The sequence below is a fragment of the Marininema mesophilum genome (assembly GCF_900106775.1).
Classification (GTDB): Bacteria; Bacillota; Bacilli; order Thermoactinomycetales; family DSM-45169; genus Marininema; species Marininema mesophilum.
This window is the reverse complement of sequence record NZ_FNNQ01000001.1, coordinates 288,357-344,314: the sequence shown is the minus strand read 5'-3', so window position 1 is coordinate 344,314 and position 55,958 is coordinate 288,357. Positions and strand designations below refer to the sequence as shown.

Here is a 55,958-nt window from a genome sequence, read left to right as displayed (position 1 = left end):
CAAAAGAGGTTTCCCTCAAGGGGAACCTCTTTTTGCAATATCGGGCGTCGTTTAGCAGATTAGTGCGAATATGGTTGCGACGACTAAGAGGAATATCAACAGACGTCTGAGGCCGAATCCGCCATACCCATAACCATAGCTCATTGCCCGATCCCTCCTTCTTCGCTGCTCAGGTTTATAGTATGAAGGTGAGCAGAAGTCGTCCTAGACAGGAATCCAATCTCGTGAAGATAGTGAATGTGCGGATAAAAAGCGAATGGAAGTGGATGGAAAACATTAAGTTGACGATGGTGTCATCGGCCTCATATAATAAGTGAGTAATCACTCATTTCATGAGGGGTGTGAGGATAATGTGGCGGAGAATCCAAGCCATAGTGGGGAAGGAATTTATCCAATTACGTCGGGATCGACGCACCTTAGCTATGATGGTGATGCTTCCTGTTCTTTGGTTGGTTGCTTTCGGCTATGCTGTTAATTTTGATGTGGAGACGATACGCGTCGTTGTGGTGGATGAGGCAAAACACTCGGATAGCGCATCTTTTATCAATCAAATCAAGGAAGAAGAAGATTTTAAAGTTACTGAGAAAGCTAGGATGAGTGAAGCAAAAAGGACGTTAGAGCAGGGGAAGAGAGATGTGATCATCCATTTTCCTAAAGATTACAAACAATTCCCGCAAAATAAGCGGGAGCGAATCCAGATCCAGGTGGATGGGAGTCGACTTTTTCAAGCACAATCTGCTTTACGTAAGTTAAATGGTGTGCTTGCCGATGTCCAACAGGACAGCATGCAGAAAATGCAGAGGGAATTACAAACCACTCTCATGAAAAGTGTCTCTTTTGGTATGGGGATGGATTCACCTCAGTGGAGGGAGATGATGAAGAGTCTCCTCCCGGAAAAAGTAGCACAGCTGCAAAAGGGATTGGAGAAAGCAAATAAGGAACAGATGGAAAGCACAATGAAGCGGATGGAAAAAGCTCTTCCAAAGATGGATCAAATACAACCGGATGTGGATGTGTTATACAATCCCGATTTAAAAAGTGTCTCCTTCATGATCCCAGGACTAGTGGGTTTGGTTCTCATCTTTATCACAACATTGATGACAGCGATGGGAGTCGTTCGGGAGAAGGAGCGAGGGACGTTGGAACAATTGATTGTCTCTCCTGTAAGCTCCTTTGAATTATTGGTAGGGAAACTTATCCCGTACTGCATTATTGCGGTGTTTGATTTTTTACTCGTTTTTGCTGTAGGGGTCTGGTTTTTTGATGTGCCCTTTCGAGGAGATCTGTTGCCTTTCTTAAGCGTCTCGTGTCTCTTTTTGCTTGCATCCTTAGGGATTGGATTACTGATCTCTACGGTCTCTCAGAACCAACAGCAAGCCATGCAATTAGCCATTTTGACATTGGTTCCTCAATTTATTCTCTCTGGCTTCGTGTTTCCTCTGGAGGCGATGCCCTGGGGGATTCGATGGCTCTCCTATCTCATGCCACTTACCTACTTTATTCCCATCAGTCGAGGCTCTTTTTTGAAAGGGGTATCCCCCTTAACCGATGAATGGGGAATTCTTGCTTTAGCCATTGCTGCTGTTCTCTTTCTGGTACTAGCGACCATTCGATTCCGACGGAGTCTCGGATAAAGGAGGAACACCATGCTGAACGTGAAGGGAGTTTCCTACGCTTATCGAGGAAAGAAAGCTTTGGATCAGGTGTCATTTACCCTGGGTGAGAAAAAGATCACCGCTCTAATAGGCCCAGATGGTGCAGGGAAAACAACCCTCCTTAAAGTGATGGCAGGGCTACTAAGGCCTTCGAGTGGTGAAGTGAATGGCAAAGACGGGATGTCCCTTGGTTATGTTTCACAGTTTTTTGGTCTTTATGGAGAGATGAGTGTACAGGAGAATCTCCACTTTTATGGTCGTTTAAATGGGCTTACTTTCAGAGAAAGCACGCAGCGGATCGAAGAACTGCTTCACTGGACGGGATTGGAGTCTGTTATTCACCGAGAGGCAGGAGCGCTCTCTGGAGGAATGAAGCAAAAGTTATCGATAGCGGCGGCAGTTCTTCATCGGCCGGATCTATTATTGTTAGATGAACCAACCAACGGTGTAGACCCTGTATCTCGAAGGGAAATGTGGCGACTGCTACAATCGGTGGCAGAGGGAGGCACACAAATTTTTGCGGCTACGCAATATTTAGATGAGGCTGCCTATTGCGGCCGTGTGATTTTATTGCATCAAGGCCGCATTCTTGTGGAGGAGTCCCCTCAGCAACTTTTGCGTGACTTTCCTTTTCGACTGTTGGTCATTCGGGAAGCGGGTCATGAACGTGTAAAATGGATGGATCGGATCCGTAAAGAGTTAACCACCGGGGAAGTATTTTCAAAGGGGAGGGATCTGTATATTCTCCATCGGGAAGGAATGTCTATACAGGGGAGAATCAAGGCGATATTACCCTCAGATAAGGGGCTCTCATTAGAAGAAGTGGAACCTGGTTATGAAGAAGTCTTTACCCAGCGGTTTCAGGATGCAGATGGGGGAGAGAGCCGATGATACAACTGCAGTCGATCACAAAAAAATTTGGGGATTATACAGCAGTCGATCAGGTCAATCTCTCTGTGGAGCAGGGAGAAATCTGTGGGTTAATTGGTGCCAATGGAGCGGGAAAGACTACCTTAATTCGCATGATGTGTGGTCTCCTTCTCCCTGATGGTGGAGAGGGGCGGGTGCTTGGTTTTGATATTCGTCACCAACAAAAGGCGATTCGTCAGCAGATAGGATATATGTCTCAAAAATTTTCTCTCTATCCTGATTTGACAGTAGAAGAGAACCTTCGCTTTTATGCTGCTTTATATGGCATCCATCAAGGGTTAGAGAAGCGAATTGCCTCCCAAATTGAAGCATTCCGTTTAGAAGAGGTGCGCCAGGAACGAGTGGGGAGGCTACCAGGAGGATGGCTACAGCGGGTTGCCTTTGCTTCTGCACAACTTCACTCTCCACCGCTTTTATTTCTTGATGAGCCAACCAGTGGTGTGGACCCGGTGACCCGGCGAGCATTTTGGGAACAGTTATATCGGCTTGCGGATGAGGGGACGACGATACTGGTAACCACTCATGTGATGGATGAAGCAGAACGTTGCGATCATATTACGATGATGAATCAAGGGGAAGTCGTCGCCGAGGGAGCGGTGAATCAGTTAAAGAAGGAGTTTGCAAGGGATGAGCACACGCCCTTAGCTACTCTCGATGAATTATTCATTCAGTTAACAGGGAAAGGTGACCATGATGGAGGATAAAGAGTGGAAAGAATGGGTTCACTGGGTTGCTGAGGAGTATGGATTAGATTTATCAAAGGAGCGGGTCACAGAAAAACAACGCCGCATCCTAGAAGCTGCGATCCATATTTTTGCAGAAAAAGGGTTTGAAGGGGCTTCCACTAGCTCTATCGCTAAAGAAGCAGGTGTCGCAGAAGCGACAATTTTTAAGCATTATAAAACGAAAAAAGGGTTATTGTTGTATCTAGTCATCCCTGCGCTATCCCGAGTAGTCGTTCCCTATATACTCAAGCCTGTAGTAAAGATTTTGGAGAAAGAACAATCCCTCAGTGAAATCATACCGGAACTGTACGCAGATCGCTTGCAACTGGTAGAAAATAATTGGCGAAAAATCCAAATCATCCTTGTGGAAAGCCTATATCAGCCAGAAATTCGCGAAGCTGTACAAAACCATGTAGCAACTAAAATTTTTGGAGAGGTAGTGGAGCGAGTCGAGGAATGGCAAAAAGAAGGTCGGATTCGTAACGATCTTCCTGCTCATGTTGTAGCGCGTAGTATCATTTCTATGGGTTTTGGGTTTATCGTCACCAAAAATATACTACCTGGAAAAGCGGTACAACAGGGCCAGAGTGAAGAGCTATCCTGGACCGCGGAAGCATTATTACACGGGATTGCAGGGTCATTGGAACAAAAGAACAACTAAAAAAAGGTAAACAAAAAGGGAGGTCCTATGGTTGGCCTCCCTTACTTGTACATTATGGATGGTCTTAGATGCGGTTTTGCATGGACATACCTACCAGACGTCTGGTGATCTCCCCACCAACAGAACCGTTTGCGCGTGCAGGTTGATCAGGCCCAAGCTGAACACCAAATTCAGAAGCGATTTCAGTTTTCATTTGGTTGATTGCACCTTCGGAACCAGGAACCAATAAGCGATTGCTACGATTAGCCATGTTTTTCACCTCCTCTGAGGGATGTACTGTTAATTTCTCCGTAGAATCGTTTATTATGATTGGGAAATTATGTTCAAACATAGGGAGTATATTGATGTTCCTCATACTCCTACTTTTTCCTGACCGGATATGAAAGAGGATGAATCCTGATGTTAGAAGGGGGTTTAACTAAATAGCTATAATACGCTAAAAAAAGAAGCGCGCGAGATTTATTTTAGAGAGGGGCACTAGTTGCAAAAAAATATGCATGTGATATAATGAATCCTGGTTGTAGGTATTGAGGTATATAATTCACATGTTATAAAGAATTATAATCTCATCTTATATTCTTTATAATGTGTGAATTTTTGCCGTTGATATTTTGCAACTGAATTATTTTTTGGAGGGATTTTCCATGATTGAAGGTACAGTTAAGTGGTTCAACGCAGAAAAAGGCTTCGGATTCATCGAGGTAGAAGGCCGTGACGATGTATTCGTACACTTCTCCGCTATCCAAGCTGAAGGTTTCAAAACCTTGGACGAAGGTGACAAAGTAAGCTTTGAAATCACCCAGGGCAACCGTGGTGACCAAGCTCAAAACGTTGTCAAGATCTAAGGCGACATTGAAACAAAACCTCCCAACTGGGAGGTTTTTTTATTAGTGTTTTTTACCATATTAACCAACTATACGCTATTGATATGCTGTGTTATTGTGCTTACAATAGCTTCAACTCACTAAAGGAGGGATTTATTGAAACCGGAATTATCTGAAAGAAACAAATCCATTGAAAAAGGAGAGGGTCAATCTTGATGTATCCTAAAAAGCGGATTTTCAAAGTGTTTGCTGTGGTGTTTGCTTTTCTACTCATTGCAAGTGGTGGTATGAACTCAAAGGCTTTTGCAGCAGAAACGAAGCTTTTAGAGTTTGACCCTGCAGCGACGGATGCTTTCTGTAAACTTGTTACCGGATCTTGCTCCCCAAGTATTGATTGGGAACAGTCGACATTGACTGCGACAGATGTAAAGGCGACACCCATCGGGACACCAGAGGAAACAGATCAAAATACTCTGTTTATGGGAAGCGCTGAATTAGAAAATGAGAGTGCGACAGTTACTCAGAGTTTAAAATCGCAAGAGTTTAAAAAAGATTTTACAGACTCCGTAACCACGACAGTCACTGAAGGGTGGAAAGCTGGAGGATCCTTATCACTAAACGCAACAATTAAAGAGATTTTTGGATTATCTGGCACAGCGACGGGCGAGTATAACTATAGCGAGTCTGAAGCAAAAACCAAAACGTCGACGGCAACTTATACATCTCCAGCTCAATCTATTAACGTGCCTCCTCGCGCAAAAGCGATTGTGACAGTTAATTTACAACGAGTAAATAGTACAGGGAAAGTAAGCTTAGATGCGCTGATCGGTGGAGATCTAGCCATCGATAATAGTGAAGAGGATAATCCTTCTATGAACCCAGTGTATGATCTATTCAAAAATGCCACAAGTAAAGGATATCAATTGCCTCCACAATTATCGCTTGATGATTCTGCGCAAAAGCTACGTTTCAAAGGAAGCGGAGAATGGACAGCAGATTATGGTTCGAAATATAAAGTTAATGTACAACTTGTGGATCTAGATACAGGAGAACCAAAGTTTTTCAAGAATAAAGATGGCAAAAATGTCAAGTCCTATAGTTTTGAAGTTCCCGTCAAAAAGGGTGACGTGGATAATAAGGGTTCAGACAAAAAGTAATGAAAACCTTTCACAAAGAAGGGGCCTTGATCAAGGCTTCTTCTTTGTGAAATTCTCAACAGCCTATCTCTCCTCCTTTCATCCTGCTCTCCGATCAAAATGCTGAAGCAACGATCATAGAGGAAATATTTTCTCAATCTTTTTTCAAATTTAGCAGGGTTGTGAGTGGTGGAAGTTGAAATGGACCGTAAGTAAGTTTTGTGTTGGTTGTCCAGAAAAAAGAGTTTACTGGGTTTGATGTGTTGCTGTAGAGAAGCATTCCTACTTGACAGAAAGATGGTTCGGTACTATTATGTAACAAAACTTAACATTATTAAGAGGGATGTCGGAGGAGGTTGCGGATATCCAATTATCTGTCAGGAAATCTAACACGCATACCTTGAAGAGTTCACTTTCACTTCCGCCTACCGGGGTATTGAAAAAGGAACTCGCTCAACTGAACAATCAAGTCAGCCAAGAGATGTATGGGATCGGTGTAAAGAAGCAGAAGGTAGAGATCATGGGTGATAAGATCGTGATTTTTACTGAGCAGAAGCGCATTCCAGCACTTGCGATTCTTGATGGGAAGTATGGAGAATTGACGCTGAGCGTCGATGCCGCACTTGTGCGGGAATTTAAAGAGCGTTTGAAAAATCATGTGGAGATGCAATTTGGACTAAAGGTGCGTTCTATTTTAAAGGATTACGATCCAGGGACGGAAGCGGCATGTATTGTAATTTTGCTCGACCGTAATTTGGTATAATAACTTTTATAGCTTGATGCGATTGAAATAATCCTTGTCGGGGGTTTGCCGTAAGAATCGGCTAGCCGCTCAACATATAATCTATGTAACGGAAGTTCAGACTCTGCTAAGCGGAGTGCTAAACGCCGTAGAAATAGAAGAGGGGACTCTTCTATTTCTACGGCGTTTTTCTTGTAGGGGGGATGTTGTGGGACCCAACCTTATTAGGAATGGAGTGATACGGTGAGGGCAGCTACCTATTTAAAAACCGGGTTCCTCGGATTGCAACATGTTTTGGCGATGTATGCAGGTGCGGTAATCGTGCCGCTGATCCTTGGATCGGCGCTCAAAATGAGTGGAGAAGAGTTATCTTTTCTTATTGCATTGGATCTGTTTACCAGTGGAATTGCGACGTTGATTCAGGTAATTGGTGGAAAGCATTTAGGGATTAGGTTGCCCGTTATCCTGGGCTGTACATTTACTGCTGTACCTCCGATGATCGCCATTGGAAAAGTAGAAGGATTGCCAGGGATCTTTGGAGCGGTAATAATCTCGGGGTTGGCAGTAATGCTACTCGCAACCTTTTTCAGTAAAGTGCTGAAATGGTTCCCCCCAGTGGTGACGGGTTCGGTGATTATGATCATCGGATTATCCTTAATTCCAGTAGCGATGAAAAATGCCGCAGGTGGGGAAGGGTCGCCGGATTTTGGGCAGATTGAAAATCTGCTACTGGCGATGATCACGGTAGTGTCCGTGGTAGCGATTAATCGATGGTCGCGTGGATATATACGGGCGATCTCGGTGTTGCTCGCGGTGATGATCGGTACGGTAGTTGCCTTTTTTATGGGGAAGGTGGATTTTGGTCAAGTGACGGAGGCGGGTTGGTTTCGGCTGGTAGAGCCTCTACACTTTGGGATGCCAACCTTTCAGCTACCAGCGATACTGACGATGATCTTAGTAGGGATTGTGAGCATGATCGAGTCAACAGGGGTATTTCTCGCTCTCGGTGAGGTATGTGAACGGAAATTGGAGCCAAAGGATATCCGCCGAGGATTGCGAGCGGAGGGTCTGGCCAGTGTGATTGGTGGTTTGTTTAGTTCCTTTCCTTATACCAGCTATTCGCAAAATGTGGGCCTTGTTGCCCTTAGTAAGGTGAGAAAACGCCGGGTAGCAGTGGCCGCAGGATTGATATTGATGGCGCTGGCTTTTTTGCCCAAGGTGGCGGCGATCACGATGGTGGTGCCAACGGCTGTTTTGGGAGGAGCGATGCTCCCGATGTTTGGGATGGTGATCGCTTCGGGGGTACGTATGCTCCATCGGGTGGACTTTCGGAGGAATGAAAATTTACTCATCGTCGCCTGTTCGGTAGGAATTGGGCTGGGTGCGGCGGTGGTGCCTGGGGTATTTAAGGAAGTCCCTCATTCTCTTAAATTATTTGTGGAAAATGGGATCGTCGTTGGTAGTTTGACGGCTTTTCTACTCAATCTATTGTTTACCTACGGCGCTGACCACAAGAAGGATAAGGATCATTCTTCATCCTCAGTCGCTCACAATCAACAAGTGGAAGTCACTTTGTGATTGGATCACAGAGTGTTCCATATATATTAAATCGACCTACTATTTTTAAAGGAGTGAGCAGAATGGATTTGCTTTTGAAAAACGCGAACATTCCTCAAGGAGATCGTCAGGTACAAACCAATATATTAGTCGATGGAGGGAGTATCGTTGGTTATGTTCAGGATGCCAGTGGAGTGATTGCCGAACGAACCATTGATCTGGATGGCAAGTTGGTAGTGCCCGGTTGTATCGATCCCCATACTCACTTCATGGATCCTGGATTTACGCACCGGGAAACCTTTGCTGAGGCAAGTATGTCTGCGGCGGCGGGGGGACTTACCAGCCATGTAGATATGCCCTGTTGTAGTAAGCCCTCTGTCCGTAGTGAAGATGAACTCTATATGAAGCTAAATCCCATCAAGGATCAGGCCTATATTGATTTTGCTTTCTGGGGCGGTATGACAGGGGAAGATGTGCGTGAAGGAAAGTTGGACAATGTCTGGGGACAAGTAGACGCAGGGGTGACGGCTTTTAAGGTGTATATGACGCCCTCCGTACCCACCTTCCCCAGAGTAGGTGATGCGGAGATGCTGGAGATCTTCCGGAAGGTAGCGGAAACGGGGTTACCTGTAGGCGTCCATGCGGAGAATTACGATATTTGTAGTTTCTACGCAAATAAACTGGAAAAAGAGGGCCGTACCGATAGCCCTGCTTGGGCAGAGGCACGGATGGCTCTTGCGGAGAAAGCGGCGATTCAGCTGATTATCAGCTTTGCTGAAGAGACGGGTGCCCGGGCGCACATCGTGCACATGAGTACAAAGGAAGGGGCGGTCTTGATTCGGGAGGCAAAACGTCGAGGTGTCAAGATCACTGCCGAGGCATGTCCCCATTATCTGACGTTAAATGCCGAGGAACATATGACCAAATTTGGTGCCCTGGCTAAGATTGCGCCGCCTCTACGCGGTAAAGAAGATAACGAAGTGCATTGGCAAGCACTAGCCGACGGTACCATTGATTTCGTGGGGACAGACCATGCACCCTATGAGATTGCTACTGAAAAAATAGCAGAGGGTCTACACATCTGGAATAGCTTCCCTGGAATTCCTGGTGTGGAGACGATGGTACCGATTATGGTAAGCGAAGGGCTAAACAAAGGCCGCCTCTCCTTATCCCGTTTTGTGGAAGTAACAAGTCGGAATGCAGCTATCCACTTTGGACTCTATCCGAAAAAAGGAACCATGGAACTAGGTTCCGATGCGGACTTTACCGTAATTGACCTAGAGCGTGAGTACGAGATCGATCAAGAGAAAACCTTGACCAAAGCAAAGTACACCCCCTTCCATGGCATGAAGCTAAAAGGGAAGCCTGTTATGACGATTGTTCGTGGTGGAGTGGTCTACGACGAAGATCGTGGTGGCATCGTGGGAACAGCTGGTTATGGTCAATTTGTGAAACGACAGAGCAACATTGAATTGAAACGGGTAGAGGGTAGCCTGGTCTATTAAATAATCAAGCGATGGTAACTGATGAGGAGGCGAATGAGGGGTAAATGGTCCAAATGGCCCTTTTGATCCTCTCATTCTCCCACTCACCTATTCTGATTAATCTTTATTCCTGAATACGAGAACTTGAAAGGATGGTTGGAGAATGAAAGGAAACAAACATGCACTTGTCATTATTGATATGCTGAATGATTTTATCGGGCCTCAAGCGGCACTACGGTGCGAAAACGGTGAAAAAATCGTCCCCAATATCAAAGAAACAGTCAACTTTGCCCATGCACAGGGAATTCAAGTGGTATTTGTCCAGGAGACCCATCGTAAGAATGATGCGGACTTTCGTGTGCGCCCAGTCCATGCAATCAAAGGGACCTGGGGTTCTCAGTTTATTGAAGAGCTTCAACCCGATGAATCACAGGGAGATTACATCGTACAGAAACGGAGGCACAGTGCCTTTTCTTACACGGACTTTGATTTGTTTTTGCGGGAGGAAGCAATCGATACCGTGGTGCTGACAGGGGTATGGACCAATGTATGTGTCCGCAGTACAGCCTCGGATGCCCTTTATCATGGGTATAACATCATCTGTCTGAGTGATTCTACAGCTTCCCAGGACGATGATATGCATCGCTCTGGATTACGGGATATTGGGCTGTTTGGTGAGGTGATGACCACTGAGGATTATATTACCCGGGCGAAGGAGAAGTTTCCTGTGGAGAGTGCGATTTAAGGGACAAAGGAGTGTGGATGATCGAGGCAAGGAGGATAGCGGATGCGAATCGTAGTCGGCATTACAGGCGCAAGTGGTTCGATTTACGGATATAGTCTTGTACGCACCCTGAGTGAACTAGGTGTGGACACCTATGTAGTGGCGACGAAGATGGGTGCACAGGTGATGCAGTTTGAATGCGGAGTGAAGATCGAGGAACTAAAAAAATATGCAACCCTCCTCGATAATCAAAATCTCTTCGCCTCTGTGGCAAGTGGTTCCTTTCTTACGGATGGCATGGTGATTGTCCCATGTTCGATGAACACCCTTGGTGGAATTGCCAACGGCGTAGGGGATACTTTGCTGAGCCGAACGGCGAGTGTGGTGCTAAAGGAGCAACGGAAGTTGATCATAGTGACAAGGGAAACTCCCTTACATCTGATCCATCTAGAGAATATGACGCAACTGACCCGTGCGGGGGCGATGATCATGCCGGCGGCTCCTGGCTTCTATCATCGGCCAACAGAGATTTGGGAGCTTGTCAACTTCATGGTGGCACGGATTCTGGACTCCTTTGGTATTGAACATGAGTTACTCGCCCGTTGGGGGGAGAAAGAAGGGTCCCGATGATCAAGAATATACGCCAACTTATCAATTATTGGACCGAGACCGATACTCTCCGGCGGGTAGTGAAGCCTGTAGATCCAGAATTTGAGCTAGGGGCGGTGGTGAAACAATTTCAGGGGCGAACACCACTCCTCTTTGAACAAATTACGGGGTACTCGGTACCGATGATCGTCGGGATCGGTGGGGATCGGAAGCGGATAGCGGAAAGTATGGGTATCGCCCCCACTGATATGCTCCCTCACTTGATACGTGGGATTACGAATCCGATTGCTACCCGTCGGGTTGAGAAAGCCCCCGTTCAGGAGAATGTGATCTTAGAGCCTGGGGATTTGGACGCTGATTTCCCGGTGTGTCGTTACCATGAGGAGGATTGTGGCGATTATTATGTCTCTGGTTTGTTAGTGGTAAAGGGTCCAGATGGGAAGAAGCGATACACTTCGATTCGGCGAATGAAATTTCTGGGGGGCAATCGGACCAATATCGTTATTACTTCGCCGGGTTTACAGGAACAGTACCGTCAACTAGAGGCCCAGGGAGAATCTATGGAGATCGCGGTGATGTTTGGCGTGATCCCTGCGGCAGTTCTCGCCTCGCAAGTGAGTACCCATCTGTACGACACCGATAAATTGGATGTAGCAGGTGCCTTGGTAGGGGAAGGGCTGGATGTAGTTGCTTGTCGCACGGTGGATCTGGAGGTGTTAGCGGAGGCAGAAGTCGTCTTCGAAGGACGGGTGCTTCCTAATGTAAGGGAGTATGAGGGAGTTTTTGCGGAACTAGGCGGTTATTACGGTGGGGAGGGGGATCAGCCGATAGTAGAAATATCGGCGATTACTCACCGCAATGAACCCATTTGGCAGACGATTTTACCGGCTAGTTGTGAAGAGAAATTACCCATGGCGCTGACAAGGGAAGCGACCCTTCTCGCCACTGTAAGGCAGGTGGTTCCGGGTATTCAGGATGTTCATATCACGATGCCAGGTGCTGGCCGCTTCCACGCGATTATACAAATCGAGAAACATAAAGAGGGAGACGCGAAGCAAGCGCTACTCGCCGCTTTTGCTGGAGATAAAGATCTAAAGCATGTGGTAGTTGTGAATAAAGATGTGAACATCTGGGACCTCGAGGATGTGGAATGGGCGATTGCCACCCGTTTTCAAGCGGATCAGGACCTGATGATCGTACCAGGTGCCAATGGTTCTCCCTTGGAACCTTCCCATGAGCTTAGGGGAGTTTCTGCGAAGATGGGGTTGGATGCTACGTATCCCTTGGGGAAAGAGAACATGTTTCGCCGGGCTAGGATACCTGGCGCAGAGTCTATCGATCTTCGTAACTATTTAGAGTAGGAGGTGTATGATGCCATCGATTGGATTGGTGGAAACCAGAAGTTTGGTAGCGGCACTGGAGGCACTTGATACCATGTGTAAAGCGGCCAATGTTCGGATGGTTGATATCAAGCGTGTAGGGTCAGGCTTGGTGACGGTGATTGTGGATGGGGATGTAGCCGCGGTACAGGCTGCAGTTGCGGCGGGTAAAGAAGCTCATACCATCACAGGAGGAGAGCTGATTGCCGCCAATGTGATCCCGCATCCTCATTCTGATCTAAACCGGATGTTATAGAAGGAGGTGAGGGGAAGTGGCGGAGCAGTTTATGAAGCAGATGGTAGAGGAGATTTTGGCAAAGGACAGGGGACACTCAAGGACTAAGAAAACAGCGAAGGAGTTAACCATCCCATCCCAAGTTCCACACGGTTCGCAGTCATCGACCTCCCCTGTACCATCAGCACCAGCGAATATCCGAAGGCCCAATTATCAACAAGAACAACGTCAAAAACGACTTTCTCCTCTTTATCAAGGTGATTCCACATCAGTAACTCCAAGAAATGTAGAAACAAGGAAATCAAATACTTCCGGAGTTGCTAAGGATGAACGAGTATCACTTCAGCGATTATCGCTGTTTCAAACACATGGCAGTTCGCACGCTACTCCAACAAAGGCTCCAGAGCGAATCGGTCGTCTCGGAAATGGGAGTGAAATTTGGTTTTTTCCCAGTGTTCATCCCAAGCTTTCCAAGGAGTTACAAGTGGCTGGAATCACGTGTTCAGCGGTCGGGATCATCACTTGTCCCTCTCCCTTCATCGGTCCTTTGTTTAGTGCCGAGGTCCTATTGGAGGATCAGCCGGAAATCGAGCGTGAAATTCAGCGAGGAAAAGAAGGGATCCAGCTTCGTTTAGGTGCAGAAAATCCAGACCGTCTCCGCACCTTGCTCCGGGAGTTGTTCCTCCGTCTCAATCGAGTAGGATTAAAACGGGCAAGTATCCACTTTGCTAAACAACCCACTTCATTAGTAGAGAAGGTATTGCCCCAGAGAGGTAGAGGAGCCGCCGCTCTCCTAGAAGGAGTAAGCGATGGAGAGTGCTGGTCAATTCTTCAACGGGTACTTGTGGCCTTCCCAGAAGCGGATGTGCACTTTCATGTGGAGCAGGGTGCTCTGTTGTTGCGAGGGGATGCGAAGGAAGTGGAGGCGATGGTGAAGGTAGTAAAACGAGAGGTTGATCAATCGATGTAAACGGTGGACTGAGGGGGGAAGACCATGGCACAACAGGCGTTAGGAATGATTGAGGCGATTGGTTATACCACAGCCGTTTCAGCGGCGGATGCGGCGTTAAAGGCGGCTAATGTGACGTTATCGAGTTGGGAACGAGTGATTGGAGCTGGAGGGGCGCTAGGGGTAACGATTCATCTAAGTGGAGATGTAGCTGCAGTCACCTCTGCTGTCCAAGCGGGACGAGAGGAGGCTGAGCGAGTGGGGCAGGTGATCTCATCCCATGTGATCCCGCGGGCTCACAATGAAGTAAATAGCAAGATCCTCCCTCTTTTTGAGGCAGCAAGTAGGGTGCCTCAAAAAGAAATAGTCGCAAAGGATCAGAGTAAGGCGAAACTCTCTACCAAAGGTGACAAGGGAAAAAGGGGAAAAGGCCGGCCCTCACCTTCACAGGGGGATCAAGGAGTGAGTGAGCAGGATTCGGATGGAAATGAAGGCTAAAAAGGCACTTCAGTTACTTAAAGGAGGAATTGGATAATGGGAGAAGCATTGGGCTTGATCGAGACAAAGGGGCTTGTCGGAGCGGTGGAAGCAGCGGATGCGATGGTTAAAGCGGCCAATGTGGAAATCTGTGGGTACGAGAAGATCGGCTTTGGATTAGTTACCGTGATGGTACGAGGGGATGTAGGTGCAGTAAAAGCGGCGACGGATGCAGGTGCAAGTGCGGCGAGTCGTGTCGGTGAGCTGATCTCGGTTCATGTCATCCCACGTCCTCATCAAGAAGTGGAGCGGGCACTCCTCTCCAAAGGAAAAGAATGAGTTAGGTGATGACCCGTACATGGGGTTATTCAGGGGAAGTTGAACAGGCATTGCTCCATATCCTTTGTCACAACCAGGAAAGGTTGCCATCGAGTGCAGGGAGTGTTGTCATTCTACTCACCCCTGCTGGGGCAGCGATGGCAGAGACGCCCTCACTCTATGGATTCTTAGCACAAAAAGGGATCGTGCCAGAGGTATGGGTCCAGGGAGAAGTTTCTGCTACTCTCCCTTGGCCAATCCGGCAAGTGGATGGGCATGTAGAGACGTGGCTCAACGAGATGAAGCGGCGAACCCAGCTTCTCTTGCTTCCTACACCGTCACTCTCTTTTCTAGCACGCTTAATCGAACTGGATGATGCGGACCCTTTCTGTGCACTTGTGCTTCACTCCCTTTTAAAAGGTAAAAGGGTAGGGATTCCAAAAGAGACAGTCGATCTTAAGCCCCCTCACAGCGCAGGATTTGGTGGTGCAGGACGTGGGGGAGGGGTTTTGCTACAAAGAAACTATCGTCAGCGGATGGCTGACGCGGCGGCGCTTGGGATCGATTTCCTGGAGAATAAAGAGTTAGTATCTTGGCTGGAAACAAAGGGTAGAGGACAGAGGGAATTAGTTACTGAGGAACAGGTACGTTTCTTTGCAGAGAAGGAAAACGGGCATATGATCGTTGTCTCCAAAGGAGCGATGATCACTCCGCTCGCCTTGGATACGGCAAAGGAACTAGGGATACGGATCGAGACGCGATAGGAAGAGGGGAAAAACAATGCAACTGGGCCGCGTGATAGGGATAGCAGTTGCTACACGGAAGGATGAGAAACTGGTAGGGAGTAAGCTCTTGATTACCCAGCCGATATCCCCTGAAGGGGAATTTATGGGGGCTCCTCTGATCACGGTGGATACTGTTGGCGCTGGGGTGGGGGAGCAGGTGATTTATGTAACAGGTAGTGTGGCCGCTAGAGCAATTCCCCAGGATCATGCACCTGTAGACGCAGCCATCGTTGGAATTATTGATAGCATCCAATGTCAGGTGAGGAAGGAGTGAATCAAGCCGTGGATACCCATAGAATAAAGGAAGCCGTTCACTGGAGGCGGCTGATTGACACCTTGCTGGACTCCGCACAATACGCAGATCTCGTACTCCAAGGAGGTTATGTGATCAATGTAATCACTCGCGAGATTTATGAGGCCGATGTAGCGATAAAAGGAGAGAAGATTTTACTCCTAGGGGATGCCTCAGAATTGATGGGTCCATCTACTCACGTGGAAAATGTGGCAGGAAAGTTTATCGCACCGGGTTTTATCGATTCCCATATGCATTTTGAAAGTGCCATGCTCACGGTGACTGAATTTTCTCGCTTATCGATTCCTACAGGAACGACAACCCTGGTGGCAGATCCTCACGAGATCGGCAATGTCCTTGGTGTGATGGGGATGAAGGCGATGATCGAGGAGGCGAAAACCCTCCCTCATCAGGTTAGGTTTACCGTTCCTTGTCGGACACCCGATGCTCCTGGCCTTGAAACTGCGGGGATGGATGTCTCTTCCAAGGATATGGCGGAGTTGCTGACGGATTCCTGGGTACAGGGTATCGGAGAAATCCAAGGCTTTAGTAACGTGCATCCGGTTTATAAATATGCCTCCCACATCTTAGATGATCAAATCGCTTCTGTCGCCTATACGCACAGCCTCGGGAAGACGGTAGAGGGAAACGCTCCCGCCCTGTTTGGGAAAGAGTTGGCGGCTCATATCATTAGTGGAGGTACCCATATTTCCTGTCATGAGACAACGACAAAGGAAGAAATGGTGGAGAAACTTCGGTATGGTGTGACCGTATTTATGCGAGAAGGTTCTTCTCAGCGCAATATGGCAGAGTGTATACGGGCCATTACCGAGGAGGGGATGGATTCCCGTCGTGCTGTATTGGTCTCCGATGATATGGTGCCAGAGGATTTGCTCAACGATGGTCATATGAACGATATTGTCCGCCGTACGATTGCCTGTGGGGTGGACCCTGTTGAAGCGATCCAGATGGTAACGATCAATCCAGCCACCCACTTTGGCTTTCGAGATGTAGGGGTGCTCGCCCCAGGAAAACGAGCGGATATTGCGGTACTGTCCGACTTAGAACAAATGACCGTCGATTCGGTTTATCTTAATGGGAGAAAAGCCGCAGAAAAAGGGAATCTCACGATCGAGCTACCTGCCTATACCTATCCGGAAACTGTGAAGGGATCGGTGAAGCGGGAAAAAGTGAAGGCAAGTGATCTTCACATTTCAGCGGTGGATCGGTCAAAGGCCCGGGTGCGGGCGATTGAGGTGATCCCTGATCAGAACCTGACAGGAGCGCAGGAGTTTGAACTCAATGTGCAGGAGGGAGTTATCCAACCTTGTTTGCAAAGGGACGTCCTTCCCTTGCTTGTTCTTGAACGACATGGACGAGGTGGCGGAATTGGAAAAACTTTTGTGACAGGGATGACGCTTCAACGGGGAGCGATTGCTGAAAGTGTAGCCCATGATACCCACAACCTGATCGTGACCGGTACCAACTACGAGGATATGGCGATGGCTGTAAACAGGGTGATCGCTATGGGCGGTGGGATTGCGATGATCGCGGACGGAAAAGTAGTTGGCGACCTGCCCTTGCCTGTCGGAGGTCTAATGACCGACTTATTATCGGGAAAAGAGTTGGCCGATACGGTGTCGAATCTGCATCGGTTGGCTAAGGAAGAGCTTGGTTGTCAGCTTCATGTTCCCTTTATGCACTTATCCTTTTTATCTCTAGTAACGAGTCCGAAATGGAAGATCACCGATATCGGGTTGATCGAAGTGGATGAATTTAAGGTCTTACCTACAGTCATTCAAGAAGGGAGGTAGCCGGATGGGTTTTCGACTGATCGATTTAAGTCAAGAGATTTACCAAGGGATGCCCGTCTTTCCTCCACACCAAAAGACGATGATTTTCCCAAACATGACCCATGAGGAAAGTGAAAAAACCATGGGCTTCCCCTTTGCTACTAACAATTTGTTGATCAATGAACACGGCCCAACTCATAGTGATGCGACTTATGAGTATGATCCAAAGGGACAGACCATTGATGAGATGCCGCTGAACTATTTTTATGGCCCTGCACTATGTCTTGATGTTTCCAACGTTTCCCCAGACGAGTATATCCATCCGGTTGATCTGGAAGAGTCCTTATCTCGTTCAGGGCAACGTATCAACCGAGGGGATATCCTCCTTTTGTATACGGGTCACTATGAACGTTCCTATGGAACAGAAGAGTGGCTCACTCGCTATACCGGCCTTCATTTAACAGCGGCGGAGTGGTTAGCGGAACGGGGGATAGTCAATATCGGGATCGATGCTCCCGCGATTGATAAACCGGATGACCCCCAATTCTCAGGACATCGCATCTGCCGAAAATATAGTATCACTAACACAGAAAATCTTTGTAACCTCGAACAGGTCGCGGGCAAGCGATTTGTTTACTTTGGACTTCCACTCAAAATACGCAAAGGGACCGGTTCTCCAGTACGAGCGGTAGCTGTCTTTGTAGAATAGGAGGGATATTGATGGAAACCCCCGTGATTAAAAAAGAGGTCATGATCCCTCCCTATGAAGGGCGGGCAATCGAGGTGAAAAAGGGAGAGTCTCTCTGCATCATCGATGTGGAAGGGAAGCAAGTAGGTGACTTCCTCTGTTTCAATCAAAGGGAGCCTACCGAATATGTCTCTCCTGTTCATATGCGATCTTCTCTCTCTAGTGTTCGTTTGTGTGAAGGAGATGGCTTATACAGCAATCAGCGCCGCCCCTTGATGCGTTTAGTCAAGGACACCGTCAGTCGCCATGATTTTTTCTTCCCGGCCTGTGATGACTATCGTTATCGCGTCGACTTCGGAGTAGAAAACCACCCCAACTGCCATGACAATTTGACACAAGCCATAGCGGGTTTTGGGATCCGACCTATGTTGTTACCAGACCCGATCAATTGGTTTATGAACAATGAATTAGATGATGAATGGGATTATGAGATTAAAGAACCCCTGTCACGACCGGGGGATTATGTAAAATTGAAAGCATTGATGGATGTGGTTGTGGCAGTATCAACCTGCTCCCAGGACATGGCTCCTGTCAATGGATGGAAGGTAACCCCTCTAAAGCTCCAATTGTTGGCTAAGGAGAGAGATTTCTATGAATAAGTTAATCCCTGAGGATGCCATCACCTTTTTACAGGATCTGATCCAGACCGATAGTGTGAATCCTCCAGGAAATGAAGCTCGTGTGGCAGAAAAGATCGCGTCCAGATTGGCACATCGGGTCTCAGTGGAGCGGGTTTCCCTTACCGAGGGGCGAGAGAATCTGCTCGTACGCCTTGGTAAGGGAGAGCGTACGCTTCTTTTCTGTGGCCATATGGACACGGTATCCCTTGGAGATCCAGAGGGGTGGAGCGTTCCTCCTCTAGCTGGAAAGATCATGGATAATCGAATCTATGGACGCGGAGCATCCGATATGAAAAGCGGTCTAGCAGCGATGGTGTTGGCGTTGGAATCCCTTGTATTAGAGGGTGTGGAACCGGGGGGAGAGATTCTACTTCTAGCGACGGCGGGTGAAGAAGTAGATAGTTGTGGCGCTCGAAACTATTATGAGCAGGGTGGTATGGAAGAGGTTGATGGGATGGTGATCGGGGAGCCTACCGGGGAGAAGGTGGCGGTGGGCCATAAAGGAGCACTCTGGCTTGAAGTAACTACCCAGGGACGAACTGCCCACGGATCGATGCCTGGGAAGGGGATTAATGCAGTCAGCCATCTCTTACATATGGCAGGTCTACTAGAGGAGATGGAGCTAGGATGGCGGTATGAAGATGAGATTCTAGGGGGAGAGAGTGTTGCTCTTACCCAGATCCAAGGGGGCATCCAGACCAATGTCATCCCTGATCGAGCTCGCTTCACCGCAGATATACGTACCGTTCCTCCACGGGAGCATGGAACGCTCGTGCGGGAAGTAGAGGAACGGCTTCATGAGGGAAGACGAAAGTACCCGGATCTTTCTTTCCAGGTAAGAATTCTACTCGACCGTCCAGCGATCTTAACACCCCCGAAAGATCCTCTCATTCGGCTGGCCTTGGAGCTGAAGGGGGATCCAGAAAGGAAGGTCGTTGGCGTTCCCTACTATACGGATGGATCGGTACTTAATGCGGATAGTCTTGTTCCTACCCTTATCTATGGGCCGGGAGAAGAAGCTTTGGCTCACCAGCCAGATGAGTGGGTGGATATTGACGCATATCTGCGTTCCATTACTTTTTACAGGGAGTTAGCTCTTCGATTTTTTAGAATCTGCTAGGCCCTATACCGTGGGTATGTTTCAGCATGGAAAAAATATATGTAGTAACGAAGGAAATGGATAGTGAAAATATCAAAGGGGGCAATTATGATGCGACTGTTGATTCGAAATGCTGAGATCGTAACCATGAATAGAGAGGAGGAGGTTATTTTTGGGGATCTACTTATCGAAGATGGGCGCATCGCGGAAATTGCCCCTCAGATCGAGAAAAAAGTGGATCAGACCATTGATGCTACTGGCAAGACGGTCATCCCAGGTCTTATACAGACGCATATCCATCTCTGTCAGACCTTATTTAGAGGGCAGGCCGATGACCTAGAGTTACTTGATTGGCTACGTAAGCGTGTGCTTCCCTTGGAAGCAGCCCACGATGAGGAATCCCTTTATTATTCGGCCATGCTTGGGATTGGGGAGCTCATCTCAGGTGGTACGACATCGGTAGTCGATATGGAAACCGTTCACCACACCGACGCGGCTTTCCGTGCGATAGCTGAAAGTGGCATCCGTGCCCTTTCGGGGAAAGTGATGATGGATCACGGCGAGGGTGTACCCCCTGCGTTGATGGAGGATACAGCGACATCGATCCAAAAGAGTGTTGAATTGCTAGAAAAGTGGCATAACTATGACGATGGTCGTATTCGTTATGCCTTCTGTCCTCGCTTTGTGGTCTCTTGTTCCGAAGAGTTACTTATCCAGGTAAGGGATCTTGCCGAAAAATACGATGTAATGATTCACACCCATGCTTCAGAGAATAAAGGAGAAATTAATCTCGTTGAACAAGAGAGAGGCATGCGTAATGTGCTCTACTTGGATAAAATCGGTATTGCTAGCCCACGATTGATTTTAGCTCACTGTGTTTGGTTGGATGATGAAGAACGCCGTGTGATTCGTGAACGTGGGGTAAAGGTAAGTCATTGCCCAGGTTCCAACCTTAAGTTAGCTTCAGGTTATGCTGAAATTCCAGAACTTCTTGCATGTGATGCGAAGCTAAGCCTGGGAGCGGATGGAGCCGCTTGTAACAATAATCTAGATATGTTCCAAGAAATGCGGATGGCTGCTCTTATTCAAAAGCCCCTTCATGGCCCTACCAGTATGCCTGCTCGGGAGGTATTCCGGATGGCGACTATAGGCGGCGCAGAGGCGATGGGCTTGGCTGATGAAATTGGTAGTTTAGAAGTGGGGAAGAAGGCAGATCTTGCGATTCTCGATTTAAATCACTTCCACAACTCGCCACGAGAGGGGGTCGATCTGATCTCACGTCTAGTATACTCAGCAAAGTCCTCCGACGTAGAGACGACGATCATCAACGGTAAAATTGTGATGGAGAAGGGTGTCATGAAGACGATGGATAAGCAAAAGGTACTTCAAGAAAGCAATCGTTCCATCCGTCGTCTCCTGGATCGGACGGCGAAGGAAGGCGTAGGCACCCATTCATAAAGGAGGTGCGCTCCCATTGTGAAGGAGAGGGAGGATGTGGGGTGTGTATTAACCCATAGGAGTAAAAAAGAGGTGTGCAGCAATTCCTTTAGTATTGACTAAGGAATCTGCACACCTCTTTGGTTTTTTCGTTCTTACACACCTTAAAATAGGTCACCTAACCTCATGCGCAAAGCGCTTAAATTTCTGTTGTATTTTCATCATAAAAAAAACCACAACACAGATCAACCCCTACTAAAGGGGAGAACCTTGTTGTGGAATAAATTTTAAACAATCACTTGATCACCCATGGTAGGCAAAGTTCACAATAAATGCCGCAGCGATCAAGTACATGGACCAGTGAAGGTCTTTTCTACGTCCAGTGAGAAGCTTTAATACCGTATAAGAGATAAAGCCAAAGGCTAGCCCTTCTGCAATGCTGAAGGTAAGGGGTGTCATGACAATGGTTAAGAAAGCAGGCAGAGTCTCTGTTAGATCATCCATGGGGATTTCCTTTACTTCTTGAAGCATCATCGCACCCACTAGGACGAGGATAGGGGCGGTAGCCAGAGCGGGAATGAGGGAAACCAATGGAATGAAGAAGAGGCAGAGAAGAAAAAGTACTCCGGTCACTAAGGCGGTAAGGCCTGTACGACCTCCTTCTGAAATCCCTGTAGCATTTTCTACGTAAGCATTGAGTGCAGTAGCTCCCATGACAGCAGACCCCATGGTACCCACGGCATCTGCTTGTAAGGCACGGTTAAGATTGGGGATGGTGCCGTCTTTCTTCATCAAACCTGCTCGATTGGATAGCCCCATCAGGGTAGCCATATTATCAAATAGCTCTACGATGGTAAAAGAGAAGATGATTGGAATAATGCCGTATGCCAGTGCTCCTTTGATATCCATAGCCATAAAGGTAGGAGAGACATCAGGCAAGGAGAGGGAAAATATATCTCCTACCCCTTGAGGAGTCTTAGTTATCCCAAGAGCCATTGCGCCTACTGTCAAGGCAAGGATGCTGAGAAGCAAGGCTCCTTTGACCCGGCGTGCGGCGAGGAAAGCAGCAAGGAGAACGCCGCCGGCTGCTAGAGCGGTAGTTGGCTGGGTGATCGAGCCCAGGGAAACAAAGGTGGCTTTATTAGCGACGATGATTCCAGCATTTTTAAGGCCGATAAAGGCGACAAATAGACCGATTCCAACGGTGATCGAGGAGCGGAGGGTACGAGGGACGGCCTTAAAAAGGGCTTGTCGCAGTCCAGTGATGGTAAGTAATAAAAAGACGACTCCTGAAATAAAGACGGCTCCAAGGGCGGTCTGCCAGGATAACCCTTCCCCTTGGACAACAGTGTAAGTAAAAAATGAGATGAGCCCCATACCAGGAGCCATTGTTATCGGGAAATTAGCCCAAAAAGCAAAAATTAGGGTGCAAAAAACACTGGAGAAAATTGTAGCTGCAGTCGCTGCTTCCCGTGGCATCCCCGCTTCGGAGAGGATAATTGGACAGACGATGATGAAATAACTCATCGTCATAAAAGTGGTGAGACCAGCAAGAAGTTCAGTACGAACGTTAGTCCCTCGAGATCTTAGTTTAAACAGTCGATCCAACCAACCAGTGGGTTGTGCTGAATGGCTATCGGGATAGACGTCAGTATGCGTCTGTGCGATAGGCTTTCCCGTGGACATATGAAATCCTCCCCTATCTTGTGTATACACATAAAAAGCCGCGGTACACAGGAGGTGCTCTCCCATTATATCCGCGGCTTCGTCGGACTCCGTCCAGCGGCGTCCGAGCTACCAGCAGTCGGCATCGAGGATAGGAAGCACGTTTGGCAACCTTCCCCGAACTCGGTGTAATTCTATTACTCAACAGAATAAGCGTTGACCATATATTTGTCAAGAATTGAGTCTTCGGTTTTTTAGTAGATGGTTAGGTTAGATGGGATTATTTTCATATATATAAACTATATCAAAATGATGGGATTGAGCGGTGAATGCTTTGTTTTTCAATAGATAAAAGCTTTTTGATCATTTGTACAAAGAAATCGAATTACCAAAAAATAGAATCAATACTATATACATGTAGATGGCATTAATGTCTATGTCTGTGATCTTACACGTAAGGAGTGAAGCTATTAGGGATAGAGGCGCAAAGCTGAATAAGGAGGGTGGTTGATTTGCCTATAATAAGAACCGAAGTGGATATCCATGCACCTATTCATTTATGTTATCGGTCAATAGAAAGTATGATAAGAAGGATATACCAGAAATATTGTGGAAAGGAGAGAAAAACGGAATCCACGTCTCTTGTTTTTTTGGATTATGGGAAGGGAGTTCTCTTCTTGGATAAAAAGAAAATATGCCAGCGTCTGGGGGAGATGACCGACTTCATTCACACTCTTAAGACGGTGTCAACGGATCAGTGGATGAAGCCGATAGGAGAGGGGAAATGGTCTCCGTTGGAGATTGTGGCCCATCTCCATTTTTGGGATCGCTACTTGATTGAGGAAAGACTGCCGGAGATTGAACCTGATGGTGCTGGTAGTCTAGAGATAGAGGATATTAATCTTAAAGCGTCCCTTTGGACGCGTTCAGGGGTTTCTTGCGAGGAAGTGATTGAGCAGTTCTTGGAATTCCGAGGCCAGCTCCTGAGATTCTTGGAGGGGATGCCTGATGCGGACTGGGATCGAATGGTTAGGATCGGGAATCATACCATCTCCCTAGCTGAATATATCCTAGAGGCTATCGATCATGATGAGCATCATAGAGAGCAATTAAGAGAGTGTTTCATGAAAAATGTAGAGGGCGGGACTATCCCTTAAAAGGGTCTTCGATTAACAGGTAGACTGATAGGGGAGGCTATGGAGGAGATTCCACCTATGGTATGATGTGTGAAGGCTTATAGCATAGGCTGAAACTGCGTGTAGAGTAAGGATGGACGGCCATGATTGATATGGACAATAGTGCGACCACTCGTCCTGACCCTGAAGTGGTTCGAGTAGTCACTGATGTAATGAAAAATGTATATGGAAACCCTGCTTCCCTTCATGGTCTAGGCGGGAAGGCTGAGCGTCTTGTCAAACAGGCGAGGGAAGTCATTGCGAAGGAATTAGGCGTTTCACCAGCATCGATGATTTTTACTTCTGGTGGTACCGAATCCAATAATATGGCGATCAAGGGAGCGGCTATGCAGTTTCGTAACCGAGGTCGCCACCTGATTACTACACAGGTCGAGCACCCCTCTGTCTTTGAAGTGTTTAAGCAGTTGGAAGCCGAGGGATTTCGCGTCACCTATTTACCGGTTGATCAACAAGGAAGCGTTCGCCTAGAAGATGTGGAAGCGGCTCTTTGTGAAGATACGATTTTGGTTTCTATCATGCATGTAAATAATGAAGTGGGAACGATTCAGCCCATCTCTGAAGTAGGCCAACTGCTTCGTAATTATCCAAAAGTGTTGTTTCATGTCGATGCTGTACAATCTTTTGGTAAAATGGATGTGCGCCCAGAGGAGTGGGGGGTTGATCTTTTAAGTATTTCTGCTCATAAACTTCACGGTCCTCGGGGTGTAGGATGCCTCTATAGCCGAGAGGGTGTGCGCTTAACGCCCCTCTTGATTGGTGGTGGACAGGAATCGAATCAGCGGTCAGGAACGCTCAACGTCCCAGGAATTGCAGGCTTTGCTAAAGCAACGGTTCTAGCTGCTAACCAACGAAGGGGCAAATGGTCTCAACTACAAGAGTGGCGACGCGAATTGATTCGTCGGTGTACAGAGAGTTTGACCCATTTTCGGATTAATGGGGACCCCTCTGACGGGGGAGCGCCTTTTATTCTGTCCCTTTCCTTCCCAGGTTTGAAATCTGAAGTCATCGTCCATGCCTTGGAGGAAGAGGAGATCATTGTCTCCAGTAAGTCGGCATGCTCCTCGAAAGGGGAAAAAGCGAGCCGTATCTTGACTGCGATGGGAATCGATGAAGCAACAGCAGTCGGTACGATTCGCATCAGCATGAGTCGCATGACTTCAGTGAAGGATGTAGAAGCAACGGCTTCTGCACTGCAACAGATAATTCCTAAACTACAAAAGATAATGAAGGTGCATGAGGTATGAATGATTTGATTTTAGTTCGATATGGAGAACTTGCTTTAAAGGGGAAGAATCGGAAAGATTTTGAAAATCGGTTATTGCAAAATATGCGGAACAAACTGGATGGTTTTTCAGGAGTGAAGGTGAAAAAAACCTTTGGGCGCGTTTTTGTAGAGCCTGGGGATAACCCTGTGGAACCGATTATACAGGGCTTGACAGAGGTATTTGGCATTGTCGGCATCAGTTTAGCTCGATGTGTGGAATCGGATTTGGAATCCATCAAAAAAGCAGCGGTTCAGCTTGTACGTGATCAGGACCCTATTCCGCGTACCTTTAAAGTGGTTGCACGGCGAGCGCAGAAAAACTTTCCTCATCGTTCAAGTGAAATTAACCGGATCATTGGGGGCGAGGTGCTCCGCAATGTAGAGGGCATCCGTGTGGATGTCCACCAGCCGGATCTAGAGTTACGTATTGAAGTGCGAGGAGAAGAAACGTATCTTTATGGACAGGATATTCCAGGAGTTGGAGGGCTACCAGTCGGAAGTAGCGGGCGGGTTATGCTTCTTCTTTCTGGGGGGATTGATAGTCCAGTAGCGGCGTACCTAGCGCTAAAACGAGGAGCGACATTGGAAGCGATCCATTTTCACAGCTATCCCTTTACTAGTGAGCGGGCGAAGCAAAAGGTAGTGGATCTAGCGCAAGAGCTTACTCGTTATGCAGGTAATGTCTCTCTCCATGTGGTTCCTTTTACAGAGATCCAGACACAGATTCGCTCCAAGTGTAAGGATTCTTATATGATCACCATCATGCGCCGCATGATGGTACGGATTGCAGAGGAGACTGCCAAACGACAAAAGGCATTGGCATTGGTTACCGGGGAAAGTCTAGGTCAAGTAGCGAGTCAAACATTGGAGAGTATGCATGTGATCAATCATGTGGCTCAGGTTCCTGTTCTCCGTCCGCTCATTGGGATGGATAAACAGGACATCATGACGATCTCTAAGGAGATTGGTACCTATGAGACGTCTATTTTACCCTATGAGGATTGTTGTACGGTTTTTCAACCAAAGTCGCCAGTTACTAGGCCAAGGCTGGATGTATGTGAAGAGATGGAAAAAGGACTTGATGTTGAAGCGCTGGTTGGAGAAGCAGTCGATGGAATTGAGACGATCCGATTAACACCGAAACAGCAGGAAGAAGGGGAGTTTTCATCCTATTTTTGATAGGGGGAGTTAGATGCGTTCCTGGAAAGAAGAAACCCTTGCTCTTACAGAGAAGTTGATCCATCATCCCAGTGTGAATGGTACGGTTGGGGAGCGAGATATCGCTTATCATCTTATTGATTTTTTTCGGGAGCTACCCTATTTCCAAGAGAATCCCAACCAATTGTATCTGTGGAAAACAGAAGGGGATGACCGGGAGCGTTATAATGTAGCCGCACTAGTAAAAAGTCCAGAACCAAAGGAAGAGACTGTAATCCTGATGGGTCATATGGATACTGTAGGGGTAGAGGATTACGGGAAATGGAAGCGGCTGGCTTTTTCTCCGGAAGAGTTGCTCAAGCAGTGGAAGAAGACAACGTTAACCGGCCAGGTGAAAGAAGATCTCGCTACAGGGAAATGGCTGGTAGGTCGTGGCTCCGTGGATATGAAGAGCGGAGTAGCGGTCAACATGGCTCTCTTGCGGCATTTTGCGGAACATCCAGAAGAATTGGATGGTAATCTTCTTTTTCTTGCAACGTGTGATGAAGAGGATAACTCCCATGGCATCTTGTCGGCTGTTCGTGAACTAAACCATTTGGCAACAGAAAGTGATCTTCGCTATGTGGGAGCGATCAATACCGATTATACCTCCCCCCAATATAAGGGAGATCCTTCGCGCTATGTGTATCTTGGGACGGTGGGTAAATTACTACCTGCATTTTTTATCGTGGGTGAGGAAACCCATGCCGGCCAAGCTTTTGAGGGCTTTGATCCCAATCTCATTGCGGCGGATCTAACATATTTAATCGATTATAATCCCGACTTTTGTGATGAGATGTATGGGGAAGTAACGATGCCACCCGTCTCTTTAAAACAAACGGATTTGAAGCAAAAATATGATGTGCAGACTCCCTTCGCAGCTTTTTCTTATTATAACTTCTTTGTTCATAGCCGCTCTCCTAAGGATGTGCTTCAGGAATTAAAAGAAACGGCCAGTCAAGCGCTCCATAATGCGATCCAAATGCATCAAGAGAGGTATCAACGTTTCTGTGCGTTAAGTGGTTCACCATATCTTCCATATCCGTGGACCTCTGAAGTGATGACCTATGATGAGCTGTATGAAGCATGTGTAGAGAAATATGGCGGAGAATTTAAGGAGTCGATGCGTTTTTTTGGGATGAATCTGCTCAATGATGAAGCATTGGACCTGAGGCAGTATTGTTGCCGAATGGTGGAGGAGGTATGGGACTGGTGGGGAGAAAAGGGACCGTCCATTATACTCTTTTTTGCTTCGGTTTACATGCCGCGTGTTGTGTTATCTGAGAAGGAGGAGCAGGATCAGCGGCTGATTCAAGCTGTCCATAAGGCGGTAAAGGATGTACAACCCCAGTGTAGTCATCCTATCCAAATTCGTAACTTTTTCCCGTATATATCGGATATGAGCTTTGTTGCTATCTGTGATGATGAAGATGGGATCGAGGCCCTGACGCGAAATATGCCTGCATGGGGGTTAAAGCATCAGATGGATGTGGATGCTATTCGTCAACTGGATGTACCTGTCGTCAATATTGGACCCTATGGTATAGATGCTCATAAACAATGGGAGCGGGTTGAAATTCCTTACTCGATGCAAGTTGTTCCTGAACTAATTTATCAAGTGGTACGTGGATTGCTTGCTTCATGGGATGATCAATAACGGGGCTGATAAGCACCCAAAAAGCCATTGCGCTGGCGCTTATCCCAGTGCAATGGCTTGATAGTGGTGGTTATAAAAAGTAGAGTTTATTCTGTTTCAAGATGCTGAATCCAAGCGAAATCTTTTTCTGTGATGCCTCCTTGGTCATGGGTGGTTAATTGAAGCTCCACTTGTCTATAAGTGAGCAATACATCAGGATGATGCTGTACTTCTTCGGATAAATCGGCAACACGGTTGACGAAATCCACACCCTCCATGTAGGTTTGAAAACGAAATTGCTTGGTTAATTTCCCCTCCTTCTCGTGCCAGCCAGGCAGATTCTGTAAACGTAAGGTGATTTCCTCAGTGGTTAATTTCATGAAGATCATCCTTTATAATAGGGTCTACTCACTTTGTACCCTTTTTGTAGAGAAAGTAAGATGGATTGACGAAGTTTATCCCTATCCGGAGAGGGTAAAATTCAAAGGGAGTGGGGAGTCGGAAGGATTGGTAAAGAAATATGGATGCCCAATTTTGGCTTGGTTTTATTAATATCATTATTCTTGATTTAGTGTTATCTGGTGACAATGCGGTTGTCATCGGTATGGCATCGCGTAAATTACCGGCTCATCAGCAAAAGAAGGCTATTCTTTATGGGACTATCGCGGCCGTTGTGCTTCGCGTGGCACTTACTCTGATTGCTGTCTGGTTGTTGAAAGTTCCACTATTAAAGGCAATTGGTGGCTTGTTGCTTGTGTGGATTGCGATTAAGTTATTAGTGGATGGAGATAACGAAGAAGATATTGAAATAGGTAGTGGGTTGAAATCTGCGATTAAGACGATCATCATTGCCGATGTAGTTATGAGCTTGGATAATGTATTAGCTGTAGCAGGTGCAGCGCATGGAGATTTTCTCCTCGTCTTGCTTGGGTTAGCCCTTAGTGTACCCATTTTGATGGGAGGAAGCCGTGTGGTTGCGACGCTCATGAATAAATTACCTTGGCTTGTCTATGTAGGGTCAGGTATTCTTGCGTATACAGCAGGTCAATTATTAGTGGAGGATAAGATTATCCACGATAATATAATCGTAAATGCTCCTTATCTTACCTGGGTGACTCCTGTGGTTTTAATTCTTTTGGTTCTTGGGGCAGGAAGCCGGCGGGCATAAAAAGATACGCTTTGTGAATCGGAAACAATTGGGGAGTCGGCCGCGCTTGCTGTGTGGGCGACTCCTTGTATTTTACCGGGACGAGTGATGGAAACTACCAAGGGAAGAAATTATCGTTAAAGTAAGACGGGGAGGGGAGCGACGGTGAGCAAAAAAGTTCTCATATTAACCGAAACCATTGGCGGGAATGGACATTTCCGTGCAGCTCAGGCAATCGCCAAGGGGTTGGATCAGAAAGCGCCTGCTGTAGGAGTGGATATTTCCTGTGGGCTACCCCAATACAGTCGCCAGTTGGAGGGAGTTGTGCGCAAAGTTTATCTAAATACCTTGCAGTATGCTCCTCAGCTATGGGGAGCAGCCTATAAACGAGAAGAAGCCATCAGCGAAACGTTTCGATCAGGGGTAGGCAAAGTATTGGCGACCAAATTGCGTCGCTTTCTAGACCCTTTAAATCCAGAGGTGGTTATCTGTACGCATGCCTTCTGTTTAAGCGCGGCAGGTTATGTGAAGGAACAAGTCTCCCATCCCTATCGTTTAGGGGCAGCCATAACTGATTTTGATGTGAATGGGTTTTGGGTTCACCCTGCGGTGGATTTTTATCTTGTCGCCCACGAGGGTGTGGTGCAGAAGTTGCACCACAAATATGGGATTCCAAAGGAGCGAATTTATCATACAGGGATACCCATTGATCCTGATTTTTCTCGTACTCGTCCAGCCAAGGCAGAAGTAAGGAAGATCCTTGGTGTAGAGCCAGATCCCTTTACGGTGATGCTAATGGGTGGAGGGCTTGGTTTAGGACCTTTGGAGCGGTCGATTGAACAATTTCAAAAGGATATGCCCGCATCCCAACTACTAGTGATTACGGGGAAAAATAAAACTTTATTGGAACGGCTATCGGATCGATTTGGACAAAAGAAAAACATCCACCTCTTTGGGTTCGTGCAAGGGATGGCAGATTGGATGAGTGCTGCAGATCTGATTGTTACTAAACCTGGGGGATTGACTAGCTCTGAATGCCTTGCAGCCGGATTGCCGATGGTTATTTGTCGACCGATCCCTGGTCAGGAGGAGCGCAACAGCCGCTACCTCACCCAGAAAAGAGTGGCCCTACGACAGGATCGTCCGGGGTCCATTCCTCAGCATATTCACCCATTAATACAATCCCCCGAGTGGAGAGAGATGAGCCTTCGTGCACGGCGACTAGGGCGGCCAGATTCCGCAAGGGATGCGGCACAGATCATTCTCAAGCACTTGTAGATAGTAAATAAAAAAAGCTGACCGGTTATTTCAACGCGGTCAACTTTTTTATGCAATGGATTGCCTTATGGATTAGTCCATAGAGACAACACCCTCTAAACTATGGACGGTAATCTCCGGGCGACAACGCAACCGAAGATTTACTCCAGTCTGCCCTAATCCATCACTGATATAAAAGGCACGTTCCTCATGATAGTGAAGCCCACTGATCATGTTGAGGTGAGGAAGTTTCCCCATTTTTTTCAAATGATATGGCTTTGGCCAGTGAATTTGCCCACCATGGAAATGGCCAGACAAGAGATAATCAAAGTGATAACCCATATCTAATACGATGTTAGGATCGTGCGTAAGAACTAAATTGATACCTTCGCCAACGCCCGCATAAGCTTTGTCGACGTCGCTTCGTCCTGTATAGTAGTCGTCGATTCCAATTATATTTAGCTTTCGTCTACCTAATTGAATGGTGCGATGCTCATTTTTTAAAACGATGCATCCGCGTTTCTCCATTTCCTTTGCTAGGGCGGGTAGATGATCAGCAATGCAGTAGTCATGGTTCCCAAATACGGCATAAGTTCCGTAACGTGGCTTCAACGTTTGCAGTACTTCCAAGTATTCTAAGAAGCGTTTCTGCATCGGTGCCGTGTCCATGTAATCGCCAGTCAAAGCGATCAAATCAATCGATTTCCCTGATACACTTTTTAGTAAGGCTTCCGGTGTAATCGACAATTTTTCCATATGAAGATCGGATAAATGGAGGATCCGTAGGCCTTCAGGGTCCATGGGATGGGTCAGTTCGATGTTTACGTCTTTGATGAGCGGTCGGAAGGTATTGAAACGGGCGACGGACCAGATTATCGCCAACAAGACAGAAGTCATCGTTACGAAAGTTAGAAACGTCATGATTGTTTCACCACCGATCTACTCCAAGGGTACGATATACATCTTAATGGATTCGTAGAAGGAAGTCGAGGGTTAATTGGTTACAAAAACGTGAAAAACCCCGCAATATTCCAGGGTTTTCCATGGTGGCTGGGGCGGAAGGGATCGAACCTTCGCATGACGGAGTCAAAGTCCGTTGCCTTACCGCTTGGCTACGCCCCATCGGCTTTATTACATCCCCGGAACGCATTTACAAAAATTATGATGTGTAGGGGACAGTGAAAATATTCATGATAAATACAATATAAAGCTAACAAACCCATTCTCCTTTGTCAACCCAATACAAATTTTCTTAGTGGTTTTGGGGAATAAATATAATGAAAGATAAAAAATAGAATAGAACTAAAAAAATCATGAAGTAGGTATATGTTTTTTTAAAATATTAGGGTAAGCTTCCAATACATATTGATAGGCCCTTGTAAGGTTAGAGAAATCGTCGGTACGGAGGTTGTATTTTTGTAAGGTTTTATCTAACTCGATAATTAATTGATCAAAGAAGGGAGTAGTATGAGTGATTTCAAAAATATCTCCTACTCGATAACCGCATTCATTAAATAGGTCCTCTATCCCCGTTCGTGTGAAAAATCGTAGATGGGTGCGATCTAATAATCCGTTTTTGGCATAGGAAAATTGACCAATTAATAATCCAGCAATAATGGAGATATGTCCAATGTTGGGAATACAAGCGATAACGGACCCAGATGGCTTCAGAAGTGGAGAAAACCGTTTGAGAACAGACCATGGATCCACTAAATGTTCCAAGACATCACCAAAGAGGATATGATCAAAGGTTTGAGGTGCAAAGGGAAGTTCCATTGTTTCAATATTGCCAACGAGCACTTGCTTTAATTGAACGGCTGCTATTTGGGCTGCCTTTGGGTCCAGCTCGATTCCTGTCACACGACACCCAGAGGTATTTTGAATTAGTTCACCCAGGCGCCCTTCTGCACAACCGACTTCTAAGATATGTTCGGCGTCATGTTTAATAAAACGAAGAATTTCTTTATTGCATCCTCTGTAATATTCTGAATCTTTATCTTTGTAAAGATCACGGGAATTGTCCTGAGTCATTATGATCACTCCTTTATAACATCCTGACTATCAATTGTATGCAGGGGAGAAAAATAGTGTGTGGGCAATGATAGATTTGCAAGCATAGGCCAAAGAAGATTCCGTGTAATTATTGTGGTGAGAATAACTAAAAGAGGTGTGTTTTGAACAAATGCATGAAATATAAGAATAATGTTATAAATAATTTATTTCAGAAAAATCGACAATAACCAGCAGGTGAATGGCGATACGTGTCGAAAATTAAGGATGTATTCATCAAATATACCAATTTTAGGAGGTGAGGATAGATGGATGCGGCGAGTTACGTTTCCACATTGTTGGAAGGCGCGATTCGCGGGCGAGCGAGTGATATACACATCGAGCCTAGACTAGAACATCTCTGCATTCGCCAACGAGTAGATGGATTTTTAATTGAGGGAGATCGTGTAGAAAGGGAGAAAATGCATGCCATTATCTCGCGGATTAAGGTGATGGGACATCTGGATATTGGTGAGAAGCGGCTTCCTCAAGATGGAGCCCTAACCGTGATGGTAGATGAGGAGCGAGTCGATGTACGCATTTCCAGTATGCCGACACTTCATGGGGAGAAAATCGTATTGCGATTACTTCGTAATCGGCCGGAATTGATGTCCTTAGCTGAATTGGGAATGGGAGAGGAGGAACAAAAACGATTAAAAGGGTTGATACAGCGGCCAAGTGGTTTGTTGATAGTGACAGGACCCACCGGGGCGGGGAAAACAACGACACTTTACGCAATTTTACAGGAGCTTAATCGTGCAGAAACCAATCTTGTCACATTAGAGGACCCGGTAGAATTTCAATTACCCGGGGTAAATCAGATTCAGATTAATCCAAAGGCAGGCCTTTCCTTTGCCTACGGGCTACGAGCTGTTTTGCGGCAGGATCCCAATATCATTATGGTAGGGGAGATCAGAGATCGTGAAACCGCAGATATCGCTATTCGGGCAGCATTAACGGGTCACTTGGTGCTAACTACGCTGCATACGGCGGATGCGAGTTCAACCATTACTCGTTTTCTTGATATGGGAATTGAACCTTATCGGATCGCCTCCTCGATGGTAGGTGCGGTGGCACAGCGCTTGGTGAGACTAATTTGTCGTGAGTGTCGAGGAAAAGGGTGCTATTCTTGTCGACAACAGGGATATCTTCATCGTATTGGTGCATTTGAGGTAATCACTTTAAAAGAAGAGTTCCAGTCGCTCATTGTAGAGCGGGCTCCACTCTCCAGGCTGCGACAATGTTTCCAAAAGTCAGGGATGCGCTCGTTAGCGGATGTAATTCTAGAGAAAGTGATGACAGGGGAGACGAGTATCGCAGAGTATCATCGTGTGGTGGATGCCCGTGATTAGGCGATCAAAGTGGGATGCTGATCGACTGGTCCAATTAAGCCAGCATTTAGGGAATTTGCTTGAAGCGGGATTCCCACTTATGCCAAGTATTCGCCTACTCGGTGAACAAAAAATTTTGCACCCTCATGAAGCAGAACAAATTTTGCATAGGCTCGGAGAAGGAAAAAGTCTCTCTAGTTCATTGGCAGAGGAAGGAATACCGCCTCTTTTTGTCTCTTTTATGATGGCGGCAGAAGAGCACGGTGATTATGCTTTCGGATTTCGTCAGTGTACCGCGTATTTTCAGGAACGTGGCAAGTTGGTACGTGATTTGGTACAAGCTCTCACCTATCCCGTCATTGTGTTCATACTGGTAGGGTGTGCCTTCTTTTTCCTAGTTACAACAGTGGTGCCACGTTTTCAGGAGATGTATGAAACGATGGGTCTAGAATTACCCCTCTATACACGTCTGTTTCTCTCGCTTCATCAATGGGTGAGGGGAAGTTTAATCCTTGTAGTAGGAACAGCCTTGTTAGCGGTCATCTTCTATCTTTTCCTAGGGCGTTTGCCAGCAGAAAAGCGAAACCGCTGGGTTTTGTGGATGTATCACCTCCCATTAATACGGCCGTATTTTGCGTTACGGTTTACCCATTACTTAGCCATTCAGTTAGGATCCTTATTAAAAGCAGGAGTGCCCTTATTGCGTGCGGTGGAGATGGTTGAAGGGTTTAGTCCATGGTACCCCTTGACGAAGGGGATGAGCAGGGTGCGTGAGGGGTTATTAGCAGGGTACTCCTTAAACGAAAGTTTAGCGAAGGAAGGGTCCCTTTTCCTAACATCCTTATCTCGGTTGGTAGCGCTTGGGGAGGAAACAGGAAGCTTAGATCAATCCCTGCTTACATTGGGACGAGGCACAGAAATGATCATCCGGGAAAAGATGCATCGTTTTACTCGTAGCTTAGAGCCTTTTTTGATTTTTGGGATCGGTGTACTGATGGCAGCGACGGTGGTGGCTATGTTTTTACCGATGCTTCATATGGTGCAAGCGATGTAATGAAAGGAGTTAAGTGATGAAAATTAATAAGTGGTTAAAGGATGAGAGAGGATTTACGCTGATCGAAATGATTGTCGTAATTTTTGTAATCGGTGTAATTATCGCAATTGCTTTACCTAATTTGAGAGCCGCAGGTCAATCGGCCCAAGAACGGGCTTGTAATGCGAATCGAAAATTGGTTGGTGCTCAAGCGGACAATTATTATTTAGAGCTCGGGAGTTACCCATCTTCAGTGGCTAAATTAAAGGCGCGCGGTTACCTGAGAACAACCCCTACCTGCCCTGCAAAGGGGAAATATACAATCCGCTCAGGAGCGTCCGTGGAAAAGCGGGTGCATTGCAGCAAGCATGGGGATTAGGCGAGTACTGAAAGAGCAACAAGGATGGACTTTAGTAGAGCTCTCTTTAACCCTAGCGATGATTGGCCTATTAGCGATACTTGCATTGCCTGCCTTTGTGCAATGGGGGGATCGTTTGGATAGAGAGTTATTTTTAGGAGGCCTTGCGGCAGATTTGCGTTTTGCGCAAACGCAAGCACGTTTAACCGAAGAGGAGACGCTCCTTGTCCTGGATGCTTCCAAGCATCGTTATACGGTAAAGCAAGGGGATCACCTTCTCCGGAATGAAAAAATCCCCTCCCGCTTTCAACTGACGAGCAACTACCCTCGTAGCCGTGTGATCTTCCGGCGAAGTGGACAGGTGCGCGGAGGTACCTTTGTCCTGTATACCAGGGGGAAGAGAGTTGGCCGCGTTGTGGTACAAGTTGCTTCAGGTCGGCCGCGAGTAGAGGTTGACCCATGATGCGAGATGAGAGAGGTTTCACCCTCGTTGAAACAATAACTGCGATGCTCATTTTTAGTCTTCTGCTGGTGACAGCCTTACCCGTAGTGGTTGAGGCTAATCATCAACTGATCTCGGGGGCACGGCAGATGGATGCCATGGGGATGGCAGAGTCGAAGATGGAAGAGATCCAAAGGAGTACTTTGCAAGTAGATCGCAGTGGCAATGAAAACAAGAAAAAGGATGGGACAAGCTATCGGCTTCGTTGGCATACGGAGTCGATAGGTCAGAATCTATCGGGAAGTGAGGTGAAAGTAGGGTGGAAAGACAGTTGGGGAAAACGGCGCGACATTACACTAAAAAGTGTACGCTATCTACCTTAAGCCGAGATGAGAGAGGCTTCACCTATGTGGAGTTGGCGGTTGTATTAATCATTGTATCTATCCTGATTCCTGCTGTCTTTTCTGTCCAATATGGTTTGGAAAGCCAATTAAAAAAAGGATTTTATCGCCACCAACTACAGGCAGAGGCTCAGCAGTTTAATGCAGATGTGCGAGATGAGATCAGGCAGGGGATTAACTTTAGGCTTTCTGAAAAAGGGTGGCTACTCTTTGAGCTTCCCTCGGGAGAAACCGTTCGTTATAAGCAGGATAAACGGCGTTTATTGCGAGGGATCCGGTCAGACCAGGGTGAGAAATTCCAGGGAGTGACTGTTTTATTGCAGGATGCTTATTGGGTAGGTTTTGAACCGGACGATGAAGGAGTGTGGGTGGAGATCGGTTTGCAAAACTGGCACAGTGATCTGAAGATTCGTCGGTACTATCGTGGAAGGGGAGCGTTATGAAAGAAAGCTGGCAAGTAGTGCGAAATGAAAGGGGATTGGCTCTCCCGATGGTATTAGCCGTTACGATCCTTCTTTTTTTGATTCTGACGGCGGTGCTTACTCAGTTAGTGAGGGAAGGTCATGCTCGAACGGCAGAGTGGAAGATGATACGTGCCCAATATGCGGCGGAAAGTGGAATTGCCCGTATGCAGTCCCGTCTCTGTGTAGTTAAGCGGCCAAAAAAGTTACTCACCACCCAGATGAATGGTTTGCGCACGGAGACGAAAATCGACCGCTACGAGAAGAATGCTGTTCATGTAATCTCTATTGCCCATGGCAAAGGAGTAAAGCAGACCATAAAGGCAAAACTAGCAAGGGATAACTGTACAATCCAAAAATGGGGACGATAAGATTCGGTGGGTGGATGGAGACATCCGCCTTTTTTAATTAATTAAAAGGGTTTGACTTTAACGTTACGTAAGGGATTACTGTTAGCTTATGGGAGGTGAACATATGGAATATACCGTACAGAAGCTAGGCCAGCTAGCAGGTGTAAGTACGAGAACGCTGCGGTATTATGACGAGATTGACTTACTAAAGCCAGCCAAGATCAATTCCTCAGGTTATCGCATTTATGGTCAGACGGAAGTGGACCGACTACAGCAAATTCTTTTCTACCGGGAGCTCGGCATGGTGCTTGATTCAATTAAGGAAATCGTGACCGATCCATCCTTTGACCGCAGAAGGGCCTTAGCTGATCACCATGAACAGCTCTTGGAGCAACGGAGGCAATTGGATTTGTTGATCACTAACGTTCAAAAAACAATGGTTTCCACAGAAGGGAGAATAATCATGACGGACAAAGAAAAATTTGAAGGGTTTAAGCGACAGATGATCGATGAGAATGAACAAAAGTATGGAAAAGAGATTCGTGAAAAACATGGGGAGGATACCATCAATCAAGCAAACCAAAAGTTGAAAAATATGACCCAGGAAGAACACGAAGAGGTAACCCGTCTGGCCAATGAAATAACGACCACATTATCTGAGGCTTATAAAACGGGTGATCCTGCGGGTGAGCTCGCTCAAAAAGTAGCGGCTTTGCATAAAGAGTGGCTAACCTACTATTGGAACGAGTACAGCAAAGAAGCCCATGCAGGCCTGGCACAAATGTATGTAGATGACGAACGGTTTAAAGCGCACTACGATCAACAGCAAGAGGGGACGGCAGAATTTCTACGAGATGCCATCCAAATCTTTACTGGGATGCGGAAATAATGAGGAGAGGAAGCCTGCTCATAGAACAGGCTTCCTCTTTGTTGTTTATGGTTCCTGCAACAACCAGCGTTCAAAAAACGTTGCTACCTTACTATAAGCCATGACTCGATTTTCTAATTTAACCAGGCCATGACCCTCATTTTCAAAACGGAGATACTCGACGGGATGGTTTTTCTGGCGGAGAGCGGAGACGATCTGCTCTGCCTCATCTACGGGGACACGGGGGTCATTGGCTCCGTGGATGACAAAGAGGGGAGCTTTGAGCTTGTTTATATGATGGATGGGTGAGATCTGGTCAAAGAAGTCTCCATCCTCTTCAATCGTTCCATATTCGGATTCCCGTAAGATCCTCCGCGTCCCAGTGATCTTCGGTTAAATGGGAGATGAAAGGGAATGGTGATGAATAGGGAAAAGTGGCTACTAGCTACTCAGTTTATCCTTCTTCATAAGGAAGGGAAGGTGGTACAGGGGAGGGAATTGATCGCAGTGGCGGAAGATTTATTTGGCCCTTTATCAAGGAGAAACTCAAACTTCCAATGTTCCTTTCCAGATCGTCACAGCCTGACCCAATAGATGAACGCGATTATTTAGAAGTTCGACACGCAAATGCCCTCCGCGAGCAGAGGCTTGGAAAGCGCTAAACTTCTTTTTCCCTATTCGTTCAGCCCAGTAAGGGCCCAAAGCACAGTGTGCAGAGCCAGTCACAGGATCCTCAGGAATGCCATGGCCAAGAACCGGAGCAAAAAACCGAGAGACGAAATCCACGTCTTGCCGATGGTAACGGCTACTAATAATTAATCCACGTCGACCAACCAAATGGTTGATCGCTACCTCAGGTTGGAAAGCGAGGACAGCCTCCTCTGAGGTCAACTCTAAAAAGTGATCAAGTCGATTGAAACCCTGGGTTTGTATGATGTCACCATAGTGTTTTTGTAGAGCTGGATCGATGGTAGGAAGAGTGGTAATCGGCTCCTCTGGGAAATCGAGGCGGATGTGGTCACCCTCACGATGAGCAGTTAATGGCCCACTTCGGGAGTGAAAGGTGATTGGCTTTTTAGGATCTACTAACTCTTCTTCCCAGAGTACATGGGCGGAGGCTAATGTTGCATGGCCACAAAGGTCTTCTTCTTGTGAAACAGTAAACCAGCGTAATTGATAGTGATCTTCGCTTTCTTTGTATATAAATGCAGTTTCCGAGAGGTTCATCTCGATAGCGATGTGTTGCATCCACTTGTCGTCTTGGGGAGAAGAGAGGATACAGACGGCAGCGGGATTTCCCGCAAAGGGTCGGTTAGTGAAGGCATTTACCTGTATAATGGGGGACTTCATTCTATCTGCTCCTTTACTGAATACTTAGTAAGATTGTATAGGACTTCTCTTTACATAACAATGTAAGAAACCATTTATTAAGTGAAGTTTCACGGGTCTATCCATCGCCTTTTCCCATGTTATAATGACCGAAACAATTGCCGATGGAGGATGATTATGCAGGACAAAAGACACCTCGTCTTAATAGGGTTTATGGGTACAGGAAAAAGTCTCATCGGCCGATTGCTCGGAGAACGATCACACTTGATGGTGACAGATACAGATCATGAGGTGGAGCGGGAGGCTGGAATGACGATCCCAGAAATCTTCCAACAGGAGGGGGAAAAGGGGTTTCGTCTCAGAGAACAACGGGTTCTTGAACAACTTCTAAAAAGACCCCCTCAGATTATTACTACAGGTGGTGGGATTGTCCTAAATCACGAAAATGTACGTCTATTGAAAGAAAAGGGATGGGTGGTTGCACTGGATGCTTCTGAGGAGGAATTGATCCGACGCCTATCTTGGGACCGTTCCCGTCCACTTCTTACAGGGAATGTCACAGAAAAGGTCCAGCGATTAAAAAAAGAGCGGCAAGGATTTTACGACTTTGCTCATTTTAAGCAAGATACGACCCATAGCTCTCCTCAAAAAACAGCGGAGAGAATTTGGCAGGAGTGGAAAGCTCTTTCCCCTCCTCAAAAATGATGAACAGGATTGAAAGGATCACCCCCTGGATAAGATAGGATCAGGGGGTGATTGTATGTCTTCCCAGGAGTATATTAAATTCTTAACTCAACGGATGGTCCGCTATATGGATACACCAAAAATCGAACGACGAGAAGCAAGGCGAGAACGTCGGGAAAAACAGCCCTCCTGGTCAACTCGTTGGTTTGGCATGATCCCTTTTGGCGTATCGATGTACGCACGGAAACAAAAAAAACGATTGACGAGAGGCGATTCGTGATGGGGCAAAAAAAAGATGCATTCAAATTAGCCAACTTACAACGTGAGACAGCTGCTCTACATGAAATCGCTAAAACAGAAGAACAACTAAAGCAGCTCCTGGAGGCCAATGTTGCCTTAGTGGCTTATGTGAAGGATCAGGATGATTCGTGGAATACCGATTAAAGGGGTGAATAACCATGGGTAATCAACGACAACGAGTTGCAGTAGAAGAGGGACTAAGTAATGTAAGAGAATATCTTACGAACCAAGGATATGAAGTAGTTTCTATGTCCGATGAGGGTGGTTGTTCTTGCAGTGTGATTACAGGTGAGGACAAAAACGTTATGGGAATGCAGGATACGTCAACGGATATGTCAGTGATCAATGCGGATGGAATGACCCCTGAAGAGGTTTATCAGGCAGTGCAAGCACGTATCGATCTAAGGTAACGATAATCCGTTGAATGTGAGCATTTTATGTAGAAAAGGTGCCGAGGCCAGAATGGCTCCTTTTTTTTCGGGCGCAAAATGGTATAATGGTCGGAGTGTAGTCACGAGTTAAAAGGAGCGATACACCATGTATCATCGCACTCAGACCCGTCCGGTCAAAGTAGGCGATATCCAAATTGGCGGTAATGATCAGGTCGTTATTCAAAGTATGACGATGAGCAAAACCCATGATGTAAAAGCGACAGTGGAAGAGATAAATCGTCTTACCGAAGCGGGTTGCCAAATTGTTCGTGTAGCTTGCCCAGATATGCGTGCAGCGGAAGCGATCCCGCTTATCAAAAAAGAAATTACTGTCCCCTTGGTAGCCGACATTCACTTTGATTATCGATTGGCATTGAAAGCCATCGAAGGTGGAATTGATAAGATTCGTATTAATCCAGGGAATATCGGTCGTCGTGAAAAAGTGGAACAAGTCGTAAAAGCAGCAAAAGAACGTGGAATTCCCATGCGAATCGGTGTCAATGCAGGTTCCTTGGAGAAGCGTATTTTAGAAAAATACGGATATCCGACAGCGGAAGGTATGGTTGAAAGTGCCTTGTACCACATCGGTATCCTAGAAGATCTTGATTTCCATGACATCATTGTTTCCTTGAAAGCGTCTGATGTTCATCTTGCGACTGAAGCGTATAAGAAGGCTGCGGAACAGATTCAATATCCCTTACACTTAGGCATTACCGAATCAGGGACACTCTTCTCTGGTACAGTGAAAAGTGCTGCTGGTATGGGAGCTATCCTCTCTCATGGTATCGGTTCTACCATGCGCATAAGTTTAAGTGCGGACCCTGTAGAAGAGGTGAAAGTGGCACGTGAGCTTCTCAAGTCCTTTGGACTTGCAGCCAATGCTGCTACACTGATCTCCTGTCCTACCTGTGGCCGGATCGAGATTGATTTGATCAAGATCGCTAATGAGGTGGAGGAGTACATCTCTCAAATTAAAGCACCCATTAAAGTTTCTGTACTGGGTTGTGCAGTAAACGGTCCTGGGGAAGCAAAGGAAGCGGACATTGGGATTGCTGGTGCACGTGGTGAAGGTCTTCTTTTCCGCCATGGAGAAATCATCCGTAAGGTTCCTGAGGAGACTATGGTTGATGAATTAAAGAAAGAGATCGATAAATTAGCTGAAGAATATCGTCTAAAGCAAGAGAAGGAAAAAAAAGAAGCCCAGACATCCTAATCCATGATGATTCCTCCTCAGAAAGGTAGTCCAGACCCGTCCCGACGGGTCTTTTTTCATGGCCATAAAAATTTCGTATTTATGGATAAGGGGCAGAATGAATTGACATACTATGATCGAGCTATCATAAAGGAGGGGTTAACCATGAGCGCTTTATCTCGTATTAGCATGATCTTAGTGATTATCGGAGCGCTAAATTGGCTGTTGGTCGGTCTGTTCCAGTGGGACTTAATATCAGCCATATTTGGTGGGGATGCGATTCACGAATCCTCCGGGTTCAGTCGCGTAATCTATGCCATCGTTGGTCTGGCTGGCATCTATTCCATCAAATTCTTGTTTGACACACGTACTCCAGCAGATGCAGATATGTAATCTCGCCATTCGTGACAAGGGGCGCCAGGCTTAACCGCGCGGCAAGGTTGAGTTGTGGCGTTTTTATTTTGTTGGCATTGATAGGGTCACATATCCCCTATAGCCCTCTATATTTAGAGAGAGGGGGGATAGCAGGTGCGTCCATGGATTGGTTTAACGGTTTCTCAGGAAAATGGGATGTGTTCTTGTCGACGAGATTACAGTGAAGCGATTTTAGGCGGCGGAGGTCTTCCTTTGATGCTTCCACCTACAAATGATGAGAGCATTATAAGGCAATTGGTAACCCAATTGGATGGGCTCCTTCTGACAGGTGGGAAGGATATCGATCCTTCCTTGTTTGGTGAGGAGCCTCTTCCTGGTTTAGGGGTGATCGAGCCTGAACGGGATCAGATGGAAATCCTTCTCTCGCAAGAAATGATCAGAAAAAAGAAACCGATCCTAGCCATTTGTCGAGGGTGTCAACTGTTATCCGTAACCCTTGGTGGATCGATGTATCAGGATCTGCCATCACAACGGGAGAATCTCCTTCAGCATGCGCAACGTGCTCCGCGAAATCATCCTTCCCATGGAATCGATATACTTGAAGGTAGCCTTTTGCACAGAATAACCGGACAACGAAAAATCCGTGTCAATAGCTTTCATCATCAAGCTGTCCGGCAAGTATCGCTGGATTGTCAGGTATGTGCAACCTCCTCTGATGGTGTGATTGAAGCTTACGAGGGGAAAAAATCCCCTTTTCTACTCGCTTTACAATGGCACCCTGAGGGCATGGTAAAGGAGGACCCTATTTCTGAGGTTATTTTTGCTGCTTTTATCCAAGCTTGCCTCAAGCATGAGTAGTCTATGATGATCATAAACTTCGGGATTATGAGGTTGTATGATCTTACCAATAGAGTTTTCCCCTCTTTTACGAAGACTACAGGGTAGAAGAGGGGGAAGATGAGATGAACGGAAACAGAATATGGTTATGGGTACTCACCTTGGCAATGGTATGTGGGTGTAGCTCTGGGATAGTGAGAGACCCTGTTGCCAAACAAATAGAGAAACCTGATCCAGGGCAAAAAAATTTGAAGAGAGTCCATACTCCCGTTTGGTTGGGAATCACTGATGGATCGAAGGTATGGCGAGTGGATCTGACGCAAATGGGTTATGATGGAGTTGACCCTACGAGTGTAGACCGAAAGGCCTTTCATCGATGGTTAACTCAAGTGGGGCAGGAGTTCGATCGTGCTCCTCGTAATGCGCGGCTTGAAAACGAACGGATTATCCCTCATGCAAATGGACGCAAATTAAATCGTGTGGTGATCGAACAGTGGTTAGATCAAATTCATGAACACGTTGATCAAACGCGTCAAGCTCCCATGCAGCTTTGGCGACCGCGTATCACCACAGCGATGCTAACATCTATTCGAGAAAAAAGGCTATCCTCCTACACCACCCGTTATAATACCTATCACTGGAATCGTTCCCATAATATCGATTTATCTGTGCGTGCGATCCATAATCAGGTGATTCCAAGGGGTGGTTCCTTCTCCTTTAATCAGATAGTGGGTGTTCGTAGTACCGCGCGAGGCTATCGGCCTGCTCCAATTATTGTGCGTGGAGAATACACCGAAGGAATTGGTGGAGGGATTTGCCAAACATCGTCTACGCTCTATAATAGCGTTGACCGGGCAGGGCTTCGCATTTTACAACGAAGTAGTCACAGTAAGTATGTGACTTATGTACCTAAGGGTCGAGATGCCACTGTGGCATGGGGGGGACCTGATTTCCGTTTTCAAAATCAGTTAAATCGACCAGTGCTCATTCAAGCGAAGGCTGTCAAAGGTTGGTTGAATATATCCATCTACGGAGCGGCGGATACAATCTTTTCGCCACGATATACGCCAGATCCCCCTAAGAAAGAACCACAAACACAGGAAGATCTTACTCCAACTGAAAAACAGCCCCTCGATAACACAGGGCGTCAATATGAAAACCCTCCTTTGCCGCAAACAGGTAATGGACAATAATCTATGGGCGGACTGGAGTATCCGATTCCGCCCATTTTCTATGTTTAAGGAATGATTCATACGTAGGTATCATAAGGTGGTCTAATATATAGTGGCTTTATGGGGGAAGGAGGTAATCATATACAATAGAATTACCCATGTATCATTGACGATTGAACTATGTATTGGTTAGCCTGCGTTGACATTTTTTTGGTGATCCGTTTTAATTTGAGAAATTTTTCATAGATCATTCTTGACCACTCTGTTATAATAATAACGTCTCTTTGGCTAGTCGGATAACGAAGGAGGAATTGGATGAAAAAAACCCTGATGATCGTGGTAGGGGTTGTCGCCATCCTACTCTTATCGGGTACCGCAGTCGGTTATGCGATGATGAAGAAGGAAGTAACGATTTCGTTCAGCGATAAAGAGAAAAAAATTCGCACGTCAGTTCTGAACGGTACCCTGTCAGACGCACTTGAGAATGAAGGTTACGATGCTGCAAAATTGAAAAAGCAGTATCAACCCAGCAAGAAATGGGACAGCCCTATCGAGAAGGATGATACGAATATCCAACTCGCTTGCAATTGTTCTGTCAACCTGAAGGTGGGTAGCAAGAAGAATGAAGGGCTTCAAACGACTCAGCCTACAGTTGGTAAACTTCTCAAAGAGCAGAAGGTCGATCTCGATAATAATGACCAAATGAATGCCGCTCTTGATCAGAAGATTACCAATGATCTGGCTATTGTCATCGATAAGATTGAAAAGCGTGTGCAGAAAAAAGTAGAGGCTGTTTCCTTTGATGTGAAGAAAAAGAAGGATGAAGATATCCCAAAAGGTGAGAAGAAAGTCACTAAAAAAGGGAAAAAAGGAAAGTCCATTTATCAAGTAACTGCCATTTATAAAAATGGGAAAGCGATGGTTACGGATAAAAAACTCGTAGATAAAGTGAACCCTGTCACAGAGCTAGTGACAGTTGGCTCAGGCGATCAAACTGCTGACAATGGAGCAGGAGGGGGCGAGGTCGCTTCTGGATCCAGGATCGCTGGTTTGAAATATGAACGATCAATGGCCGCAGAGACAACGGGATACACAGCCTCAGGAAACAGAACTGCCACGGGAACCGTTCCTCATCGGGGGACTGTTGCGGTAGATCCGGATGTAATCCCTCTCGGGACAAAGCTATATATTCCTGGTTATGGAAAGGCTGTCGCTGAAGATACAGGTGGTGCCGTTAACGGTAATATCATTGATCTTTTCTTCAGTTCAGAGAAGGAAGCGATTCAATGGGGACGACGTAATGTAAAAGCCTATATCCTCAAATAGCGACAAAAAATGAGCAACCTTACGGGTCTTTACACCGCAGGGTTGCTCATTTTATTATGAATAAAAGACCAAGTACAGTGGTAAATCCATCTGACTTTTCCAATTTTTTTTGAAAAACTCGGCAGACTTCATATATACTACAGAAAAGGATAACTCTTCGACGGGATGTGTCTCTATGGCTGGACGCAATGATCCGTGTCCCTGCGGAAGCGGCAAAAAGTACAAAAGATGCTGCGAACGAGTAGTCGCGATTCAGTCGGCTGAAAAGCTTCGTGAAAAACGGGAGTTACAAGGGAAAACTGAGTTACTTGGTGAGTTGGATCGTTGGTTTGAAGTGAGTCTTTTTAGGGAAGTTGAGTGGCAGTGGACTCGAACATTTAAAGAAGATCTTCAATTGGAAGTGACTCAACCACTTCCAGCGGATTATACTTTTACTTTTCGCTTTTGGATGTTATTCGACGCTTTTTATATGGATGGACGAAGAGTTGTCGAAATATGGAAAGATTCCCTGGAACATAAGTCAGAAGTTCATCGACAAGCCGAAGAAATGTGTAATATCCGTCTGGATGGTTATGAAGTTCGCGAAGTAAATGGGGAGAGTATTAGCCTCTGCTCATTTTCAGACGACCAATTGTACCGTGTTCATCTCGCTGAACCGGTGCGACCGGGGATGCTTATGTTTGCTCGCCTCTGCCGCCTAGGAAATCGCCATGAGCTCTTTGGCCCTTACACATCTTTCGGGGACGAGATGAGAGGGGAGATGGATGTGTACTTAAAGAATGAGGCACAGAAAAGTGGAGGACTAAATCGAGAATTTTTACAAAAAAACAGTTTGCAGGTCGTTGGTGGACTGATGCAACGTGCACGGGAGATGGATCAGTTAAAAAAGGTTATTCCTGCCGCACCGATCATCGATGAAACTGTTCCAGTCATACAAGAGGAAGAACCTAGGACTTTAGAGCAAGAGCCAATTCCAGAGAATCACTTACCACAAGGGACCCTAGTGTCAGAAGAAGATCGGGTCGTTCCTGATGTAGTGAATCAACAAATGGGTCAGTTTGAATTAAAATTCGTTAGTAAATTTCAGGAAAAGACTCGTGAATATTATGGTAAGTCCCTTATTTTACTGAAAGAATATATTGCGACTCACTTTGGTCGAACCTTTACCTGGATAGAATTAACTGAAGAAAGTCTTGCCCATTTTTTTGGTGTTTGGTATGTGGAGCGAAAAGGAGCCGGTTCAATTCGTTCTAAGATCCTCCTCAATACATTAAAAGGTTTATTTAAATGGTTGCAAGATGAGGCTATCTGTGATGTTTACACTGCCTTCGCCAAGGTTTACCGTTCTTTGATCCGTAGTTTGCCGCTTGCTTTAGAAGCCCGTCGGTGGTTAAAAGAAAATGGTGTATTAAAAGGGGAAGATACCTATACTCCATTGGAGGGCATATACAGGGTATCCATATCCTCAGGAGGAGCAACATTGGATATGGGAGAGCGATGGGTACCCGTACAAATGAACCTACGCGGTCTTCCGCCGACATGGATGGAGAACTGGTTCTGGGTGAAAGGCCCAGTTATAATGAAGAAGAACGAAAGCTATTTTACTGATATTGAAACCGTATATCCCTGTCTGGATGTTCCACAGTTAGAAACTGTGTAATATAAAGGTTTTTATCAGTCCCCCAGGATGTGACCCTGGGGGACTGATCTGTTTGGTTTCGCGACAGAAGAAGCCAGTTTCAGGTAGACATAAATGAAGGTAGCAGTGCAAATGATAAAGGGGCACTCAACGCAAGCATTAAAGGGGGCGTCTGCTTTGTTTGGATTTGGTAAATGGAAGAAAACCAAACAACAACGTAGTCAATCGAATGACGACCGTAAACTTCAAGAAATGATGAACGAAGTGTCCGGTGAGTTGGGCATCGATAAAGATGGCCGCTCTGCTCAAGGCGACTCGACGGAGTTAGGAAAGCGGCTCACGGAAGAAGTTCGGAAACGCAACCGAAAGTAAGTTGAGTGTACAGCACCCTATAGCACCTCCATTGTTGGAGGTGCTATTTAAAATAACTCTTAAATGATTGAATATTTTATTATTTACCCCCGAAAAAGTGTAGTGATTCTTTCTCTACACTTTTTCGGAGGTAAGGGATTTCCCCATGGTGATATGTTCAATCCCTGCATCCATATAGGGGCTCCCTACTTCCTGATAACCAAGTTTGGTGTAAAAGGGTAAAGCATTTGTTTGAGCAGATAATTTGATTTGAAGTGCTCCCTGCTGGTGAGCATAGTCTTCAACAGCTTGCATCAAAGCTACACCAATGCGTGCTCCGCGATATTGGGAAAGGACAGCGACTCGTTCCACTTTACCGAGTTCCTTGGACAGCCAGCGAAAGCGTAATGTGCCAGCAGGATATCCATTCATTCTTGCAATGAAATGGGTAGATTGCTCCTCATGTTCGTCGGTTTCTAGGGCTAATGGAACCCCTTGTTCACCAACAAAGACCGTTTTTCGGATAGATAAAGCTTCGTTTTGGGCCGTCTTATCTGTAATGATGGATATCTCGATGGACATGGGGAATGTCATCCTTTCAAAAAAAGGGGCGTTAGCCCCTTAATAAAAATGTTTGATAGATGGTCCAAGAACCGTTGTCTAGTTGGTAGAGAAGGTGAAAGCGATCGATTCGAGTTTTTAGTTGAACATTCACCATCCGTAGACGTCCATAGATATCGTGCATTTCATCTGCAGGCAGTTTCTGGCCAATGGTGATATGAGGAATGAATTGATAAGAACTTTCATGAAACAGTTCTCCTGAATTCACTTGCTCATGAAGGCTATAAATATCCTCACTTTCTTGAACGGCAAGATATAAGACATTTGTAGTTGGATGGAAAGTGCTTACCTTATGCAAAAGTATCTCAAAGGGAGCCGTTTCACGAGAGATTTGCTCCAAATGATTTGTTGCTTCATTCAAGTGATTTTCATCAAAATCGTAAGCTTCTTTTAGTGTGATATGGGGCGGAATTAAAGCATAGTGAGGATCATACCGCTTACGATAGGAGTTGGCGATATCTTGAATTTTTTTCTCGGGAAATATGACTACACCATATTTCATACTTTTTCCCTCCTTGGGATGCTAATGTATGGGAAATAAAACCAAAACAATGTCAGGGTGGTCCTCCTATTATACCTACTAACGGTTATGTATGAAAGCGATCTACTGGATTCCTGGAATGTGTTGAGCGGCTAGTTGGATATGGGAGGGTGTTCATGTTAAAATCGAAATTAGGCTCTGTAGGGAGTCCTGAAGGAGGAGAAACCATGAAAAGACGAGTGCACAGTGAAGAAGTCAAGGAAGCAGCTCTAGAACGACTCAGTGTACGAGGTGTCACTATCGAAGGTATTGCGGAGATTGTTTTCCGCATGCAAGCTCCCTACAGTAAAGATCTCATGATGGATCATTGTGTAGAGAGCGTGAATGCTGTTCTTGGCAAGCGAGAAATTCAACATGCGATCTTAGTTGGTGTTGAGTTAGATATGCTTGCAGAACAAAGGAAACTTTCAGAGCCACTGCAATCCATTATTGAATCAGATGAAGGACTATTTGGTTGCGATGAAACCCTGGCATTAGGTTCTGTGTTTGGCTATGGAAGCATAGCGGTAACCACTTTTGGTTACTTAGATAAAAATAAGATTGGTATCATTAAAAAATTAGATACCAAACAAGATGGTCCTGTTCATACCTTCCTGGACGATTTGGTAGCTAGTATTGCAGCTTCTGCATCTAGCCGTCTAGCTCATCGGATTCGTGATGAAGAGGAAGCAAGAGAGCGAGAACTTACTAATCAACATGCTGGATAATAAAGAAGGAGCCCGTGCCTAAGAGGTACGGGCTCTTTTTAATAAAAAAACCGGACCCAAGGGGTCCGGCGAAAGAGGAGGGAACATCTGTCCGATGGAGGTCAGATGATAAAGTAACAACGGATCCGGTTGTTGATATAGTGTATGTGAATTTAGTAGTACTGCAACGGCGGGCATAAAAATGGCCCCTTGACTGATGGGATGAAACTACCATAAACAGCAAAGAATAAATGCACTACTACAGGAATGTTTACATGGTCTCTTCTGTCTTTCACGCTGGTGAGACATAGGGGGCATGATAAGGGGGAACCTCTATGTCTAACTGGATTTACTGGGCTAAGCTATATAGCTCTCGTTTTCAAGCACGTTGTTTAGCAACCCGGATGCAGGAAGACTGGTGGGTATATGGTTATGAAAGTCCAGAGGAAGTGGAAGTTTTTCGATCTCCACGGGGCCGTTATGGAGTTCGTTATATTTGGAATCAAAATAAGAAAAAAATTTAAAAACCCTTGCATTGCTTCTCAAAATCCTGTATAGTTGAACTTGTCGCTGATACGCGGATACACTATCGCGGGGTGGAGCAGTTGGTAGCTCGTCGGGCTCATAACCCGAAGGTCACAGGTTCGAGTCCTGTCCCCGCAACCAATATGGAGCTGTGGTGAAGTTGGAGTTCACGCCGGCCTGTCACGCCGGAGGTCGCGGGTTCGAGCCCCGTCAGCTCCGCCAGTTTTTTTTTATCAAGGGCCTATAGCTCAGTCGGTAGAGCAGTCGGCTCATAACCGATCGGTCACAGGTTCGAGTCCTGTTGGGCCCACCATTTTTGCTACATTTATGGGCGGTTAGCTCAGGGGGAGAGCGCTACCTTGACACGGTAGAGGTCGCTGGTTCGATCCCAGTACCACCCACCAGAAGCGGTATAATAAAGTTTTTCGCACTTTTGCAAGATAGTAGTCACAGTGAGATACGATTTGCAAAATAATGACCACTACTCTACAATTTATCGAGGAGTGGTTTTTTATGTTGTTAATCGGAAAATACGGTTCGTGCTTACAGTCTAACCTTGCTGGTATTACAGGAATTTTGTGCAGAGCGGTTGAATAATTGATGTGAGCGATGTAACATCGCAAACTGTGTGTTCGTTTCTTATGTATTATCAGCGTGAAAGAAAATAGATTATATAACCGCTGATCTTAGCAAGTCTGACCATATATTAGAATCGTTGTTGCTTTTAATATTCACCTGATCGATTCATCGGTATTAGGTGATGAAATGGTTGATAAAAAGAGAAAATGGGATAGCAACAACCAATCAGTATTCTTGATGTACTACCACTTCGTCCTCATGATCAACTATCGAAAGAAAGTACGGGATGATCCTATTTCCCGTCGTGCAAGGGGTATCCGAATTCAGAATTATCACGGTTTATCAATGCTTACAAAAGTGCTTTTTCCCGCTTAAATAATTAAAGTTTGCACAAGAGCTAGAGGTTCCATCATCGCTGTGCTTGCCTAAATGGAGTGAATGAACAATGTATCTTACTAAAATACCTTTAAATAACTGGGTCGATATGGCTGTCGAATGGCTACAAACAAACTTAAAGCCATTGTTCGCACTGATTACAGGGATTATTGAACCAACGGTTCAGTTCTTTCAGACTATATTTGATACGGCTCCACCTTTGGTGGTGGCCTTAGTGATTGCCTTCCTAGCCTTTTTAGCCAGTCGGCTCTCGATTGCACTCTTTACCTTTTTAGGGTTGTTATTGATTGATAATCTTGGGTATTGGAGCGAAAGCGCTGAATCTATAGCCCTTGTCTTGACGGCCACGATTATATCTATCGTGATCGGTATCCCGATGGGAATCTGGTCTGCTCGCAGTCAGCGTGTGCAGAACGTTTTAAATCCAATATTGGACTTCATGCAGACGATGCCAGCCTTTGTCTATCTGATTCCCGCTGTTTTCTTCTTCTCTCTAGGGTCCGTTCCGGGGGTCATTGCATCCGTCATTTTCTCGATGCCACCAACTATCCGGCTTACTAATCTTGGGATCCGTCAGGTAGCAGAGGATTTGATTGAAGCGGCAGATGCTTTTGGTTCTTCGCCAAGACAAAAACTGATCAAAGTACAGCTTCCTCTGGCTCGCCCGACGATTCTTGCGGGGATTAACCAGACGATTATGCTCTCATTATCCATGGTAGTCATCTCTTCTATGATTGGAGCAGGTGGTCTTGGGGCGATTGTTCTTCAATCGATCAGTCGTCTGGAAGTAGGGAAAGGGTTTGAAGGGGGAGTGGCGATTGTAATCATTGCCATCATCCTTGACCGTATAACACAAAATATGGGCAAGCAAAAATCAGCTACTCGTGTTAGTCAAAACCAAAACTTCCTTGGTCGATGGGGTAAGCCCATCACTGCACTGGTAGCTGTTGCGGTTCTCATTATCTTTGGCTTATACAAGCAGGCTGTACCAGGGGGTGGTGGTAAGAAAATCACCATTGCCTCTGGGAACTGGGAATCGGAAGTAGCTAGTAGCAGTGTAATTAAAAAGGTATTAGAAAACCAAGGATACAAAGTGGAACTGAAACTAGTAGATGCTGGGCCCATGTGGTCTGGGGTTGCTTCAGGAAATGCGGATGTTATGTTTGCTTGGCTACCTCTTACTGGTAAGGCTTATTACGATCGCTACAAAAATCAAGTGGATAATCTAGGTCCTAATCTGAAAGGTGCTCACATTGGGTTAGTTGTGCCGCAGTACGTAAAAGCAAATACGATCGATGATTTAAAGAAAGATAAAAGCCAGTTTGATAATGAAATCATCGGGATTGATTCAGGTGCTGGTGTGATGCAGGCTACAGAAAGGGCGCTTAAAAGCTATGATTTAGGTATGAAGTTAGTTGAGGGATCCGATGCGGCGATGACAGCATCACTTAAAAAAGCGATTAACGCGAAAAAGCCCATCGTTGTGACAGGTTGGGTTCCTCATTGGAAATTCATACAATACAAACTGAAATTCCTTAAGGATCCGAAGAAGGTATATGGTGGGACGGAACATATCAATACCATGGTCAGCAAAGATTTAAAAGGAAGGAATCCAAAGGCGTATAAAATCCTCGATCAATTCTACTGGACCGTGAATAATATGCAACAAGTGATGCTAAAGATCCACAAGGGTGAGGAGCCTGAGCAGGCAGCCGCCGAGTGGGTAAAAGAGAATCCAGAAACAGTGAAGAAATGGACAAAATAATTTTTGGCGGCGATAATGAGCAGGTTATCAAAGAGGGATTGAAGAAGAGGTGTCTCCAATGATACAGTACGGCACATCCAAAACTTAAGAAGAGACTAACAGAAAGACGTTTATAATGAACGTCTTTTTCTATGATAAAAATGAAAGATTTCGATAACCAAAACTAGCATCCTAATACGTGGTAATTATTGGATTAGCAGAACAGTAGCAAAGGTGACAGACAGTGATCCCAGACAAACTTATGCATTGAAGCAAACAGTTTTCGAAGAGTAGGATAAGTTGAACTAGAGTGGCCCATCGAGGATTGAAAATCAGAAGGAAACTTAACTCTTACTCCTCCTCAAAAGGGAAGACGGTAATCGTAAAAAATCCGGTGGCGGAGTTGCCGTTCGTATCCGTGGCCACACAGGTGACAATCGTGGCTCCCACTGGGAAAAAGGAACCTGAGGGAGGGTTGCAAGCAGTTGTGATCACACCCGGGCAATTATCGGTGACCGTGGGATCGGGATAAGTCACGATCGTTCCTATGGAATTATTCGCCTCAACATCAATATCTCTAAGGTTTGTAAAAACAGGCGGTTCGGTATCATTAACCGTGACCGTAAAGGTACACACTTCTGTATTCGCTGGATTTAGGTTACTGGCTGCGGTACAAGTGACTAGGGTTGGGTTACCCACCGCGACGGTATCTGGATCGCAGGAAGTGGCAACATTGACGCATTGTTCCGATGGGAAGGGGACGGTTGCTGCGCAGATTCCAGGATCATTGGGTAGTACCTGATCCGAGCAAGTAAAAGGACGGACACAGTCGTCGAGCAAGACGGAGACATTGTCACTAAATGTATTTGCGATAGCTAAGTCGGGTGCCCCATCATTGTTCAAATCGGCGCTATTGATCCCGAGTGGAAAGGCTCCGGTGGCAAAGGTGGTTTGAGGACCAAAGGTCCCATCTCCATTACCTAAGAGCACAGAGACAGTGTCGTCACCACTATTGGTAACGGCTAGATCCAGAATCCCATCACAGTTAAAGTCTGTACTTATCACGGCAAATGGCCCAGCTCCGGTGGCAAAGGTAGCTTGAGGATCAAAGGTTCCGTCACCATTTCCTAGCAAGACGGAGATGGTGTTATCTATTAGACTGGGGGTAGCGAGATCGATAAACCCGTCATTATTAAAATCCGCGCTAGTGATCCCTTGTGGAATAGTTCCGGTGGCAAAGGTGGTTTGAGGATCAAAGGTACCATCTCCATTGCCTAGAAAGATGGAGACGGAGTCATTTCCTGGATTAGTGACAGCCAGGTCTATATTGCCATCATTATTAAAATCCGCGCTAGTGACCCCTTCTGGAAAGCTTCCGGTGGCAAAGGTGGTTTGAGGATCAAAGGTCCCATCTCCATTGCCTAAGAGCACAGAGATCGTGTCACCTAGAAGATTGGTGATAGCGAGATCGATATTGCCGTCCTCATTAAAATCTGCACTGGTGAGCTCTACTGGATTACTACCGGTGGCAAAAGTGGTTTGAGGACCAAAGCCTCCAGTGCCGTTTCCTAGCAAGATGGATACAGTGTCATCTGCTTGATTAACGACAGCGAGATCGATAATCCCATTATTATTAAAATCCGCGCTAATGATCCCGTTTGGAAAGGTTCCGGTGGCAAAGGTGGTTTGAGTACCAAAGGTCCCATCTCCAATGCCTAAGAACACAGAGACAGTGCCATCTGTAAAATTGGTGACAGCGAGATCGATATTCCCATCATTGTTAAAATCAGCACTGGTGACGAAGGCTGGAACAACCCCCGTTGTAAGGGGGGCAGAAGACGCAAAAGCGGGACAAACCATGGATATTCCTCCTTTTGAACCTCGTTGCTGTAGTATGCCTATGCTTCGATATGGTAAATGGTTAACCGTTTAGAGGTCAGTGTACTTCATATGGATGTCATAAGAAGAAATGGATTATATCCGTTTATGGAGTAGGCTTTTTATCCATTTGGATTTGAGAAATTCGGGCGGATAGGAACGTGTAAATTAGAAATGCACATACCAATATTAATGTGGAAGAAAGGAACATTGGGCTATAACCAATCAATTGAGCTACTAAGCCTAACACATATGATCCTGAAATAATGCCTAAATCATTACTTAACATATAAGTTGCTATGGCAGAGCCTCTATTTTTTGCTGGCACTTGCTTTACTATCATAGAAACAATAGTAGGTTGTATTAACCCTACAGAACACCCCATACATAATGCTGTTAATATCACAAGGATTAGGGAGCTGGACTGGCTCAGAAAGCATAAGCCAATTATTCCTAATAGTAGGCCAGAGTAGATAGAAATATTTGGACCAGCTTTATCAGAGAGCTTTCCTGTTAGGGGTCTGATAATAAAAATGACTCCGGCATATATAGCATAGTAATAGGAGGCAAACTCAATGTGGCCAAATTTATGATACATTAACGGCAAAAAAACCATTATACCGCCTGATACACAAGTATATAAAGCTGAAATAATGGAGTAACTAAGTACCTTAGTCTCAATAAAATTGCGTTTTTTCCTCTGTTTCTGACTTATGTCCCTTTTCTTTGTTTCCGTGAATGAACCTAATAAAATACTAAAAAGAGAAAAAATAATGCATACTAAAAAAATAATATGAAAGTTAAAAAGTTGCATTAGTGAGATTCCTAAAAATGGCCCAATAGCTAAGGCTATGCTAGTAAAGCTTCCTAAAAACCCTGTTCCTTCAGCACGCCTTTTATCTGGTAATAAATCCTGGGCTATAGTACTACCTGCGGTTGTGGCTAACCCAACCCCTAACCCCTGGATACACCTTGCAACAAGAAGAAGAGTTAAACCGGGAATACTAAATAAAAATAAAACAGCAGTAAAAAACAACACTCTGCCTATGAGAAAAACTATTTTCTTTTCAATACGATCAAGTAAATAACCTGAAATTAAACGAGATATAATCTGAAATGTTGTAAAACAAGCAAAGACTATCCCAACAGTTTTCGCGTTATCTTGAAGTACATCAGTTACATAAATAGGAATTATCGGATTGAGCATGTAAAAGCTCATAAATAGAAAGAAATTGCTAAGAGCCAGTATGATAAATTCTTTTGTCCATAATCGTTGATCACTCACTATAAAATACCTCCTTAAAATAAGTATCTGTTCAGCTTTTAAATATAATATAAATGTATTAAATCGTTTACTTAAACAATAATAAAGTGATTTGGCTGGTGCTACAATGCCGAATTGGACGTAAAGAATCCATTGCTGTTTAGAAATGAAAAAACCGGCAAATGCCGGTGGGGAGATGAGATATTATCATAATTTGCGTGGGTTAAAGTACATTATACGGCCATTTAACAGAT

Annotated in this window: 63 protein-coding genes and 5 tRNA genes (1 of these 68 only partly in view); 55 read left to right on the top strand and 13 right to left on the bottom strand. The window is 45.8% G+C overall.

From position 1 onward, the window contains the following. Nucleotides 1-350 precede the first annotated feature (350 nt). The 4 genes from BLV90_RS01540 to BLV90_RS01525 are packed head-to-tail and all read left to right on the top strand — an operon-like array spanning nt 351 to nt 3,971. Nucleotides 351-1,634 (top strand): ABC transporter permease, encoded by a 1,284-nt coding sequence (locus BLV90_RS01540; protein ID WP_177167838.1) that lies wholly within the window; start codon nt 351-353, stop codon nt 1,632-1,634. Between the two features lie 12 nt (nt 1,635-1,646). Beyond that, nucleotides 1,647-2,546, top strand: coding sequence for an ABC transporter ATP-binding protein (locus BLV90_RS01535; RefSeq protein ID WP_091735060.1), 900 nt, complete (start codon nt 1,647-1,649; stop codon nt 2,544-2,546). After that, a complete protein-coding gene (locus BLV90_RS01530; protein ID WP_091735057.1) occupies nt 2,543-3,289 on the top strand; it encodes an ABC transporter ATP-binding protein in 747 nt (248 codons plus the stop codon). The genes BLV90_RS01535 and BLV90_RS01530 overlap by 4 nt, the downstream gene beginning before the upstream one ends. Next, nucleotides 3,276-3,971: a TetR/AcrR family transcriptional regulator gene (locus tag BLV90_RS01525; RefSeq protein WP_091735052.1), complete on the top strand. Its 696-nt coding sequence runs from the start codon at nt 3,276-3,278 to the stop codon at nt 3,969-3,971. Before BLV90_RS01530 ends, BLV90_RS01525 begins: the two co-directional genes overlap by 14 nt. Before the next feature lie 64 nt (nt 3,972-4,035). Here the strand turns inward: BLV90_RS01525 and BLV90_RS01520 are convergent, their stop codons facing one another. Beyond that, nucleotides 4,036-4,221: an alpha/beta-type small acid-soluble spore protein gene (locus BLV90_RS01520; protein WP_091735049.1), complete on the bottom strand. Its 186-nt coding sequence runs from the start codon at nt 4,219-4,221 to the stop codon at nt 4,036-4,038. Between the two features lie 394 nt (nt 4,222-4,615). Here BLV90_RS01520 and BLV90_RS01515 point away from each other — a divergent pair, with 394 nt between their 5' ends. The 19 genes from BLV90_RS01515 to BLV90_RS01425 all read left to right on the top strand — a co-directional run bounded on the left by BLV90_RS01515 (nt 4,616) and on the right by BLV90_RS01425 (nt 21,200). Further along, complete coding sequence (locus tag BLV90_RS01515) at nt 4,616-4,816, top strand: cold-shock protein (protein ID WP_091735045.1); 201 nt, start codon at nt 4,616-4,618, stop codon at nt 4,814-4,816. Between the two features lie 194 nt (nt 4,817-5,010). Next, nucleotides 5,011-5,952, top strand: a complete 942-nt coding sequence (locus BLV90_RS01510) for an ETX/MTX2 family pore-forming toxin (protein WP_091735042.1) — start codon at nt 5,011-5,013, stop codon at nt 5,950-5,952. 322 nt (nt 5,953-6,274) lie between these two features. Next, on the top strand, nt 6,275-6,694 hold the full coding sequence (locus BLV90_RS01505) for a Na-translocating system protein MpsC family protein (RefSeq protein ID WP_091735039.1): 420 nt from the start codon (nt 6,275-6,277) through the stop codon (nt 6,692-6,694). Nucleotides 6,695-6,916: 222 nt separating this feature from the next. Next, a complete protein-coding gene (locus BLV90_RS01500) occupies nt 6,917-8,251 on the top strand; it encodes a nucleobase:cation symporter-2 family protein (protein ID WP_281241988.1) in 1,335 nt (444 codons plus the stop codon). Between the two features lie 62 nt (nt 8,252-8,313). Next, nucleotides 8,314-9,735 carry a dihydroorotase gene (locus BLV90_RS01495; RefSeq protein WP_091735036.1) on the top strand — a complete coding sequence of 474 codons (1,422 nt, stop codon included), beginning with the start codon at nt 8,314-8,316 and terminating at the stop codon, nt 9,733-9,735. A 142-nt stretch (nt 9,736-9,877) separates the two neighbouring features. Next, nucleotides 9,878-10,459, top strand: a complete 582-nt coding sequence (locus BLV90_RS01490; protein ID WP_091735033.1) for a cysteine hydrolase family protein — start codon at nt 9,878-9,880, stop codon at nt 10,457-10,459. A gap of 42 nt (nt 10,460-10,501) precedes the next feature. Beyond that, nucleotides 10,502-11,068 carry a UbiX family flavin prenyltransferase gene (locus BLV90_RS01485; protein WP_091735030.1) on the top strand — a complete coding sequence of 189 codons (567 nt, stop codon included), beginning with the start codon at nt 10,502-10,504 and terminating at the stop codon, nt 11,066-11,068. Next, a complete protein-coding gene (locus tag BLV90_RS01480) occupies nt 11,065-12,408 on the top strand; it encodes a UbiD family decarboxylase (protein ID WP_091735027.1) in 1,344 nt (447 codons plus the stop codon). Before BLV90_RS01485 ends, BLV90_RS01480 begins: the two co-directional genes overlap by 4 nt. A gap of 10 nt (nt 12,409-12,418) precedes the next feature. Further along, a complete protein-coding gene (locus BLV90_RS01475) occupies nt 12,419-12,682 on the top strand; it encodes a BMC domain-containing protein (protein ID WP_091735024.1) in 264 nt (87 codons plus the stop codon). A gap of 16 nt (nt 12,683-12,698) precedes the next feature. Then, nucleotides 12,699-13,631, top strand: coding sequence for a hypothetical protein (locus BLV90_RS01470; RefSeq protein WP_091735021.1), 933 nt, complete (start codon nt 12,699-12,701; stop codon nt 13,629-13,631). Between the two features lie 24 nt (nt 13,632-13,655). Beyond that, on the top strand, nt 13,656-14,108 hold the full coding sequence (locus tag BLV90_RS16620; protein ID WP_091735017.1) for a BMC domain-containing protein: 453 nt from the start codon (nt 13,656-13,658) through the stop codon (nt 14,106-14,108). 36 nt (nt 14,109-14,144) lie between these two features. Continuing rightward, nucleotides 14,145-14,426, top strand: coding sequence for a BMC domain-containing protein (locus BLV90_RS01460; protein ID WP_091735014.1), 282 nt, complete (start codon nt 14,145-14,147; stop codon nt 14,424-14,426). Between the two features lie 8 nt (nt 14,427-14,434). After that, a complete protein-coding gene (locus tag BLV90_RS01455; RefSeq protein WP_143034968.1) occupies nt 14,435-15,169 on the top strand; it encodes a hypothetical protein in 735 nt (244 codons plus the stop codon). 16 nt (nt 15,170-15,185) lie between these two features. Further along, a complete protein-coding gene (locus BLV90_RS01450) occupies nt 15,186-15,464 on the top strand; it encodes a EutN/CcmL family microcompartment protein (RefSeq protein WP_091735008.1) in 279 nt (92 codons plus the stop codon). After that, a complete protein-coding gene (locus BLV90_RS01445; protein WP_245726206.1) occupies nt 15,461-17,296 on the top strand; it encodes an adenine deaminase in 1,836 nt (611 codons plus the stop codon). Before BLV90_RS01450 ends, BLV90_RS01445 begins: the two co-directional genes overlap by 4 nt. A 4-nt stretch (nt 17,297-17,300) precedes the next feature. Then, nucleotides 17,301-17,984 carry a cyclase family protein gene (locus BLV90_RS01440; protein WP_091735005.1) on the top strand — a complete coding sequence of 228 codons (684 nt, stop codon included), beginning with the start codon at nt 17,301-17,303 and terminating at the stop codon, nt 17,982-17,984. A gap of 11 nt (nt 17,985-17,995) precedes the next feature. After that, nucleotides 17,996-18,622 carry a DUF1989 domain-containing protein gene (locus tag BLV90_RS01435; RefSeq protein ID WP_091735002.1) on the top strand — a complete coding sequence of 209 codons (627 nt, stop codon included), beginning with the start codon at nt 17,996-17,998 and terminating at the stop codon, nt 18,620-18,622. After that, entirely contained in the window at nt 18,615-19,763 is a 1,149-nt protein-coding gene (locus BLV90_RS01430; RefSeq protein ID WP_091735000.1) for a M20 family metallopeptidase, read from the top strand. Before BLV90_RS01435 ends, BLV90_RS01430 begins: the two co-directional genes overlap by 8 nt. An 87-nt stretch (nt 19,764-19,850) precedes the next feature. Further along, the gene (locus BLV90_RS01425; RefSeq protein WP_091734997.1) at nt 19,851-21,200 is read left to right on the top strand and encodes a 5'-deoxyadenosine deaminase; all 1,350 of its coding nucleotides are present in this window, start codon (nt 19,851-19,853) and stop codon (nt 21,198-21,200) included. A gap of 282 nt (nt 21,201-21,482) precedes the next feature. Here the strand turns inward: BLV90_RS01425 and BLV90_RS01420 are convergent, their stop codons facing one another. Next, complete coding sequence (locus BLV90_RS01420; protein ID WP_091734994.1) at nt 21,483-22,865, bottom strand: NCS2 family permease; 1,383 nt, start codon at nt 22,863-22,865, stop codon at nt 21,483-21,485. A 656-nt stretch (nt 22,866-23,521) separates the two neighbouring features. On the opposite strand from BLV90_RS01420, the gene BLV90_RS01415 reads away from it, so the two are divergent. From BLV90_RS01415 to BLV90_RS01400, 4 genes are all read left to right on the top strand, one after another. Further along, a complete protein-coding gene (locus BLV90_RS01415; RefSeq protein ID WP_177167837.1) occupies nt 23,522-24,001 on the top strand; it encodes a DinB family protein in 480 nt (159 codons plus the stop codon). A gap of 122 nt (nt 24,002-24,123) precedes the next feature. Continuing rightward, nucleotides 24,124-25,284, top strand: a complete 1,161-nt coding sequence (locus BLV90_RS01410) for a cysteine desulfurase family protein (RefSeq protein ID WP_091734987.1) — start codon at nt 24,124-24,126, stop codon at nt 25,282-25,284. Beyond that, the gene (gene thiI, locus BLV90_RS01405; protein WP_091734985.1) at nt 25,281-26,483 is read left to right on the top strand and encodes a tRNA uracil 4-sulfurtransferase ThiI; all 1,203 of its coding nucleotides are present in this window, start codon (nt 25,281-25,283) and stop codon (nt 26,481-26,483) included. Before BLV90_RS01410 ends, thiI begins: the two co-directional genes overlap by 4 nt. A gap of 13 nt (nt 26,484-26,496) precedes the next feature. Further along, complete coding sequence (locus BLV90_RS01400) at nt 26,497-28,158, top strand: M20/M25/M40 family metallo-hydrolase (RefSeq protein ID WP_091734983.1); 1,662 nt, start codon at nt 26,497-26,499, stop codon at nt 28,156-28,158. An 86-nt stretch (nt 28,159-28,244) separates the two neighbouring features. On the opposite strand, the gene BLV90_RS01395 is transcribed toward BLV90_RS01400, so the two are convergent. Further along, the gene (locus BLV90_RS01395; protein ID WP_177167836.1) at nt 28,245-28,517 is read right to left on the bottom strand and encodes a 4a-hydroxytetrahydrobiopterin dehydratase; all 273 of its coding nucleotides are present in this window, start codon (nt 28,515-28,517) and stop codon (nt 28,245-28,247) included. Between the two features lie 140 nt (nt 28,518-28,657). On the opposite strand from BLV90_RS01395, the gene BLV90_RS01390 reads away from it, so the two are divergent. After that, nucleotides 28,658-29,305 (top strand): TerC family protein, encoded by a 648-nt coding sequence (locus BLV90_RS01390; RefSeq protein WP_091734979.1) that lies wholly within the window; start codon nt 28,658-28,660, stop codon nt 29,303-29,305. Between the two features lie 144 nt (nt 29,306-29,449). After that, nucleotides 29,450-30,562, top strand: a complete 1,113-nt coding sequence (locus BLV90_RS01385; protein ID WP_091734977.1) for an MGDG synthase family glycosyltransferase — start codon at nt 29,450-29,452, stop codon at nt 30,560-30,562. Between the two features lie 72 nt (nt 30,563-30,634). Here BLV90_RS01385 and BLV90_RS01380 read toward each other — a convergent pair whose 3' ends face one another. The 3 genes from BLV90_RS01380 to BLV90_RS01370 form a co-directional block, all read right to left on the bottom strand. Next, a complete protein-coding gene (locus tag BLV90_RS01380; protein WP_245726205.1) occupies nt 30,635-31,462 on the bottom strand; it encodes a metallophosphoesterase in 828 nt (275 codons plus the stop codon). 126 nt (nt 31,463-31,588) lie between these two features. Further along, nucleotides 31,589-31,663 (bottom strand) — tRNA-Gln (locus tag BLV90_RS01375). 189 nt (nt 31,664-31,852) lie between these two features. Then, nucleotides 31,853-32,572, bottom strand: a complete 720-nt coding sequence (locus BLV90_RS01370; protein ID WP_091734975.1) for a class I SAM-dependent methyltransferase — start codon at nt 32,570-32,572, stop codon at nt 31,853-31,855. A 287-nt stretch (nt 32,573-32,859) separates the two neighbouring features. Here BLV90_RS01370 and BLV90_RS01365 point away from each other — a divergent pair, with 287 nt between their 5' ends. From BLV90_RS01365 to BLV90_RS01330, 8 genes are all read left to right on the top strand, one after another. Then, nucleotides 32,860-33,942: a GspE/PulE family protein gene (locus tag BLV90_RS01365; protein WP_091734973.1), complete on the top strand. Its 1,083-nt coding sequence runs from the start codon at nt 32,860-32,862 to the stop codon at nt 33,940-33,942. Next, nucleotides 33,935-34,975, top strand: a complete 1,041-nt coding sequence (locus tag BLV90_RS01360; RefSeq protein WP_177167835.1) for a type II secretion system F family protein — start codon at nt 33,935-33,937, stop codon at nt 34,973-34,975. Before BLV90_RS01365 ends, BLV90_RS01360 begins: the two co-directional genes overlap by 8 nt. A gap of 16 nt (nt 34,976-34,991) precedes the next feature. Continuing rightward, nucleotides 34,992-35,333 carry a competence type IV pilus major pilin ComGC gene (locus BLV90_RS01355; protein WP_091734969.1) on the top strand — a complete coding sequence of 114 codons (342 nt, stop codon included), beginning with the start codon at nt 34,992-34,994 and terminating at the stop codon, nt 35,331-35,333. Beyond that, the gene (locus tag BLV90_RS01350) at nt 35,323-35,775 is read left to right on the top strand and encodes a GspH/FimT family pseudopilin (protein WP_091734966.1); all 453 of its coding nucleotides are present in this window, start codon (nt 35,323-35,325) and stop codon (nt 35,773-35,775) included. The genes BLV90_RS01355 and BLV90_RS01350 overlap by 11 nt, the downstream gene beginning before the upstream one ends. After that, the gene (locus tag BLV90_RS01345) at nt 35,772-36,137 is read left to right on the top strand and encodes a type II secretion system protein (protein ID WP_091734963.1); all 366 of its coding nucleotides are present in this window, start codon (nt 35,772-35,774) and stop codon (nt 36,135-36,137) included. The genes BLV90_RS01350 and BLV90_RS01345 overlap by 4 nt, the downstream gene beginning before the upstream one ends. After that, the gene (locus BLV90_RS01340) at nt 36,086-36,598 is read left to right on the top strand and encodes a pilus assembly FimT family protein (RefSeq protein WP_143034967.1); all 513 of its coding nucleotides are present in this window, start codon (nt 36,086-36,088) and stop codon (nt 36,596-36,598) included. The genes BLV90_RS01345 and BLV90_RS01340 overlap by 52 nt, the downstream gene beginning before the upstream one ends. After that, nucleotides 36,595-36,987 carry a hypothetical protein gene (locus tag BLV90_RS01335; protein WP_091734958.1) on the top strand — a complete coding sequence of 131 codons (393 nt, stop codon included), beginning with the start codon at nt 36,595-36,597 and terminating at the stop codon, nt 36,985-36,987. The genes BLV90_RS01340 and BLV90_RS01335 overlap by 4 nt, the downstream gene beginning before the upstream one ends. A 103-nt stretch (nt 36,988-37,090) precedes the next feature. Then, nucleotides 37,091-37,855, top strand: a complete 765-nt coding sequence (locus BLV90_RS01330; RefSeq protein WP_091734955.1) for a MerR family transcriptional regulator — start codon at nt 37,091-37,093, stop codon at nt 37,853-37,855. A gap of 45 nt (nt 37,856-37,900) precedes the next feature. On the opposite strand, the gene BLV90_RS01325 is transcribed toward BLV90_RS01330, so the two are convergent. Together BLV90_RS01325 and BLV90_RS01320 are read right to left on the bottom strand one after the other, a co-directional pair. Further along, entirely contained in the window at nt 37,901-38,203 is a 303-nt protein-coding gene (locus BLV90_RS01325) for an alpha/beta hydrolase family protein (protein ID WP_281241991.1), read from the bottom strand. A gap of 177 nt (nt 38,204-38,380) precedes the next feature. Beyond that, nucleotides 38,381-39,184: a PhzF family phenazine biosynthesis protein gene (locus BLV90_RS01320; protein ID WP_091734952.1), complete on the bottom strand. Its 804-nt coding sequence runs from the start codon at nt 39,182-39,184 to the stop codon at nt 38,381-38,383. A 156-nt stretch (nt 39,185-39,340) separates the two neighbouring features. Here BLV90_RS01320 and BLV90_RS01315 point away from each other — a divergent pair, with 156 nt between their 5' ends. The 11 genes from BLV90_RS01315 (at nt 39,341) to BLV90_RS01270 (ending at nt 47,491) form a co-directional block, all read left to right on the top strand. Further along, on the top strand, nt 39,341-39,868 hold the full coding sequence (locus tag BLV90_RS01315; protein WP_245726204.1) for a shikimate kinase: 528 nt from the start codon (nt 39,341-39,343) through the stop codon (nt 39,866-39,868). Between the two features lie 55 nt (nt 39,869-39,923). Continuing rightward, nucleotides 39,924-40,127 carry a YqzE family protein gene (locus BLV90_RS01310; RefSeq protein ID WP_091734947.1) on the top strand — a complete coding sequence of 68 codons (204 nt, stop codon included), beginning with the start codon at nt 39,924-39,926 and terminating at the stop codon, nt 40,125-40,127. After that, nucleotides 40,127-40,291, top strand: a complete 165-nt coding sequence (locus BLV90_RS16090; protein WP_177167834.1) for a hypothetical protein — start codon at nt 40,127-40,129, stop codon at nt 40,289-40,291. The genes BLV90_RS01310 and BLV90_RS16090 overlap by 1 nt, the downstream gene beginning before the upstream one ends. Before the next feature lie 14 nt (nt 40,292-40,305). Beyond that, on the top strand, nt 40,306-40,557 hold the full coding sequence (locus BLV90_RS01305) for a YkuS family protein (RefSeq protein ID WP_091734944.1): 252 nt from the start codon (nt 40,306-40,308) through the stop codon (nt 40,555-40,557). 127 nt (nt 40,558-40,684) lie between these two features. Further along, nucleotides 40,685-41,791 carry a flavodoxin-dependent (E)-4-hydroxy-3-methylbut-2-enyl-diphosphate synthase gene (gene ispG / locus BLV90_RS01300; protein WP_091734941.1) on the top strand — a complete coding sequence of 369 codons (1,107 nt, stop codon included), beginning with the start codon at nt 40,685-40,687 and terminating at the stop codon, nt 41,789-41,791. A gap of 144 nt (nt 41,792-41,935) precedes the next feature. Next, nucleotides 41,936-42,163, top strand: a complete 228-nt coding sequence (locus BLV90_RS01295; protein ID WP_091735429.1) for a DUF378 domain-containing protein — start codon at nt 41,936-41,938, stop codon at nt 42,161-42,163. Nucleotides 42,164-42,298: 135 nt separating this feature from the next. Beyond that, on the top strand, nt 42,299-43,003 hold the full coding sequence (locus BLV90_RS01290; RefSeq protein WP_091734937.1) for a gamma-glutamyl-gamma-aminobutyrate hydrolase family protein: 705 nt from the start codon (nt 42,299-42,301) through the stop codon (nt 43,001-43,003). A gap of 104 nt (nt 43,004-43,107) precedes the next feature. Beyond that, on the top strand, nt 43,108-44,175 hold the full coding sequence (locus BLV90_RS01285) for a VanW family protein (protein ID WP_091734936.1): 1,068 nt from the start codon (nt 43,108-43,110) through the stop codon (nt 44,173-44,175). A gap of 294 nt (nt 44,176-44,469) precedes the next feature. Further along, entirely contained in the window at nt 44,470-45,480 is a 1,011-nt protein-coding gene (locus tag BLV90_RS16085) for a 3D domain-containing protein (protein ID WP_218142273.1), read from the top strand. Nucleotides 45,481-45,655: 175 nt separating this feature from the next. Further along, entirely contained in the window at nt 45,656-47,140 is a 1,485-nt protein-coding gene (locus BLV90_RS16385) for a YecA family protein (protein ID WP_218142272.1), read from the top strand. A 93-nt stretch (nt 47,141-47,233) separates the two neighbouring features. Beyond that, nucleotides 47,234-47,491 (top strand): hypothetical protein, encoded by a 258-nt coding sequence (locus BLV90_RS01270; protein WP_143034966.1) that lies wholly within the window; start codon nt 47,234-47,236, stop codon nt 47,489-47,491. Between the two features lie 114 nt (nt 47,492-47,605). Here the strand turns inward: BLV90_RS01270 and BLV90_RS01265 are convergent, their stop codons facing one another. Continuing rightward, entirely contained in the window at nt 47,606-48,052 is a 447-nt protein-coding gene (locus tag BLV90_RS01265) for a GNAT family N-acetyltransferase (RefSeq protein WP_091734930.1), read from the bottom strand. A 31-nt stretch (nt 48,053-48,083) separates the two neighbouring features. Then, a complete protein-coding gene (locus BLV90_RS01260; protein ID WP_091734927.1) occupies nt 48,084-48,593 on the bottom strand; it encodes a 2'-5' RNA ligase family protein in 510 nt (169 codons plus the stop codon). 206 nt (nt 48,594-48,799) lie between these two features. Between BLV90_RS01260 and BLV90_RS01255 the strand changes: the two genes are divergently transcribed. The 7 genes from BLV90_RS01255 to BLV90_RS01220 all read left to right on the top strand — a co-directional run bounded on the left by BLV90_RS01255 (nt 48,800) and on the right by BLV90_RS01220 (nt 52,583). Further along, nucleotides 48,800-49,339 (top strand): phosphatidylglycerophosphatase A family protein, encoded by a 540-nt coding sequence (locus tag BLV90_RS01255; protein WP_091735422.1) that lies wholly within the window; start codon nt 48,800-48,802, stop codon nt 49,337-49,339. A 314-nt stretch (nt 49,340-49,653) separates the two neighbouring features. Next, nucleotides 49,654-49,842 (top strand): hypothetical protein, encoded by a 189-nt coding sequence (locus BLV90_RS01250; RefSeq protein WP_091734924.1) that lies wholly within the window; start codon nt 49,654-49,656, stop codon nt 49,840-49,842. Between the two features lie 66 nt (nt 49,843-49,908). Continuing rightward, nucleotides 49,909-49,984 (top strand) — tRNA-Met (locus tag BLV90_RS01245). Between the two features lie 4 nt (nt 49,985-49,988). Further along, nucleotides 49,989-50,065, top strand: a tRNA-Asp gene (locus BLV90_RS01240). 15 nt (nt 50,066-50,080) lie between these two features. Then, nucleotides 50,081-50,156 (top strand) — tRNA-Ile (locus BLV90_RS01235). Between the two features lie 16 nt (nt 50,157-50,172). Beyond that, a tRNA-Val gene (locus BLV90_RS01230) sits at nt 50,173-50,247 on the top strand. Nucleotides 50,248-50,867: 620 nt separating this feature from the next. Then, nucleotides 50,868-52,583, top strand: a complete 1,716-nt coding sequence (locus BLV90_RS01220; protein ID WP_091734918.1) for an ABC transporter permease/substrate binding protein — start codon at nt 50,868-50,870, stop codon at nt 52,581-52,583. 330 nt (nt 52,584-52,913) lie between these two features. On the opposite strand, the gene BLV90_RS01215 is transcribed toward BLV90_RS01220, so the two are convergent. From BLV90_RS01215 to BLV90_RS01205, 3 genes are all read right to left on the bottom strand, one after another. Beyond that, a complete protein-coding gene (locus BLV90_RS01215) occupies nt 52,914-54,422 on the bottom strand; it encodes an FG-GAP-like repeat-containing protein (RefSeq protein ID WP_091734915.1) in 1,509 nt (502 codons plus the stop codon). Nucleotides 54,423-54,546: 124 nt separating this feature from the next. Then, nucleotides 54,547-55,725: an MFS transporter gene (locus tag BLV90_RS01210; protein WP_091734912.1), complete on the bottom strand. Its 1,179-nt coding sequence runs from the start codon at nt 55,723-55,725 to the stop codon at nt 54,547-54,549. Nucleotides 55,726-55,911: 186 nt separating this feature from the next. Further along, on the bottom strand, nt 55,912-55,958 hold the 3' portion of the coding sequence (locus BLV90_RS01205) for a DUF1885 family protein (protein ID WP_091734909.1). It continues 382 nt past the right edge of the window; only the last 47 of its 429 coding nucleotides appear in the window; its start codon lies off the right edge, out of view; it ends in the stop codon at nt 55,912-55,914.

What these genes read in the sequence shown, in the direction of transcription:
- BLV90_RS16620 (WP_091735017.1), top strand. Translation starts at nt 13,656, where the DNA reads ATGGCACAACAGGCGTTAGGAATGATTGAGGCGATTGGTTATACCACA.
- BLV90_RS01380 (WP_245726205.1), bottom strand. Translation starts at nt 31,462, where the DNA reads ATGACGTTTCTAACTTTCGTAACGATGACTTCTGTCTTGTTGGCGATA.
- BLV90_RS01505 (WP_091735039.1), top strand. Translation starts at nt 6,275, where the DNA reads ATGTCGGAGGAGGTTGCGGATATCCAATTATCTGTCAGGAAATCTAAC.
- BLV90_RS01480 (WP_091735027.1), top strand. Translation starts at nt 11,065, where the DNA reads ATGATCAAGAATATACGCCAACTTATCAATTATTGGACCGAGACCGAT.
- BLV90_RS01270 (WP_143034966.1), top strand. Translation starts at nt 47,234, where the DNA reads ATGAAGGTAGCAGTGCAAATGATAAAGGGGCACTCAACGCAAGCATTA.
- BLV90_RS01450 (WP_091735008.1), top strand. Translation starts at nt 15,186, where the DNA reads ATGCAACTGGGCCGCGTGATAGGGATAGCAGTTGCTACACGGAAGGAT.
- BLV90_RS01515 (WP_091735045.1), top strand. Translation starts at nt 4,616, where the DNA reads ATGATTGAAGGTACAGTTAAGTGGTTCAACGCAGAAAAAGGCTTCGGA.
- BLV90_RS16385 (WP_218142272.1), top strand. Translation starts at nt 45,656, where the DNA reads ATGGCTGGACGCAATGATCCGTGTCCCTGCGGAAGCGGCAAAAAGTAC.
- BLV90_RS01510 (WP_091735042.1), top strand. Translation starts at nt 5,011, where the DNA reads ATGTATCCTAAAAAGCGGATTTTCAAAGTGTTTGCTGTGGTGTTTGCT.
- BLV90_RS01320 (WP_091734952.1), bottom strand. Translation starts at nt 39,184, where the DNA reads ATGAAGTCCCCCATTATACAGGTAAATGCCTTCACTAACCGACCCTTT.
- BLV90_RS01530 (WP_091735057.1), top strand. Translation starts at nt 2,543, where the DNA reads ATGATACAACTGCAGTCGATCACAAAAAAATTTGGGGATTATACAGCA.
- BLV90_RS01255 (WP_091735422.1), top strand. Translation starts at nt 48,800, where the DNA reads ATGAAAAGACGAGTGCACAGTGAAGAAGTCAAGGAAGCAGCTCTAGAA.
- BLV90_RS01410 (WP_091734987.1), top strand. Translation starts at nt 24,124, where the DNA reads ATGATTGATATGGACAATAGTGCGACCACTCGTCCTGACCCTGAAGTG.
- BLV90_RS01395 (WP_177167836.1), bottom strand. Translation starts at nt 28,517, where the DNA reads ATGAAATTAACCACTGAGGAAATCACCTTACGTTTACAGAATCTGCCT.
- BLV90_RS01355 (WP_091734969.1), top strand. Translation starts at nt 34,992, where the DNA reads ATGAAAATTAATAAGTGGTTAAAGGATGAGAGAGGATTTACGCTGATC.
- BLV90_RS01365 (WP_091734973.1), top strand. Translation starts at nt 32,860, where the DNA reads ATGGATGCGGCGAGTTACGTTTCCACATTGTTGGAAGGCGCGATTCGC.
- BLV90_RS01540 (WP_177167838.1), top strand. Translation starts at nt 351, where the DNA reads ATGTGGCGGAGAATCCAAGCCATAGTGGGGAAGGAATTTATCCAATTA.
- BLV90_RS01250 (WP_091734924.1), top strand. Translation starts at nt 49,654, where the DNA reads ATGTCTAACTGGATTTACTGGGCTAAGCTATATAGCTCTCGTTTTCAA.
- BLV90_RS01220 (WP_091734918.1), top strand. Translation starts at nt 50,868, where the DNA reads ATGTATCTTACTAAAATACCTTTAAATAACTGGGTCGATATGGCTGTC.
- BLV90_RS01440 (WP_091735005.1), top strand. Translation starts at nt 17,301, where the DNA reads ATGGGTTTTCGACTGATCGATTTAAGTCAAGAGATTTACCAAGGGATG.
- BLV90_RS01400 (WP_091734983.1), top strand. Translation starts at nt 26,497, where the DNA reads ATGCGTTCCTGGAAAGAAGAAACCCTTGCTCTTACAGAGAAGTTGATC.
- BLV90_RS01285 (WP_091734936.1), top strand. Translation starts at nt 43,108, where the DNA reads ATGAACGGAAACAGAATATGGTTATGGGTACTCACCTTGGCAATGGTA.
- BLV90_RS01335 (WP_091734958.1), top strand. Translation starts at nt 36,595, where the DNA reads ATGAAAGAAAGCTGGCAAGTAGTGCGAAATGAAAGGGGATTGGCTCTC.
- BLV90_RS01435 (WP_091735002.1), top strand. Translation starts at nt 17,996, where the DNA reads ATGGAAACCCCCGTGATTAAAAAAGAGGTCATGATCCCTCCCTATGAA.
- BLV90_RS01305 (WP_091734944.1), top strand. Translation starts at nt 40,306, where the DNA reads ATGGGTAATCAACGACAACGAGTTGCAGTAGAAGAGGGACTAAGTAAT.
- BLV90_RS01485 (WP_091735030.1), top strand. Translation starts at nt 10,502, where the DNA reads ATGCGAATCGTAGTCGGCATTACAGGCGCAAGTGGTTCGATTTACGGA.
- BLV90_RS01390 (WP_091734979.1), top strand. Translation starts at nt 28,658, where the DNA reads ATGGATGCCCAATTTTGGCTTGGTTTTATTAATATCATTATTCTTGAT.
- BLV90_RS16085 (WP_218142273.1), top strand. Translation starts at nt 44,470, where the DNA reads ATGAAAAAAACCCTGATGATCGTGGTAGGGGTTGTCGCCATCCTACTC.
- BLV90_RS01425 (WP_091734997.1), top strand. Translation starts at nt 19,851, where the DNA reads ATGATGCGACTGTTGATTCGAAATGCTGAGATCGTAACCATGAATAGA.
- BLV90_RS01455 (WP_143034968.1), top strand. Translation starts at nt 14,435, where the DNA reads ATGACCCGTACATGGGGTTATTCAGGGGAAGTTGAACAGGCATTGCTC.
- BLV90_RS01330 (WP_091734955.1), top strand. Translation starts at nt 37,091, where the DNA reads ATGGAATATACCGTACAGAAGCTAGGCCAGCTAGCAGGTGTAAGTACG.
- BLV90_RS01265 (WP_091734930.1), bottom strand. Translation starts at nt 48,052, where the DNA reads ATGTCCATCGAGATATCCATCATTACAGATAAGACGGCCCAAAACGAA.
- BLV90_RS01345 (WP_091734963.1), top strand. Translation starts at nt 35,772, where the DNA reads ATGATGCGAGATGAGAGAGGTTTCACCCTCGTTGAAACAATAACTGCG.
- BLV90_RS01430 (WP_091735000.1), top strand. Translation starts at nt 18,615, where the DNA reads ATGAATAAGTTAATCCCTGAGGATGCCATCACCTTTTTACAGGATCTG.
- BLV90_RS01370 (WP_091734975.1), bottom strand. Translation starts at nt 32,572, where the DNA reads ATGACTCAGGACAATTCCCGTGATCTTTACAAAGATAAAGATTCAGAA.
- BLV90_RS01315 (WP_245726204.1), top strand. Translation starts at nt 39,341, where the DNA reads ATGCAGGACAAAAGACACCTCGTCTTAATAGGGTTTATGGGTACAGGA.
- BLV90_RS01495 (WP_091735036.1), top strand. Translation starts at nt 8,314, where the DNA reads ATGGATTTGCTTTTGAAAAACGCGAACATTCCTCAAGGAGATCGTCAG.
- BLV90_RS16090 (WP_177167834.1), top strand. Translation starts at nt 40,127, where the DNA reads ATGGGGCAAAAAAAAGATGCATTCAAATTAGCCAACTTACAACGTGAG.
- thiI (WP_091734985.1), top strand. Translation starts at nt 25,281, where the DNA reads ATGAATGATTTGATTTTAGTTCGATATGGAGAACTTGCTTTAAAGGGG.
- BLV90_RS01535 (WP_091735060.1), top strand. Translation starts at nt 1,647, where the DNA reads ATGCTGAACGTGAAGGGAGTTTCCTACGCTTATCGAGGAAAGAAAGCT.
- BLV90_RS01295 (WP_091735429.1), top strand. Translation starts at nt 41,936, where the DNA reads ATGAGCGCTTTATCTCGTATTAGCATGATCTTAGTGATTATCGGAGCG.
- ispG (WP_091734941.1), top strand. Translation starts at nt 40,685, where the DNA reads ATGTATCATCGCACTCAGACCCGTCCGGTCAAAGTAGGCGATATCCAA.
- BLV90_RS01490 (WP_091735033.1), top strand. Translation starts at nt 9,878, where the DNA reads ATGAAAGGAAACAAACATGCACTTGTCATTATTGATATGCTGAATGAT.
- BLV90_RS01310 (WP_091734947.1), top strand. Translation starts at nt 39,924, where the DNA reads ATGTCTTCCCAGGAGTATATTAAATTCTTAACTCAACGGATGGTCCGC.
- BLV90_RS01460 (WP_091735014.1), top strand. Translation starts at nt 14,145, where the DNA reads ATGGGAGAAGCATTGGGCTTGATCGAGACAAAGGGGCTTGTCGGAGCG.
- BLV90_RS01475 (WP_091735024.1), top strand. Translation starts at nt 12,419, where the DNA reads ATGCCATCGATTGGATTGGTGGAAACCAGAAGTTTGGTAGCGGCACTG.
- BLV90_RS01215 (WP_091734915.1), bottom strand. Translation starts at nt 54,422, where the DNA reads ATGGTTTGTCCCGCTTTTGCGTCTTCTGCCCCCCTTACAACGGGGGTT.
- BLV90_RS01420 (WP_091734994.1), bottom strand. Translation starts at nt 22,865, where the DNA reads ATGTCCACGGGAAAGCCTATCGCACAGACGCATACTGACGTCTATCCC.
- BLV90_RS01260 (WP_091734927.1), bottom strand. Translation starts at nt 48,593, where the DNA reads ATGAAATATGGTGTAGTCATATTTCCCGAGAAAAAAATTCAAGATATC.
- BLV90_RS01525 (WP_091735052.1), top strand. Translation starts at nt 3,276, where the DNA reads ATGATGGAGGATAAAGAGTGGAAAGAATGGGTTCACTGGGTTGCTGAG.
- BLV90_RS01350 (WP_091734966.1), top strand. Translation starts at nt 35,323, where the DNA reads ATGGGGATTAGGCGAGTACTGAAAGAGCAACAAGGATGGACTTTAGTA.
- BLV90_RS01520 (WP_091735049.1), bottom strand. Translation starts at nt 4,221, where the DNA reads ATGGCTAATCGTAGCAATCGCTTATTGGTTCCTGGTTCCGAAGGTGCA.